The sequence below is a fragment of the Pseudobdellovibrionaceae bacterium genome (assembly GCA_020635075.1).
Lineage (GTDB): Bacteria > Bdellovibrionota > Bdellovibrionia > Bdellovibrionales > UBA1609 > JADZEO01.
The window spans coordinates 461,372-519,042 of record JACKAM010000004.1; the positions used below are offsets into that span (position 1 = coordinate 461,372).

The 57,671-nt window shown below is 50.5% G+C and carries 52 protein-coding genes (2 of these 52 running past the window's edge); 34 read left to right on the plus strand and 18 right to left on the minus strand.

Features of this window, described 5'->3' with window-relative positions; genetic code table 11:
* Positions 1–432, minus strand: partial view of a hypothetical protein gene (locus H6624_19600; protein MCB9086555.1) — the 5' portion only. The gene continues 270 nt to the left of window position 1, outside the view; only the first 432 of its 702 coding nucleotides appear in the window; it begins with the start codon at positions 430–432; its stop codon lies beyond the left edge, outside the window.
* 292 nt (positions 433–724) lie between these two features.
* Between H6624_19600 and H6624_19605 the strand changes: the two genes are divergently transcribed.
* The 3 genes from H6624_19605 to H6624_19615 are packed head-to-tail and all read left to right on the plus strand — an operon-like array spanning position 725 to position 3,335.
* Positions 725–2,326 carry a peptide ABC transporter substrate-binding protein gene (locus tag H6624_19605; GenBank protein ID MCB9086556.1) on the plus strand — a complete coding sequence of 534 codons (1,602 nt, stop codon included), beginning with the start codon at positions 725–727 and terminating at the stop codon, positions 2,324–2,326.
* 59 nt (positions 2,327–2,385) lie between these two features.
* Positions 2,386–2,865 (plus strand): YchJ family protein, encoded by a 480-nt coding sequence (locus tag H6624_19610; protein ID MCB9086557.1) that lies wholly within the window; start codon positions 2,386–2,388, stop codon positions 2,863–2,865.
* A gap of 11 nt (positions 2,866–2,876) precedes the next feature.
* Complete coding sequence (locus H6624_19615) at positions 2,877–3,335, plus strand: DUF4920 domain-containing protein (GenBank protein ID MCB9086558.1); 459 nt, start codon at positions 2,877–2,879, stop codon at positions 3,333–3,335.
* A 7-nt stretch (positions 3,336–3,342) separates the two neighbouring features.
* On the opposite strand, the gene H6624_19620 is transcribed toward H6624_19615, so the two are convergent.
* Positions 3,343–4,269 carry a hypothetical protein gene (locus H6624_19620; protein MCB9086559.1) on the minus strand — a complete coding sequence of 309 codons (927 nt, stop codon included), beginning with the start codon at positions 4,267–4,269 and terminating at the stop codon, positions 3,343–3,345.
* A gap of 173 nt (positions 4,270–4,442) precedes the next feature.
* Here H6624_19620 and H6624_19625 point away from each other — a divergent pair, with 173 nt between their 5' ends.
* Positions 4,443–4,892 carry a GNAT family N-acetyltransferase gene (locus tag H6624_19625; protein MCB9086560.1) on the plus strand — a complete coding sequence of 150 codons (450 nt, stop codon included), beginning with the start codon at positions 4,443–4,445 and terminating at the stop codon, positions 4,890–4,892.
* 32 nt (positions 4,893–4,924) lie between these two features.
* Here the strand turns inward: H6624_19625 and selD are convergent, their stop codons facing one another.
* Both selD and H6624_19635 read right to left on the minus strand, forming a co-directional pair.
* Positions 4,925–5,989, minus strand: coding sequence for a selenide, water dikinase SelD (gene selD, locus H6624_19630; protein ID MCB9086561.1), 1,065 nt, complete (start codon positions 5,987–5,989; stop codon positions 4,925–4,927).
* A 15-nt stretch (positions 5,990–6,004) separates the two neighbouring features.
* Positions 6,005–6,550 carry a 6-carboxytetrahydropterin synthase gene (locus tag H6624_19635; GenBank protein MCB9086562.1) on the minus strand — a complete coding sequence of 182 codons (546 nt, stop codon included), beginning with the start codon at positions 6,548–6,550 and terminating at the stop codon, positions 6,005–6,007.
* An 84-nt stretch (positions 6,551–6,634) separates the two neighbouring features.
* Between H6624_19635 and H6624_19640 the strand changes: the two genes are divergently transcribed.
* From H6624_19640 to H6624_19690, 11 genes are all read left to right on the plus strand, one after another.
* Positions 6,635–7,117 (plus strand): hypothetical protein, encoded by a 483-nt coding sequence (locus H6624_19640; protein MCB9086563.1) that lies wholly within the window; start codon positions 6,635–6,637, stop codon positions 7,115–7,117.
* Between the two features lie 291 nt (positions 7,118–7,408).
* Positions 7,409–8,968, plus strand: coding sequence for a hypothetical protein (locus H6624_19645; GenBank protein MCB9086564.1), 1,560 nt, complete (start codon positions 7,409–7,411; stop codon positions 8,966–8,968).
* A 137-nt stretch (positions 8,969–9,105) separates the two neighbouring features.
* Positions 9,106–9,291: a hypothetical protein gene (locus tag H6624_19650; protein ID MCB9086565.1), complete on the plus strand. Its 186-nt coding sequence runs from the start codon at positions 9,106–9,108 to the stop codon at positions 9,289–9,291.
* Positions 9,292–9,419: 128 nt separating this feature from the next.
* On the plus strand, positions 9,420–11,651 hold the full coding sequence (locus H6624_19655; GenBank protein ID MCB9086566.1) for a heavy metal translocating P-type ATPase: 2,232 nt from the start codon (positions 9,420–9,422) through the stop codon (positions 11,649–11,651).
* The gene (locus H6624_19660; protein MCB9086567.1) at positions 11,651–11,938 is read left to right on the plus strand and encodes a metal-sensitive transcriptional regulator; all 288 of its coding nucleotides are present in this window, start codon (positions 11,651–11,653) and stop codon (positions 11,936–11,938) included. The genes H6624_19655 and H6624_19660 overlap by 1 nt, the downstream gene beginning before the upstream one ends.
* 98 nt (positions 11,939–12,036) lie before the next feature.
* A complete protein-coding gene (locus H6624_19665; GenBank protein MCB9086568.1) occupies positions 12,037–12,504 on the plus strand; it encodes a hypothetical protein in 468 nt (155 codons plus the stop codon).
* A gap of 107 nt (positions 12,505–12,611) precedes the next feature.
* Positions 12,612–13,847, plus strand: coding sequence for a TolC family protein (locus H6624_19670; GenBank protein ID MCB9086569.1), 1,236 nt, complete (start codon positions 12,612–12,614; stop codon positions 13,845–13,847).
* On the plus strand, positions 13,844–15,040 hold the full coding sequence (locus H6624_19675) for an efflux RND transporter periplasmic adaptor subunit (protein ID MCB9086570.1): 1,197 nt from the start codon (positions 13,844–13,846) through the stop codon (positions 15,038–15,040). The genes H6624_19670 and H6624_19675 overlap by 4 nt, the downstream gene beginning before the upstream one ends.
* Before the next feature lie 14 nt (positions 15,041–15,054).
* Positions 15,055–18,324, plus strand: coding sequence for an efflux RND transporter permease subunit (locus tag H6624_19680; protein ID MCB9086571.1), 3,270 nt, complete (start codon positions 15,055–15,057; stop codon positions 18,322–18,324).
* Positions 18,321–18,728 (plus strand): hypothetical protein, encoded by a 408-nt coding sequence (locus H6624_19685; protein MCB9086572.1) that lies wholly within the window; start codon positions 18,321–18,323, stop codon positions 18,726–18,728. The genes H6624_19680 and H6624_19685 overlap by 4 nt, the downstream gene beginning before the upstream one ends.
* Positions 18,729–19,033: 305 nt before the next feature.
* Positions 19,034–20,044, plus strand: coding sequence for a hypothetical protein (locus H6624_19690; protein ID MCB9086573.1), 1,011 nt, complete (start codon positions 19,034–19,036; stop codon positions 20,042–20,044).
* An 8-nt stretch (positions 20,045–20,052) separates the two neighbouring features.
* On the opposite strand, the gene H6624_19695 is transcribed toward H6624_19690, so the two are convergent.
* Both H6624_19695 and H6624_19700 read right to left on the minus strand, forming a co-directional pair.
* Positions 20,053–20,952, minus strand: coding sequence for a DNA-binding protein (locus H6624_19695; protein ID MCB9086574.1), 900 nt, complete (start codon positions 20,950–20,952; stop codon positions 20,053–20,055).
* A gap of 148 nt (positions 20,953–21,100) precedes the next feature.
* Positions 21,101–22,411: a short-chain fatty acid transporter gene (locus H6624_19700; GenBank protein MCB9086575.1), complete on the minus strand. Its 1,311-nt coding sequence runs from the start codon at positions 22,409–22,411 to the stop codon at positions 21,101–21,103.
* Between the two features lie 141 nt (positions 22,412–22,552).
* Here H6624_19700 and H6624_19705 point away from each other — a divergent pair, with 141 nt between their 5' ends.
* The 3 genes from H6624_19705 (at position 22,553) to H6624_19715 (ending at position 26,273) form a co-directional block, all read left to right on the plus strand.
* On the plus strand, positions 22,553–24,223 hold the full coding sequence (locus H6624_19705) for a carbon starvation protein A (protein MCB9086576.1): 1,671 nt from the start codon (positions 22,553–22,555) through the stop codon (positions 24,221–24,223).
* A gap of 157 nt (positions 24,224–24,380) precedes the next feature.
* Positions 24,381–25,238, plus strand: coding sequence for a hypothetical protein (locus H6624_19710; GenBank protein MCB9086577.1), 858 nt, complete (start codon positions 24,381–24,383; stop codon positions 25,236–25,238).
* A 6-nt stretch (positions 25,239–25,244) separates the two neighbouring features.
* Positions 25,245–26,273, plus strand: a complete 1,029-nt coding sequence (locus tag H6624_19715) for an ATP-dependent 6-phosphofructokinase (protein MCB9086578.1) — start codon at positions 25,245–25,247, stop codon at positions 26,271–26,273.
* On the opposite strand, the gene H6624_19720 is transcribed toward H6624_19715, so the two are convergent.
* The gene (locus H6624_19720) at positions 26,266–27,015 is read right to left on the minus strand and encodes a hypothetical protein (protein MCB9086579.1); all 750 of its coding nucleotides are present in this window, start codon (positions 27,013–27,015) and stop codon (positions 26,266–26,268) included. The two genes, H6624_19715 and H6624_19720, sit on opposite strands and share 8 nt — an antisense overlap.
* Positions 27,016–27,049: 34 nt before the next feature.
* Here H6624_19720 and H6624_19725 point away from each other — a divergent pair, with 34 nt between their 5' ends.
* Both H6624_19725 and H6624_19730 read left to right on the plus strand, forming a co-directional pair.
* On the plus strand, positions 27,050–28,033 hold the full coding sequence (locus H6624_19725; GenBank protein ID MCB9086580.1) for a TIGR01212 family radical SAM protein: 984 nt from the start codon (positions 27,050–27,052) through the stop codon (positions 28,031–28,033).
* Between the two features lie 61 nt (positions 28,034–28,094).
* Positions 28,095–29,315: an ankyrin repeat domain-containing protein gene (locus H6624_19730; protein MCB9086581.1), complete on the plus strand. Its 1,221-nt coding sequence runs from the start codon at positions 28,095–28,097 to the stop codon at positions 29,313–29,315.
* Here the strand turns inward: H6624_19730 and H6624_19735 are convergent.
* Positions 29,312–30,400 carry a hypothetical protein gene (locus H6624_19735; protein ID MCB9086582.1) on the minus strand — a complete coding sequence of 363 codons (1,089 nt, stop codon included), beginning with the start codon at positions 30,398–30,400 and terminating at the stop codon, positions 29,312–29,314. The two genes, H6624_19730 and H6624_19735, sit on opposite strands and share 4 nt — an antisense overlap.
* A 93-nt stretch (positions 30,401–30,493) precedes the next feature.
* On the opposite strand from H6624_19735, the gene H6624_19740 reads away from it, so the two are divergent.
* From H6624_19740 to H6624_19770, 7 genes are all read left to right on the plus strand, one after another.
* Positions 30,494–31,153 carry a class II aldolase/adducin family protein gene (locus H6624_19740; protein MCB9086583.1) on the plus strand — a complete coding sequence of 220 codons (660 nt, stop codon included), beginning with the start codon at positions 30,494–30,496 and terminating at the stop codon, positions 31,151–31,153.
* Positions 31,150–32,178 carry an S-methyl-5-thioribose-1-phosphate isomerase gene (gene mtnA / locus H6624_19745; protein ID MCB9086584.1) on the plus strand — a complete coding sequence of 343 codons (1,029 nt, stop codon included), beginning with the start codon at positions 31,150–31,152 and terminating at the stop codon, positions 32,176–32,178. The genes H6624_19740 and mtnA overlap by 4 nt, the downstream gene beginning before the upstream one ends.
* 17 nt (positions 32,179–32,195) lie before the next feature.
* On the plus strand, positions 32,196–33,041 hold the full coding sequence (locus tag H6624_19750) for an MTAP family purine nucleoside phosphorylase (protein MCB9086585.1): 846 nt from the start codon (positions 32,196–32,198) through the stop codon (positions 33,039–33,041).
* A gap of 323 nt (positions 33,042–33,364) precedes the next feature.
* Positions 33,365–35,533, plus strand: a complete 2,169-nt coding sequence (locus H6624_19755) for a hypothetical protein (protein MCB9086586.1) — start codon at positions 33,365–33,367, stop codon at positions 35,531–35,533.
* A gap of 2 nt (positions 35,534–35,535) precedes the next feature.
* Complete coding sequence (locus H6624_19760) at positions 35,536–37,419, plus strand: hypothetical protein (GenBank protein ID MCB9086587.1); 1,884 nt, start codon at positions 35,536–35,538, stop codon at positions 37,417–37,419.
* Positions 37,416–38,384 carry a hypothetical protein gene (locus H6624_19765; protein ID MCB9086588.1) on the plus strand — a complete coding sequence of 323 codons (969 nt, stop codon included), beginning with the start codon at positions 37,416–37,418 and terminating at the stop codon, positions 38,382–38,384. The genes H6624_19760 and H6624_19765 overlap by 4 nt, the downstream gene beginning before the upstream one ends.
* Positions 38,374–39,015, plus strand: a complete 642-nt coding sequence (locus tag H6624_19770) for a hypothetical protein (protein ID MCB9086589.1) — start codon at positions 38,374–38,376, stop codon at positions 39,013–39,015. Before H6624_19765 ends, H6624_19770 begins: the two co-directional genes overlap by 11 nt.
* A 316-nt stretch (positions 39,016–39,331) precedes the next feature.
* Here H6624_19770 and gcvP read toward each other — a convergent pair whose 3' ends face one another.
* From gcvP to H6624_19790, 4 genes are all read right to left on the minus strand, one after another.
* Complete coding sequence (gene gcvP, locus H6624_19775) at positions 39,332–42,205, minus strand: aminomethyl-transferring glycine dehydrogenase (GenBank protein ID MCB9086590.1); 2,874 nt, start codon at positions 42,203–42,205, stop codon at positions 39,332–39,334.
* 176 nt (positions 42,206–42,381) lie between these two features.
* Positions 42,382–42,864 (minus strand): hypothetical protein, encoded by a 483-nt coding sequence (locus H6624_19780; GenBank protein ID MCB9086591.1) that lies wholly within the window; start codon positions 42,862–42,864, stop codon positions 42,382–42,384.
* A gap of 73 nt (positions 42,865–42,937) precedes the next feature.
* Complete coding sequence (locus H6624_19785; protein ID MCB9086592.1) at positions 42,938–43,258, minus strand: DUF4286 family protein; 321 nt, start codon at positions 43,256–43,258, stop codon at positions 42,938–42,940.
* Positions 43,259–43,319: 61 nt separating this feature from the next.
* On the minus strand, positions 43,320–44,207 hold the full coding sequence (locus H6624_19790; protein ID MCB9086593.1) for a hypothetical protein: 888 nt from the start codon (positions 44,205–44,207) through the stop codon (positions 43,320–43,322).
* Positions 44,208–44,363: 156 nt separating this feature from the next.
* Here H6624_19790 and genX point away from each other — a divergent pair, with 156 nt between their 5' ends.
* Complete coding sequence (genX, locus tag H6624_19795) at positions 44,364–45,716, plus strand: EF-P lysine aminoacylase GenX (GenBank protein MCB9086594.1); 1,353 nt, start codon at positions 44,364–44,366, stop codon at positions 45,714–45,716.
* Here genX and H6624_19800 read toward each other — a convergent pair.
* Together H6624_19800 and H6624_19805 are read right to left on the minus strand one after the other, a co-directional pair.
* A complete protein-coding gene (locus H6624_19800; GenBank protein MCB9086595.1) occupies positions 45,713–46,000 on the minus strand; it encodes an integration host factor subunit beta in 288 nt (95 codons plus the stop codon). The genes genX and H6624_19800 overlap by 4 nt on opposite strands.
* A gap of 235 nt (positions 46,001–46,235) precedes the next feature.
* Complete coding sequence (locus tag H6624_19805) at positions 46,236–47,552, minus strand: glycosyltransferase family 4 protein (protein ID MCB9086596.1); 1,317 nt, start codon at positions 47,550–47,552, stop codon at positions 46,236–46,238.
* Between the two features lie 139 nt (positions 47,553–47,691).
* Here H6624_19805 and H6624_19810 point away from each other — a divergent pair, with 139 nt between their 5' ends.
* Positions 47,692–48,822 (plus strand): ABC transporter ATP-binding protein, encoded by a 1,131-nt coding sequence (locus H6624_19810; protein MCB9086597.1) that lies wholly within the window; start codon positions 47,692–47,694, stop codon positions 48,820–48,822.
* Positions 48,812–50,320, plus strand: a complete 1,509-nt coding sequence (locus H6624_19815; GenBank protein MCB9086598.1) for an ABC transporter permease subunit — start codon at positions 48,812–48,814, stop codon at positions 50,318–50,320. Before H6624_19810 ends, H6624_19815 begins: the two co-directional genes overlap by 11 nt.
* Here the strand turns inward: H6624_19815 and H6624_19820 are convergent.
* From H6624_19820 to H6624_19835, 4 genes are read right to left on the minus strand one after another with little or no spacing between them, the layout of a single operon-like run.
* Positions 50,290–51,402 (minus strand): glycosyltransferase family 4 protein, encoded by a 1,113-nt coding sequence (locus H6624_19820; protein ID MCB9086599.1) that lies wholly within the window; start codon positions 51,400–51,402, stop codon positions 50,290–50,292. The two genes, H6624_19815 and H6624_19820, sit on opposite strands and share 31 nt — an antisense overlap.
* Positions 51,403–51,422: 20 nt before the next feature.
* A complete protein-coding gene (locus H6624_19825; protein MCB9086600.1) occupies positions 51,423–51,836 on the minus strand; it encodes a (deoxy)nucleoside triphosphate pyrophosphohydrolase in 414 nt (137 codons plus the stop codon).
* Between the two features lie 3 nt (positions 51,837–51,839).
* On the minus strand, positions 51,840–52,868 hold the full coding sequence (locus H6624_19830; protein MCB9086601.1) for a quinone-dependent dihydroorotate dehydrogenase: 1,029 nt from the start codon (positions 52,866–52,868) through the stop codon (positions 51,840–51,842).
* Positions 52,862–54,118 carry a Glu/Leu/Phe/Val dehydrogenase gene (locus tag H6624_19835; protein MCB9086602.1) on the minus strand — a complete coding sequence of 419 codons (1,257 nt, stop codon included), beginning with the start codon at positions 54,116–54,118 and terminating at the stop codon, positions 52,862–52,864. The genes H6624_19830 and H6624_19835 overlap by 7 nt, the downstream gene beginning before the upstream one ends.
* A 215-nt stretch (positions 54,119–54,333) precedes the next feature.
* Between H6624_19835 and rfaE1 the strand changes: the two genes are divergently transcribed.
* The 4 genes from rfaE1 to H6624_19855 all read left to right on the plus strand — a co-directional run.
* On the plus strand, positions 54,334–55,374 hold the full coding sequence (gene rfaE1, locus H6624_19840; GenBank protein MCB9086603.1) for a D-glycero-beta-D-manno-heptose-7-phosphate kinase: 1,041 nt from the start codon (positions 54,334–54,336) through the stop codon (positions 55,372–55,374).
* Positions 55,375–55,496: 122 nt separating this feature from the next.
* The gene (rlmN, locus tag H6624_19845; protein MCB9086604.1) at positions 55,497–56,549 is read left to right on the plus strand and encodes a 23S rRNA (adenine(2503)-C(2))-methyltransferase RlmN; all 1,053 of its coding nucleotides are present in this window, start codon (positions 55,497–55,499) and stop codon (positions 56,547–56,549) included.
* A 28-nt stretch (positions 56,550–56,577) separates the two neighbouring features.
* Positions 56,578–57,486, plus strand: a complete 909-nt coding sequence (locus H6624_19850; protein MCB9086605.1) for a bifunctional hydroxymethylpyrimidine kinase/phosphomethylpyrimidine kinase — start codon at positions 56,578–56,580, stop codon at positions 57,484–57,486.
* A 117-nt stretch (positions 57,487–57,603) separates the two neighbouring features.
* Positions 57,604–57,671: the start of a hypothetical protein gene (locus H6624_19855; GenBank protein MCB9086606.1), read on the plus strand. Its footprint extends 1,141 nt past the window's final position; the window shows 68 of its 1,209 coding nt (coding positions 1–68); it begins with the start codon at positions 57,604–57,606; its stop codon lies off the right edge, out of view.

Genomic DNA, 57,671 nt, shown 5'->3' on the forward strand with positions numbered 1-57,671 from the left:
GCCGCCAGGGGGAGTGCCACCGCCGACGCCTCCGTCATCATCGTCGTCGTCATCGTCACCAGTAATGGGAGGGGTTCCACCTGGGTTGCGCGGCACACACTCACCTAGGTAATCGCGGTGCTCGGCATCTGGTCCCCGATTGTGATTGTGGGTGATATGAGCGCGGAGAGCCGGAAGCCCTACAACTATTGTATGTTGATTATCTGGATTTCCTGGAGGGACATGACAAATGACAGCGCATTCTTTGTCGCCGTCGCAGGCGACGACCACAGGGTCTAAGTTATCTGGAAAGGCAAATGCCTTTGCTACCGAGGTGACTGGCGTGCATCCAGCCTTGCCGTTTGCGTCCTGGTCGCTGCCAAAACGAACGTCACTATTACAGCCGATGACAAAAATAATTGATGTTAAAAGCCCTAAAAGCCGTAGCCCCATGGTCTACCCCCGTCAAAGTGGTTTCTGCCTAATCGCGCAGAGATTCAGATTACATGTGCGGTAATTTGATTTTCAGGAAACGGACAGCAGAAATTACGAGAGCCCTGGAAGGAACGGACAGGTGATTGGTCTCCATACAGCAAGACGAAACCCCGCGCCAATTCCTCTCAAACTATTTTATTTTTTGGGTTTTTAATCATTTTGGGACACAATGGGACCTTGATTCGTCTCAGTTTGATGCGTTTTAGGCGGTTAGACGGGATGATGACCTTTGCAAGTGAACGGAGGGCGCATGGTTATGGGATACATGGGAAGGCTTTTGACGCTGACAATGGCGTTGGCCCTGGCAAGCTGTACGAGCAAAAAACGGGAAGTCAAAATGGTGGCCGGCCTCAAATATGAGGAGACCCTGATCTACAATCTGACCACTGAGCCTCCGACCCTGGATTGGAACAAGGCCACTGATGTGGCCTCAGCCATAGTGATATTTAATGTCATGGAACCCTTGCTTGGCTTTGACTTGAGTGAGAATGATTTGCCCCTTGAGCCTCGCCTGGCGGTAGATTGGCATGCAGAAAAACAGGGGCACCAGTGGGTTTTTGAGCTCCGCGAAGGGGTTAAGTGGTCAGATGGGAAGGAGTTCGAAGCCCAGCAGGTGGTGGACAGTCTAGAGAGACTTCTTCAACCCGAAACAGCCGCATCGGGTGCCAGTTGGTTTTTTGAAGTCGTGGGGGCGAAGGACTTCAATAAAGGTATTCTTAAGGACTTCTCCCAAGTGGGAGTGAAAGCTGAAGGTAAGTATCAGATTCGCTTTACTCTCAACAAGCCTCTAGCCTACTTTCCTAAATTGCTAGCGATTCAAAATGCCATCCCTATCCGTAAAGATCTCATTGCCAAATATGGGGATAAGTGGACAGAAGCGGAGAATCTGGCGACGCTGGGTTCCTACCACCTCAAGGAGTGGAAACACGACAATTACCTAGTGCTGGAGAAAAACATCGGTTACTTTCTCACGCCGCCACCCATTCAGAATGTTCTACTAAGAATCATCAATGACGAGTCCACGGGTGTGAATCTGTTCGAAACTGGACAGATTGATATTCAGCCCACCATTCCTGCTGGCGAACTGGATCGACTGAAGGGTAAGGCTGAGTTTAAGACAAGCAGCGAGTACTCCATTAACTTTCTTGGCTTTAATACAAAAAAGGAGCCATTCAACAATCCAGATGTCCGTCGCGCCATATCCATGGCCATAGACCGACGTGAGATTGTTCAGGTCCTAGGTGGTCACGTCATGGGCAATCGGGCCTGGTTGCCACCCGATATGTTGGGTTACAGTGATACCTTTGGAATGACCTTTGACCCAGACAAGGCGAGAATCCTCCTTGGAAAAACTGGATATGGGAGGAGTAAACAGTTTCCCAAAGCTGTGATCTCCTACAACACCAATTCCAATCACAAGCTGGTTATTGAAAACATTCAGGCTCAATTGAAGAAGAATCTGGGTATTGAGCTTGAGATCCAAAACCAAGAATGGAAGAGTTACTTAGCCCAGATCAACTCCGATGCCCCTCATCTCTTTCGCATGGGGTGGATCGCTTTGTTTCCTGATCCGGCCCCTATGTTTGAGGTTTTTCGTAGCGACTCTGAATTTAATCGCTTTGGCTGGGGGGGGCAGGAATTTAATCAGCTCCTAGATTCGGCAGCGGCCGAGCTGAAGCCTGAAAAACGCTTTGAATACTACAAACGCATTCAGGAAATCCTCAGCGTTGAAGAGGTTCCGGCCTTTGCCGTGTACTCGTCCAGCAACAAATACCTTGTCAGTGAGAGAACCCAGGGGTTCCCCATAAATCCTTTGGATCGGGTGGAGTTTCGACGAGTAAAATTGAAGTGACATTGTTTGACGGTGGGTGATAATGACACCTGAGAATTCTGGCGATTGGGAGTGTAAGAATGGATTGCCCTTGTCAAAGTGGAACTGAGTTTTCAAATTGTTGTGAGCCGATATTAAGCGGCAAAGAAAAGGCAGAAACGGCTGAGCGCTTGATGCGTGCTCGTTATACGGCATTCACCCGGGTGGATATGGACTTCGTCAATAAAACTCATGATCCAAAGACTAAAAAGGATCTGGACCCTGAAGCCAACCGTCGTTGGGCGGAAAGCGCTGAGTGGAAGGGTCTGGACGTTGTTGGCACCACAGGCGGTGGGCCTGAGGATGAAAAAGGGACGGTTGAGTTCAAGGTGAGCTACGACATGGGAGATGGCCCTGAGGAGCATCACGAATTGAGTACTTTCGTTAAACGCAATGGCCAGTGGTATTTCTCAGACGGCAAAAACCCCAGTTTGAAGACGGTAGAGCGTGGTGAAAAGGTGGGGCGTAATGATCCCTGCCCCTGTGGAAGTGGCAAAAAATATAAAAAGTGTTGCGGTTAGGAGGGGCCAGAATGAAAGTTCCTGGAGTGGTGTTAGCAGTTTTGGTATTCGCGTCTGTGGCCTTCGCCAATGGGGTCAAAGAGAAACCTTTTTATGGTGCCGATATCACGATGAAGGAGCCGGTCGAACTTTCAGTGGCCATTAGTAAGTTGTCGGAAGTTGGCAATAAGGAAATCCTTGTGACCGGGACGGTTGAGAAGGTATGCACCAATAAAGGCTGCTGGATGGCGATTACGTCAGGTGATCATCAGGCTCGGGTGACTTTCAAGGACTATGGCTTTTTTGTTCCAGTCACTTTAAAGGGAAAGAAGGTTTTGGCTCAGGGACTTCTATCTGAAAAGACCCTTAAGGTCAGCCAAGCCCGCCACTTCGCTAAAGACGCTGGCAAGTCCCAAGCGGAAATTGCCGCCATTAAATCACCGCAGAAGGAATTTAGCTTCGTTGCCTCAGGGGTTAAGGTCGCCCAATAGGGCAACCTTACGGCTGATTGTCTGGATCGGGATTGCTCTTGACGGCGACGAGGATGATGTTGTCAAAGATGATTCCGTCTTCCATTGGGTTGTTGCGGTTGTTGCCATTGTAGCCTTCGTCCATGGCGGCCGCCACGCGAAAGACAAATTTTTCCTGACGTTTGGTAAACTGCTTGAGATCAATATAGGCCTGACCCAGTTTCCAGTCAGATAGTTGAAAGTTGCGAATATTCAGATTTCGTCCAAAAGCCAGGTCGCTTGGAAAAAAGGCTTCCCAGGGGGTGATGTCGCGCAGTCTTTCATGGCGATTAGAGCCGCTAAGACCGCACTTCTCGTCGGTGTCTTGGCAAAGGTCCACCCTCACGGATTCGGGAAGTTTTCTTCCATTATAGGTGAGCTGAATCTGGCTTTCCAGGTGAATGGGCAAGTATTCGAACTGGATATAGGCCATATCGAAGCCCGAAAAATCAAAGGGATGTGAAATCAGGTAGATTTCATGAGTAGATCCACCTTCGCGACCTCGGAACAAGATAGCTCGATCGCCATCGGCCACAGGTCCCAGGTGGTTAGAATTTTCGATTTTGGCGTCGACATTGGAACCGTTGTAGCCATTGTCCATGATGATGGTTTCCCAGCGAAAGTCGTCGTGGTCGACAATAGCACTTCTCTCGAATCGATCTCTAAAGATCAAGCAAACGCCTTGAAATCCTTGGACAACAATGTTCTCACAAAGGGGAATGGAGTTGGGATCAACCGGAACCCCGGGGCCGCCGGGCTGATTGTTGCCGAAGTAATCACCTGGGCCCTCGCCGCCCTTATTGGAGAATCGAACTCCCGAGCAGGCAATAGTGGATAGTGCAAAGACCATCCCAGCGAGAAGGGGAAGGATGACGTTACTTAACACCGCAAATGACATTTTTAATCGCTTTTCCATAAGCAAAATTCTCCTGACAAAGTGATATTTCAAGATCAGGTCCACTCAGATCGAAATGGCGGGGGGAGGAGAGGCTATGAGGGGTGTTTTTTCTGGTCCAATGGGAGCAACTGCCGTAGAGTGCTCGCCAGCTGTCAAATTTCTAGGTACCAGTACCTATTGGGAGTCGAGCGATGGATTGGGAAATCAAGAGGGTCAATTTGGCTAAAGTGGAGCATCCTCACTTTAGTGGTGCGATGAAGCTGGATCGGCTCTTATTCGGTCAGGCACACGCCTGTCATTTGCCTGGTGAGATCCGAACCAAGCACCGTCCTAGTCTTTTTGTGGCTCTTGCCGGTGAACAGGTGGTGGGCTTTAAACTTGGTTACGAACGCAAGCCTGGACACTATTACAGTTGGATGGGTGGAGTTGATCCCGATTATCGGGGCAAGGGCATTGCTCGTGCTCTAATGGAGTTTCAGCACTCCTGGCTCAAGAGCGAAGGCTATAAGGGTCTTCGCACTCAAACTAAGAATCAGTGGCAGGAGATGATCATCCTCAACCTCAAATCAGGTTTTCAAATTATTGGCACTTTCACGGACGATGAGGGTGAAACCAAGATAATCATGGAAAAAGCGCTGTAATTTGGTACCAAATTGAAAAATACGCCTGGCACTTAATCGAGACTAATAGCAAAGGGCTCAGCAGGAACGTCAGAAACCACACCAATAGCGCAAGCCATGGGGAAGTGGGTTCTGAGTTGGCGTAAAATCCCTTCTTGATCCTCAGGTGAAACGGCCAATAGAAGGCCACCAGAGGTTTGGGCATCCAGACATAACCACCTTTGGGCTGCTGGAATCTGTGAGGAGAATTCAACTTTGTCTTTGGTGTAATCCAAATTGGTCTTGTGGGCCTTATTCAAGATCCCTTGTTTGAGCATTTCCAAGGCGCCAGGCAGAACTGGCAACTGGCTGGTCTTGATGTTTAGGCGATAACCGCTGGCGATCGCCATTTCCATTCCATGTCCAGCTAATCCAAAACCTGTAATATCGGTGGCGGCATGAATATCAAAGTCAGCTAATAGCTGAGGAACTGTGTTGAGTTGGCTCATACTCTGTATGGCCGCCTTCATCCATTCGGCCTCAGCTTTGCCTTCTTTGTTGGCGCTAATCAGTGTGCCCGTGCCGAGGGCTTTAGTGAGAATCAGCACATCTCCCGGGTGAGCCCCCGCGTTTGTCCAAGCTCGGTTTTTGTCCACAAAGCCGGTGACAGAAAATCCAAGTTTTAAAGTATCGTCATCAATGCTGTGGCCGCCACCCAGAGCGGCACCCGCTTCCTCAATTTTTTCCACCGCACCCGCCATCAAGAACCTCACCATCTCCATGGGCAAGTGGGCTGTGGGAAAAGCAAGAATGGTTAAGGCCAGCGCAGGAGTTCCGCCCATGGCGTACACATCGCTGAGGGCGTTGGCGGCAGCAATGCGCCCAAAATCCACGGGGTCATCCACAATGGGAGTAAAAAAATCCAGAGTTTTCACCATCAGTCGACCATCACCCAGATCCCAAAGAGCCGCGTCGTCAAATTTTTCCATTCCCACAATCAGCGAGTCGGGACGCTTTAATGGCAGAGACTTGAGAACTTTGCTCAGCTCCCCGGCCGGAAGTTTCGCGGCACAGCCACTTTTCTTAACAGTCTTAGTGAGGGCAATGGGTTCCAGATTTGAATCCAGAAATGTATCCATGGTCAACTCTCCCGGTTAGCGTCGAATGGTGCACGAGTGAGTGCAGGTTTCGTCAATGGTGACAGAGGTCAAAGGGAAGCCAAGCTCTTCTGACTTTTTTAATAAGTAGCGGGCGATCACTTCAGAAGTTGGGTTTTCCTTAAAGCAAAAAAACTTCTGCTCTGTCGAAGTAAGAAACTCAATGGTGGCGGTATCAGACTCTGACAACAAGGTCGCATGATCCCAATGATCTTTACACCAGGCCTTGAGGACTTTGAATTCGGCAAAGTCCTTAACCATTCCATACTGATCCAAATCGGACCCCTCAATCGAACAAGTGATGCGAAAGGAGTGGCCATGAAGATTGCGACATTTGCCTGAATAGCCGTGTACCAGCCGGTGAGCGGCCTCAAAGGTAAAGGAGGTGCTTAAAGTAAACAGACCCTGGGAATTCATGGGGCAGAGAATGGATGATTTGAAGCCTTGAGTCAATCCCTTGGGGGCCTGGATTTGCGGGCCGAGGGCTGAAAATTCATCAGCTGCTAGAGGAGGTTCGGAAAAAACCGGGGGAAATTGTTTCAAGTGGGGCTTGCGGGGAGGGAATCTGGCGGGATTCAGGTATGAAGGGGTCTGAAACTCATCAAAACGTCTAACTTGGGGGGATCCATGACACGTTTGTTTCTCGCTATTGCTCTATTTGTGTCCAGCTTTTCAGCTTTTGCCAGCCTGGATCAGGACGAAGTCATTAAAGGCTTGTCTGGTCGTTATATTCTGGAAATCGACAGCGATACGGCTCTGCACTTTCTGATTCGCTCGAATGGCAATGTTCAGGTTCTCAACCAAAATGATGAATTCGAATACACCAAAGGTGATATTTCTTTAATGAATAGCGACAGTGATTGGGGCATGAGTGGACTGCCTGTTGCTCACCTGGTGTTTGGTGAGGGCAGCGATGAAGAGGCCCGCGACTTCCACATCCTTATGACCGTGCAACAGGACTGGGGTGATGACGCCAAAGACGAGATCGCCGTCATTGCTGTCTTTGAGACATTTAATGACGGTCCCAATGGCTACAGCTCAGCTGACACCGCCTCCTACAAGGTGAAGAAGTACAACAAGAAGACCAAGAAATACGATACTCTGAACTGAATTTTGTAGATAGAAATCCCAAGTGATTTCAGTTATCTAAGGGGCCTCTTCGGGCCCCTTTTGATTTTGTCCTAAAGTGATACGGACCTTGGTCCGATATGAGACACATGGGCCACGGCCTTGTGGGTATTTGCTGCATGTTAGGTGTGAAATATGATCGTATTCCTCTGCTTCCCGCGGAGGACCAGTGTAAGGGCGCTGGTTCTCTGGGTGAGTCTCGTAGGTGTATGTTTCCAGACCCAATCAGCAAATGGTAGTCAGCAAGATCAATTATCGAGGTGCCCGACAGGTTTGATCGAGCACCGGGGCCACTGCGGACAGATGGATGCTCGTGGCTTTGTTTCCGCTTTCAGAAAAACGCCGGAGAACCTGAGATATTACTACTCTCAGGGGTTGGATAAGTGCGGGACCTGTTGGGATTTGGCTCAATTCCCCAACCCCACAGACTTTGCAACTCTGTACCCAGAGCGAAGAGCTCAGGCTCCCCGGGGTGAATCTACGCCTCCTGTTCAGGATCCCGGAGAGGCGGCACCCACATCCCCAATTGTCAGTCAGACCACAGAGCTACCGACGGGAATGCCAAGTGAACAGGAAGCCGAACAGGATCGCGCCTATTGCGAAAACTCTCAGCAAAGTGCCAGTACTTGTTGTACCGATCCCATCAAATGTGTCAGCGGTCTTAATGGCCCGTCAATAGGAACTGTGAATACAGTTGGAGCTCTCGCTGGTGGAGCTTTGGCTTTGCGCAACCAGGGCGACGATCAGCGGGGAATTGCCGACAACTGCAGCTTGATGAAGAAAGTGGCCTTTGGTGGAGCCGCCGCCAACACCGCTCTTGGCGCTAAATGCTACAGTGAAAAAACCAGCTGTGAGGAAAAGTGCCAATCTGTCGCAACCAAGTATGGTCAGGTCCTAAAGGACTGCGATCTTCTGTACGATCAATGGAAAAATGCCGGAGGACAGGGGCCCCGTTGTTCGGCGGAACAAAGACGCCTGTACCTTGCCCTTGTGGCCAATGCCCAGGGTAGAAGAGACGGTTGCACTTCTTATAACAACGAAGTTGCACGTATGGGTAACCAAGCGGCTCAAAGCATGGCGGCATCCAAGTTCGCGGCTGAGTGTGAGTCGGCGGCCATGGCCAATACGGAAAATCCAGAATCCCCTATAGAACCCGTCTCCTTCAATGGCGACTGCAGTGATCCGGTCAATGCTTCCAACCCCATTTGTGTTCGCTGTGCCTCAGCGGCAGCCCAAACGGATCCTTTGTGTCGCGGCCTTAACGGAGGAAGGTCGCCGGCTGCGGCGACAGGTAGTGGATTCAGCAGTGCCTCCTTTGGCGCCCGAAATGTTGATGGCTCGGATCTCAATGTGCCTACAGTGGAGGCTCAATCTCAGGATGCCCCATTTGGAATTTACGATCAGCAGGCCAGGGCCAATTCCATTCCCGGCAACGGCGGTGGTTTCGTTGGCGGAAGTGAATCCGGCGGTGTGGGCTTTGGCGGCGGCGGAGGCCTAGGCTCTACCGGAGATGGCTATGACACCGACGTTCTAAAGGGCGTTGGCGGTCGCAGTGGATTTACCACAGCATCGGCAAATTCCGCAGGAGTTGAAAACCGCAGTGGGTTCTATGGGAGCTATCAGAGTCTCAAGGAAGAAAAGGAGCGCAATGGAGGACTCGACTTGCGCAAATACCTTCCTGGAGGAACTAAAGACCCCAAGCGCCGGTCGGTAGCGGGCCTTCAGGGACTTGCGCCCAATGAGCTTGGTCACAGTCATGACGATATCTTTCAGCGTATCAGTAATCGCGTAAGGCTCCTGTGTAAAACCGATCGTCTGATGTGCAAGGAGTAACGTCAGCTCGAACCGAACATGAACGGCGGACGAGTGACGGAGAGACTGTGCATTAGGTCTTCGAATTTGAATTGTTCTCGGTCACACTGGCCCAGCCATCTAGGAATTCATCCAGAGGTAAACATCAAGGAGAACGCATGAAAAGGCTACTGTTATCAATCGGAGTTTTCTTTCTGACATTCTCGGCTTCCGCGACCGAGGCCGATCAGGTATTGGACCATGAACAAGTGGCACCCACAGTTCTTGAGACTATAATCAAGACCCTGGGCAATCCATGGGACTGTGAGGACAATCCATGGGGCGGGTGGAACGACAAGTGCTGATGATCTAAACCTGGCCCAGCAGTGAAGTACTGGGCCCTTCCCCTTTGTGAGGCAATGCTGCAGGGGATTTTCTTGACATACCCCCCTGGGGTATACTAGAATTAGGGCTTCTTTGGAGGTCCTGGAGTATGCGTAAAGAGTATTCTGTCGAGGGAATGGGGTGTGGCTCCTGCGCCACGAAGATTGAGAATCTACTCAAGGAAACCGTGGGAATCAATAGCGCCCGAGTCAATTTTGCCTCCAAATCTGCAACGATTGAATTTGACGAGACCACCGTCTCTGAGGTGGATTTTTCAGCGGCCGTTCATGGGTTGGGTTACGACCTGGTTGAGTCCCACTCACCTGAAGATCTCATGCGGGCTGAAGAAAACATGCGTCAGAAAGAGGAGAATTATTTGCGCCGTCGCTTGATTGTGTCGGTTGTTTTGACCTTTCTTCTTTTTGGCGTGGCTATGCACGTCTTTCCATTTGTGAAGTCTTGGTCTTCCACATTGAGTCACTGGGTGCAAATGGTGCTGTCGGTTCCTGTGCTCCTTTGGTGTGGGGAAAGATTTTGGCGAGCTGTCGGGACGGCAGTTAAAACCCGGCACGCCAACATGAACACCCTGATAGGTATAGGTACCATTGCAGCCTTTTTGTACAGCGGGGTCGTGACTTTGTTCCCGCAGTGGATCAGCGGTGCTGGAATAAAGGCAAGTGTGTACTTTGAGTCCATTGGCTTTATTACTTCTTTTATCCTCCTGGGCCTTTTTATGGAAAATCGGGCAAAGGGAAAGACCTCAGACTCGATCAGAAAACTTATGGGACTCAAGAGTCGTGAGGCCACAGTGTTGATTGACGGTCAACCGGTGGTGAAATCCATTGAAGACGTGGTGGTGGGAGATATTTTGATTATCAAACCGGGTGAGAAGATTCCGGTCGATGGTGAAGTGACGGAAGGTATCTCAGCAATTGATGAGTCCATGGTCACTGGTGAGCCCTTGCCCGTCAAAAAGGCCCAGGGTGATCAGTTGATTGGTGGCACGATCAATCAAAAGGGTTCACTGCAGATGGTGGCGAAAAAGGTGGGCAAAGCCACTCTTCTTTACCAAATTATTGTGATGGTGCAAAAGGCACAAAACTCAAAGGCTCCAATACAAAGATACGCGGATAAAATTAGTTCCATTTTTGTGCCTGTGGTATTGCTAATCGCTTTATCGAGCCTTCTCTTGTGGCTGACCTTTGGCCCCTCTCCTAGCCTTACCTATGCCTTAGTCGCCTTTGTTTCTGTTTTGATTATCGCTTGTCCCTGTGCTTTGGGTTTGGCCACGCCGACGGCAATCATGGTGGGCACGGGTCGAGGAGCCGAGAATGGAGTGTTGTTCCGCAATGCCGAGTCGATTGAACAAGCTGAGGGCATCACTGCTGTTATTCTCGACAAGACTGGGACTCTCACCTTGGGGCGACCCGAAGTGGTGAAGGTCTCCTATTTTTCCGAAAACGATCAACTATGGGATATGGTTTTGAGTCTTGAGCACAGTTCCGAACATCCGCTTTCCAAAGCTATTGGTCACTATGCTGAAAGTGAAGGTGGACAAATCCACAAGGTGGATCAGTTTGAATCCCTCACCGGAAAAGGGGTTCGGGGACAAGTGCTGAGTCATGAGGTGTTGATCGGTAATCTACGTTTGATGGATGAGAGCGGAGTTGCTCTCGATGACAAAGCCAAGGGTAAATTGGAGAGATGGTCAGAGGCCGGGAACACCGCCGTCTTTGTGGCAATCAATGGTCATTTGGCAGCAATGTTGGGAATCAAGGACCCGGTGAAGCCGGAATCTGAGGCTGCGGTCAGGACCCTGGAATCCATGGGCATTGAAGTATGGATGGCCACTGGGGACAGCAAGGGCACGGCGATGCGTGTGGCGCGAGAAGTAGGCCTGACCCATGTACTTTCAGAAGTGATGCCCGCAGATAAGCTGGAAAAGGTGAAGGAGCTTCAGTCCCAAGGGCACAAAGTGGCCATGGTCGGAGATGGCATCAATGATTCTCCGGCCCTAGCTCAAGCCGATGTGGGCTTTGCCATGGGCACGGGGACGGATATCGCCATGGAATCAGCCGATGTGACTTTGGTGCGAGGAGAAATTTTGTCCCTTGTTCATGCCCTGCAGGTTTCGCGGGCCACCATGAGAACAGTCCGGCAAAATCTGTTTTTCAGCTTCATCTATAATGGATTAGGGATTCCTTTGGCAGCTGGTTTACTTTATCCTCTTTGGGGTCTCTTGCTGTCACCGGTTGTCGCCTCGATAGCGATGGCCTTAAGTAGTGTGTCCGTCGTGACCAATAGTCTGCGACTGAAGAAGACTTCCATAGGAGTGCATTGATGAGTGAAAAACAGGGAGCATCCCATACGGCTCACCTTCATCGCTTGAAGCGATTGGAAGGGCAGATCCGAGGGATCGCTCGCATGATCGAGGAGCGCCGTTACTGTATGGACATCCTCACCCAACTTAAGGCCGTAAAGTCGGCTTTAGGGGCCTTGGAGGAGAAGATCATCGAGCAACACCTGAATCATTGTGTAAAGCGAGCCCTGGCATCCGACGATAAAAAGGATCAGGACGGCGCTGTGGGAGAAATTATGGAACTTCTCTCCAGTGCTCGCGGTAAGTAGTGAGAATCTAAGGTGACAGACTGTGATTCAAGATGAGACGTATGGTGCCCTTGACATACCCCATGGGGGTATAATAAGATGATACGTGGAGTTGATGAATGATTCGCGCGCGCTTTTTATCAATTTTTGTGATCACTCTGGGGTTTCTGCCTCAGGTTGTTGCCGCGCCCTGTGCTTCAGCCTGCCAGTTCAATGGCCAAGCCAAAAGGATGATGCATTTCACGCCGGCTCAGGTGAAGGCTCAAAAAGCAAATAAGTCAGATGTTGAAGAGGCAAATCTTCCTCCCTGCCATCGTCAGGCTGGAAAGACTAACCAACCTCAAGGCGAACATGCAAAATCCTGTGGACTGGGTGATTGCCTGGTTGTGGACCAAACGACTCCGCCACAGGTGATGTCATTTGGTTCGGGATGGAGCCAGGCTGATGATATTGTAACCCCGTGGCTGTCTTCTTCGCCTCAATTGAATTTTGAATTCTCACAAAGTGTGCGGCTGGTCCTTGCACAAAATGCAGCCCGTCCGCCAAACGTGCCGCTCTATATATCCCACCAAGTCTTTAGGAATTGAAAACTTCCCAAATTTAGCTCGATAAGCTGAACCCCCAGCACAGGCATGAGTCTATGTTGTTGGTCGGTTCAACTAGTTTATGTGCATCAATTTATTTGGGGTTTTCAATGAAACATCTGTTTATAGTTCTGGCATTGGTGCTCGGAGTGACTACTGGGGCCACCGCTCAGGAGTCCCGAACCTTGGATCAAGTTCTGCAATTGGCATTTGCCAATTCAGCAGAACTGGCCGCTGCAGAGAGATCCGTCGCTGCTCAAGAGGCATTGATCGCTTCTCAGTACAGCCTGGAAGATCCGATGGTAGGCGTCTCCAGTCTGGATCGTGGGAATGTAACCAAGTATGGTGTGATCTCTCAGCGGTTACGTTTCCCGGTGAAATACTATCTTCAAGGCAAGGCACAAAGAAGTCGTGCGAGTAGCTCCAGTTCAATGTGGGCGATGAAGAAGTACAGCCTTCGCAAACAAGTAGTGAGTTTGTATTTTTCCATCTTCAGCACGCAAAAGATCATTCAACTGACCAAGGCCAACATGGATGCGGTCCGCGAGTTTGCCCGGGTGGCGGAAAAAAAGTATGCAGCAGGCAGGACATCACAAAGTGACTCAATGAAAGCCCATTTTGAACAGACCCGACTAGAGCTTGATCTTTTGAGATTGCAGCAAAAGGAAAATTCCCTCCAGCAACAGCTGAAAGCTGTTGTTGGTGATCCGGCAATGGGCAGTCTGGATTTGGCAAATTTGGAATTAGCCCCTCCGGTTTTTCAACTCAGCAGGATGGCCGAAGGCGGTGACAGTTCCTCCCACTCCACCTCGCCCGAGTTGCAGGTTCAGGCGGCTCGCCTGGAGGCCGCCAAATGGAAAAGCCAATTGGCGGCTTGGGAATTTGCCCCGGATATTCAGCTTCAGTACCAAACCCGTATCGAGGGTAATCCTCAGGATTCGGAGATCTACTCGATAAGCTTAAGTGTGCCTCTGTTCTTTTGGAAAAAGTCCGCCGAAGCCTCCGCTGCCTCAGCGGAAAAGGCGGCGGAAGAATATAGACTGACAGATGCCACCAATAGGGTCGTCACACGCAGTAAAGATCTACAAGGGCAAGTTCAGCTTGGAGAAAAGACGCTGAAAATCTATCAAACCAGCCTCATTCCCCAGGCCCAAGGGGCATACAATTCATCGCGGGCCTCCTACCGGGCCAACAAGACTTCGTTTTTGGATTTGCTGGACTCTGAGCGATCGCTTTATCAGGTGAAGACGGACTATTACCGGTCTTTGGAGCAATTCGTAGCCAGCCTGGCTGATCTAGAGGCGACCCTTGGCAAAAGCCTTTCTAATTTAGGAGATGTAAAATGATAAAGTTCATCAAACGCCACAGCAGTGGGATATTTCTGGTAATGGTTATGGTTGCCGCCATCTCTCTATTTGGTTGCACCAAAGGAGCTCACGACGGTCACTCCGATAAGCAGAATTCCGAAGGGGACCAGAAAAAGGCAGCCACTTATGTTTGTCCTATGCACCCTCAGATCACTTCAGACAAGCCGGGTACCTGTCCCATTTGTGGTATGGATTTGGTACCGGTTGAGACAGACGAGGGATCAGGTGACCACAGCGGGCACCAACAGAATTCCCCTGCAAAGAAGGTGGATGAAGATGGATGGGAAGATGTTGGCGGGGACGGAGACTCCGAGGCCTCAACGCCAATTGAACCCGCGGGACACACCCACTTCAAACTCAGTTTGGATAAGGAACAAAAAATTGGCGTCAAAACAGACGTGGTCAAAACGAGAAGCCTGTTTAAGTCCATTCGTGCTCCTGGCCGCATTGCCTTTGATCCGGAACTCTACACAGCCCAGAGTGAATACCTTGAGGCAATACGTCAGTGGGCGCGGGTGAAGGACTCCCCCATTGAGGAGGTCAAGAGAAGCACCCGGGAAATGATCAACTCCGCCAAGATTCGTCTCCAGGTACTGGGTTTGTCCGCCGGACAGATTCAGGAACTAGGTCGCAAAGGGAGCCAGTCGGAAGGCCTACTGCTGACGGGCAAAGGGCAGGAAAACTGGATCTACGCCGACGTCTTTGAGGTAGACCTACCTCACATCAAAAAGGATCTCTCCGTAGAAGTGACGGCCAACTTTCTTCAGGGCAAAAAACTCTATGGCAAGGTGGTTTCTGTTGATGAGGTGATCAACGCCAACACCAGAACCGCAAAGGTCAGAATAAAACTCAATGAATCCCACGAGAGCATTCGCCCTGAGTCCTATGTGAATGTCTCAATCATGGCGCCTCTTGGTAAGCACCTCACAGTTCCAGTAGATGCTTTGATGGACACCGGTCGTGAGACCTATGTTTTTATCAGCAAAGGGGAGGGGCGATTTGAACCCAGGGCTGTGGCTCCGATTCGGGAAACCGAGGACTACATTGCCCTGGCCAGTGGAGTGAAAGAGGGAGAGTCTGTCGTCGTGGGCGGCAACTTTATGCTCGACTCCGAATCCCGATTGAAGGCCGTCATTAAGGGAATGGCGTCTGGACAAACTCACAACCACTGATTGGGAGCATTTCCATGTTGATTAAGATTATCGATTTTTGTTCGCGCAATCGAGGGCTCACACTCATGCTGGTGGCATGTGCCTTTGTTGCTGGTTGGATCAGCATGAAAGAGATCCCGATTGATGCGATTCCAGATCTCTCCGACTCTCAAGTCATTGTGTATTCCACTTGGAACGTGAGCCCTGACATCATTGAAGACCAGGTAACTTACCCGATTGTCACGAGCTTATTGGGTGTACCCAAGGTCAAAGATATTCGCGGACTTTCGACCTTTGGCGCTTCCTATGTCTATGTGATCTTCGAGGATGGGACCGATATCTATTGGGCCAGGTCCAGAGTATTGGAGTATTTGTCTAAAATTACGCCTCAGCTACCCAAGTCTGTGCAAACGGAGCTGGGACCTGATGCCACCGGAGTGGGCTGGGTTTATCAATATGCCCTCAAGGACATCTCGGGTAAGCACTCCTTAGCCGATCTACGTTCGTTTCAAGATTGGTTTTTGCGCTATCAGATTCAGTCGGTACCTGGAGTTTCAGAGGTCGCTTCCTTTGGCGGCTTTGAAATGCAGTACCAGGTGCAGATAAATCCCGAATCCCTCCGTGCCTACAATATTCCCCTCAGCCATGTTTCAAAGGCCATTAATGAAGGCAACCGCGAGACGGGAGCCCGAGTGATCGAGTTTTCCGGGACCGAGTATATGGTGAGAGCCAAAGGTTACGCCCGCAGCAAACAAGATATTGAGAACATCGTCATTGGCGTTAATCAGCAAGGAGTTCCCATTTATGTAAAAAATGTCTCGCGGGTGGTGAAGGGGCCTGAAATGCGTCGCGGGGTGGCGGATTTGGACGGCCTCGGGGATGTGGTGGGAGGCATCGTGGTCATGCGGTTTGGCGAAAATGCTAATCGGGTGATCGAGGACGTCAAGAAAAAGATAGCCAGTCTCTCTGGGTCTCTTCCGGAAGGCGTGAAGATTATTGAAACTTATGATCGAAGTGAATTGATTCGAAAAACCGTAGCAACTCTCACTCACGAATTGGCTATCGAGATGATTGTTGTCGCCCTCGTCATTATTCTTTTCCTGCTCCATTTGCCCAGTGCAATGGTACCGATTGTGACTCTGCCAACGGCTGTTGTAGTTAGCTTCATTTTCATGAATCTCATGAACGTCTCGGCCAACATTATGTCCCTTGGGGGCATTGCCATCGCCATTGGAGCCATGGTTGATGCCGCTATCGTCGTCGTCGAAAACTGCCACAAAAAGATGGAGGAGTGGAGGTTAGCAGGAAAAAATGAGCCCCTCGTAGAGGTTTTGATTGGCGCGATTAAGGAAGTCGGTCCGGCCAGCTTTTACTCACTTCTCGTGATCGCCGTATCCTTTCTACCCATTTTTGTTCTTGAAGCTCAGGAAGGACGACTTTTTAAGCCCTTGGCCTACACCAAAACGCTCGCCATGTTGGTGGCCTCAGTGTTGTCCATTACTTTGGTACCGGCCTTGCTGATCATCTTCACCAAAAAGCGCGAGGTTTCCTATGGCCCCTCTTGGTTTCAGCGGGCCTTTAACTTTTTGGCCGCGCCAAATGAGCGATCTGAAGAGGATCATCCAATTAGCAAGTTGTTGTTTCACCTATACGGGCCAGCCGTCGACTGGGTGGTTGAGAAGCGCCGATTGGTAGTCGGAATTGCCGTCGCCTTAATTGCCCTGACGGTGCCGGCCTTCGTTCAGCTTGGATCAGAATTTATGCCGCCACTTAATGAGGGCACAATTCTCTATATGCCGACGACCATGCCCGGGCTTTCGGTTACAGAAGCACAGAAGCTCCTTCAGCAGCAGGACAAGATTCTAAAGAGTTTTCCGGAGGTCTTGACGGTACACGGAAAAGCCGGCAGGGCCGGTACCGCAACCGATCCGGCGCCACTGACAATGATGGAGACTGTGATTGTTCTCAAGGATCAGAGGGAGTGGAGAAAGGTCGATCGCTGGTATTCCTTTTTGCCTGAGTTTCTGACTTTTCCGTTCCAGTGGATCACCCCCAACTACATGAGCTGGGATGAGTTGGTTGGCGAGATGAACAAAAAAATGCAGTTCCCAGGACTGACCAACGCCTGGACCATGCCGATCAAAGGTCGCATCGATATGTTAACCACGGGGATTCGAACTCCCATTGGCATCAAGATCTCTGGAGGTGATCTCAAGAAAATTGAAGAAATCGGCATCAAGCTTGAAGGAATTGTGGGAGGCTTGAGCGGAACCCGCAGCGTTTTCGCTGAGAGGGTGACCGGGGGCTTCTTTTTTGATTTTAATTTTAACCGTGAAGCTCTGGCTCGCCATGGGATCTCCATTCAAAAAGCTCAAGAGACGTTGGCTACTGCCCTTGGGGGAAAAAACGTCACCACGACGGTGGAGGGGCGCGAGCGATACTCGGTCAATGTTCGCTATGCTCGAGCTTTCCGCCAATCGAAAGAGGAGATTCGGCGAATTTTGTTGGATTCCCCAAAGGGTTACCAGATTCCATTGTCAGAAGTGGCGACAATTGAGCTGCTGAACGGTCCTGGCATGATCCGCAATGACAATGGTTTGCTGACGGGCTATGTCTACGTGGATTTAAACACCAGTGATGTGGGTACCTATGTGAAAAGCGCGAAGCGTGCCGTCGCCGAGCAGTTGGATCTTCCCACGGGGTATTCGCTTCACTGGAGTGGCCAGTATGAGAGCATCGCCAGAGTAAAAGAGAAGCTTAAAATGGTCCTGCCAATCACTCTTCTACTCATCATTTTATTTATTTACATGAATACCAAATCAGCCGTGAAGACATCCATTGTTCTCCTCTCCATACCGTTTTCGGCCATTGGTGCCATCTGGTTGCTTTACCTCTTGGACTACAACATGAGTATTGCCGTTTGGGTTGGCCTGATTGCCTTGTTGGGAGTGGATGCGGAGACAGCCATATTTATGCTTCTCTATTTGGACTTGTCCTACGAAAAAAAGAAGAAGGCTGAGGGTATCCGTTCGTTTGCAGATTTGAGTCAGGCCATTCATGAGGGGGCGGTAAAGCGGATTCGCCCGAAAATGATGACGGTATTGACCACATTTATGGCATTGCTTCCCATTTTTCTGGCGAGTTCGGCAAGCAGCGGAGCAGATGTGATGAAGAGGATGGCGGCACCAATGGTGGGAGGAATTTTAACCTCTTTCCTCCTTGAGCTTTTGGTCTACCCAGCGATTTTTGCAATTTGGAAAGAAAAGGAAATTCAGTTAATTTTAAATACAAAGGAGAAGCAATGAAAACTGTAATAGTGGCTTTTGCCCTGTTGTTCGTGGTGTCAGCAAGTGGGGCCGATGAAAAGCATGACCACAGCAAGATGAAAGGTCATGAAGGCCATCATGTTGACAGCGCGGGGGAGACCAGTTTGTCTGGAGAACTGATTGGGCTCACCTGCTACATCAAACACGGGACTTCGGGGAAGTCTCACACCGACTGTGCCAAGGATTGTGCCCAAAAAGGTTTACCCATTGGCCTTAAAACCAAGGATGGTCTTTACCAGATCTCCGGAGAGGGCCATTCGACCCTTGTGGAGGCGTACAAGCCCTTGCTCAAATATCTGCAAGGTAAAGTGGACGTAAAAGGCAAGGTCTTCGAAAAGGACGGCATAAAGATGTTGGTGATTTCCAAAATCAAGAACGGGTAGAGCGCATAGAACCAAAGTGGGCCGCCTAATGGGCGTCCCGCTTTGAAACAGCATTGGTCATCCGACCGATCTGTGCGACTCAACTCAAGCCACTGTCCCAGTATTTTGGCCCGCGCTTAAACTCGACTGGACTTTGATCCGATATGTCTGAGATAGGCGTGAGGTTTCCTGTGGTTAGGTGTTCGGACATAAGTCTGGGCTCAAATTTTTTGCAGTCCAATTGGTGTTTTCGATTTTTCGGAATCGCGACCGTGCTGTTTGCGATTTTTGTTCCGCCCCGGAGTCTTGCGGAGCAAGTGGGGGCAATGGGTGAGAACCTCTTTGGTTCAAAAGCCCTGACCCACAAGGGTGAGACTTTCAAGTCCTATCTTATTCGTCTTTTGCCTCGCGAATCCGTGAATCGAAGAAAAATTGAAACCTACGCCCGTGACCTCGGAATCAGGTGGGCCCCCGAAAGCATTGTCCGCACAAATACGGATTCTTACTCCGTCCAGTGGCAGCTTGGTTTTCCTGATAGTGAAGACCAGAACAAAGGTTATGAGGATCGGATCAAGATTGTGGATTTGAATTCAGGTGAGTTTTTGGTCAATGACAAGCCATTTCACATTAGACCGCTGAGTGGAGTCTTGCGGGACCTGGAGCTGATTGAAGGTTTGTTGACTCCGGCAAGATCCTCTTTAATCGGCGATGTGTGGTTAAGCCGCGATCAAAGACAGGAACCCTGGCCGAGGGAGAAAGGATCAGTTCACCTTTTAACCCTGATGTATGGTCTCTACTTCTCACAGCCACAGGCCCGGTGTGCGACAGCTAAGATGGCCCTTGCTCACGCCATGATTGGGGCGGACGCAGAACTTCATGAGATTCCTCGCTGCGATACCTCAGGAATCGAAGTCGTAATCAAGGAGAATCGCATGGGCTCCTGGTTGCGGCTCCTGTGGAAGGAGGGTTCTGAGGAGACTATGGCGGCTGAGGAGGTCAGGAGCGATGGTCGCAAAGGGAGAAAGATTCAATACGAGTTCAATTCTCTTGGGCTATCTCGAATGTCCGTAAGCCACCCCGATGGCAATCGTGAGGTCTTTTCGACCGAATTTGGTTCTCCGTCTTTAGTCTCTCCCCAGATGCTGTTGGAGTTTCGTCGGCGCTATGTTCTGATCGAAAGAGTTCGCAATTCTGGAGCGGACTGGGGATTTACTTGTAACAGCGGATGCCAAAAGGACATCGTTGCGGCGTTGGCCGATAGGCCCATCAAAAAAGTGGCCAAGAAAAGAGGCAAGAAATTACGACCTCGCCGCCTTCCTGCGTCCAAATCCAAGTAAAATATCGATTACTGTTTCTTCTCTGTGGAGGCGGGAGTGCGTTTAAAGTTGGCATTGGAATCCGTATCGACCTGATCGAGATAGTTGCCATCATTGGAATCTGTGTTAACAAACGCTGTCGGATTGGTCCCGCCAGACGTGGGTGTCGCGGAGTAGGTGCGGGCATACGCCGAAATTGAAGAGCTGCTACTGCCGGTACCAGAGCCAGAGGAATATCCCGTACCGGAACTTCCATTGCCAGCGTTAATTCGACATTGAGGATTGTTAGAGAGTTGAGCATGCATGCGATTAATCTGTCCAGTGAGTTCCTGATTGCGCTTGCGGGCGGTCTCAAGCTCCTCTTCCATAGTTGCCACCCGCTGTTTTTCAGCCTCTTCGGCCTGCTTTTTGGATTGCTCAGCTCTTTCCTCTTGGGTGATCTCCCATTTAGTTTTTACCGCCTTGTCCATGCGCATGTTAACCAGGTCAGCGTTTAGAGAACTGAAGGTTTTAGCATGATCGTTTCCCCGCCCGTCCTTCCAGGTGCACTTGATGCCGCCATTGTGATCGCGGCAGTCCGTTTGCTGATCGGCGGTCAAAAGCATGAACTGGACAATTTCCGTGCGAGCATTGTTAGCGAGGCCGCTCTTCCCCATATACCGTTGGTAGTGGTAAATGTCCTGATGAAGGGCCTTATAGGTCGACATTTCATTTTGTGGCAAACAGCTGTTTGCTCCAAGGCGAAAGGTCTCAGTTCCTCGGTCGTCATTGTAATTGTAGTAGGTGTTGTCTTGATGAACTCGAAAGTTATTGCCCAAATAGCTACTGCATTGGATCTGTGCCTGCATTGTGCCGTTGTTGGCGTCAGCTTTTTGGGCGAGAGCTGTAAAGAATCCAACCAGAATGACCAAAACAAGAGTGCGTTCCATCCACCCCTCCTCAACTCTATCATCTATGTGCAAGCTGAGGACCTAACTCATACAAAATACAGAGGATTCCACTGCCAAAAACTTTTCACCTGTCGAGTTACTAGTGAATTCTTAGCAAGAGTGCGATCTCAAATTGAGACGGTGGCCTCTAGGCGAAAATCAAGAGACCGACGGAGAGGATGAGTCCGCTGAACAACAAGGCCATCAGGCAGTAACCCATGATGTCGCGAATTTTCAAGCCCGCAATGGCGAGAAGGGGGAGGGCCCAAAAGGGTTGAGCCAGGTTAGTCCACGAGTCACCCCAGGCAACGGCCATGGCCGTTAAAGGTATGTCGGCTCCGAGCTGTTGAGCTGCCGGTATAACGACAGGGGCCTGCACGGCCCATTGTCCACCACCAGAGGGGACAAAGAAATTCACCAGTCCGGCACTAAAGAAGGTCAACAGAGGAAGAGTCTTGGCGTTGGCCACATTAACGAATACCTGAGACATGGAGTCCGCCAATCCCGATTTGACCATAACCCCCATGATTCCAGCATATAGGGGATACTGAATAAGTATGGGCCCGGTTTTTTTAGCACCCTCAAGGGCTGCCACTAAGAATCGCCGCGGCCTCCAATGAAGGAGAAGGCCAATAAAGAAAAACAGAAAGTTGATACGATTGAGATCAAGTGCAAACTCTCCCCTGAGGACCTGCTGCATAAGGAAGCCAAGGCCCATAGCGGCAAGCACAATAGTGACAACCGGGCTATCATCCAAGCGGTCCGCGAAGGTCTCAGCCACTCTGTCTTGTTCTTCCGGTTCATTGGTGAACAAAAATGTCTGGGGATCTTCAGGTTTAGCCATCAATGAATTCAAAAGAGGAAGTAGGACAAACAAAGAAGCCAAGACCACAAGATTAAAGGGTGAAAACAAGGTATCACTCAAGGGAATGATCCTTCCTCCCATCAAGTCCTCAGTAAAATTACCCTTTGTGTTCAGTAACAAGGGAATAGAGCCAGACAAACCTCCATGCCAGAGTAAAAACCCGCTGTAGGAGGAGGCCACTAACAGGCGAAAGTTGATGCCTGGATGGGCTTTTGCCAACTCAATGGCAAAGAAAGCTCCGACAACCAATCCCAATCCCCAATTGAGCCACGAGGCAATGCCTGCGACAAATGTGGCCAGAGCAATTGCCATAACTGGCGATCTTACGGACTGGGCCAAGCGGTGGAGAAGCCATTGAACGGGTTTTGAAGTGGCCATGACATATCCTCCGAGAAGAATCATGGCCATCTGTAAAGTAAAGGTGATCAGATTCCAAAAGCCACTTCCCCACTGATGAAGGACCTCACCGGTGGAGTGGGGAGTGGTGAGGCTGGCAAGAATAATGACGATGGCGGACAGGGCTATGGCGATGACAAAGGGATCAGGAGTGTACTGGCGCATGATTCGGTCAAAGAAGTTGGCCATCTTTTGCAGCATGAGATTTGCTCCTTCAGGTCGGTTTCAGCCCCATACTATGCTTGTTCATTTCCATAGGTAAAGCATTTGCGCCATCGGGCAGGCTAAAGTTGACTTAGGACGTCGAATTGCCCTTAATGATGGAATCGGGGAGGCAACATGAATTCAGCAGTCGTCGCCGTTTCGGTGTTGGTGGCATTCGTATTTGGCTACCGATTTTACAGCAAATACTTGATCGAGCGCGTTTTCAAATTAGATGAGGAGAGTGGCCCCACTCCAGCCGTGGAATTGGATGATGGAGTGGATTTTGTTCCCACCAGCAAGGAAGTGCTTTTTGGGCACCACTATTCCTCCATTGCAGGTGCTGCCCCCATTGTTGGTCCGGCTGTTGCTGTCATTTGGGGGTGGGTGCCTGCGATCATTTGGGTCACGCTTGGTACCATTTTTATGGGTGCAGTTCACGATTTAGGAACTTTGATTTTGTCAATGCGCTACAAAGGGCATTCAATTGGTCAATTGGCGAGTGGAATCATTGGCAAGCGCGCGAGAAATTTGTTTTTGTTGGTCATATTTTTTCTGGTTTGGTTGGTGATCGCGGTCTTTGCTCTAGTGATCGCCAATCTCTTTGTCAGTTACCCCACGACTGTATTGCCAATTAATTTTGAGATTATTGTCGCACTTCTCATTGGTTGGTGGATACGCAAAAAACAAGGTAAACTGTTGTGGCCCTCCTTGCTGGCACTAGTCAGTCTTTATCTTATGGTTTGGGTGGGGACAAAGGTGCCAATATCGATTGAGCCTTGGTTTGGCGAATATCAAACAATGGCCTGGATCGTTTTTCTACTGATTTACAGTTACGTCGCCAGTATCCTGCCGGTTTGGCTTCTGCTACAGCCCCGGGATTACATTAACAGCCATCAGCTGATCGTGGGCTTGGCTCTGATCATCACCGGACTCATTATCGTGCATCCGCCGATTGTGGCACCGGCATTTAATTTTGCTCCCGAAGGAGCACCTAATTGGTTTCCTTTCTTGTTTATTACCATTGCCTGTGGAGCAGTGAGTGGCTTTCATGGCTTGGTCAGTAGCGGAACCACCAGCAAACAAGTAGCTTGTTGGAAGGATGTCCGCCCGATCGGCTATGGAGGCATGCTCGGAGAAGGAGTTCTGGCTCTGTTGGCCACGCTTGCCGCAACTACTGGATTCAAAAGCATAGAAGGATGGCACAACCACTATGCAAATTGGCAGGGAGCAAAAGGGCTATACTCGGCAATTAGTGCCTTTGTTGGAGGTTCCAGCCAGTTCATCGTTGGCCTAGGCTTGTCTGAAGAGTTTGCAGCCACCTTGATTGGTGTTCTTATTGTCAGTTTTGCGGCAACAAGCCTGGATACCGCCGCGAGGATTCAGCGCTATGTGATCTCCGAGTTAGGGGAGAACTGGAATCTCCCAATTCTTAAGAATCGCTTTACTGGAGCAACGATCGCGATCGGTTCAGCCTTTTTCCTAATGCTGGTTCAGGCTGGAGGAAAAGGAGGATTGATTCTTTGGCCATTGTTTGGGGCAGCTAATCAAATGTTGGCGGCCTTGTCTTTAATAGTCATCACTCTCTACCTTTTGGAGAAGGGCAAGAGGGCCTGGGCCTATCTAATACCGGCTGTGTTCCTCATGGTGATTACTGTCCTTGGTTTGGGTATTGGCATCCATGGTTTTTTTCAAAGCGACAACTATCTGCTGACGGGACTTTCCAGCACCCTCCTCCTTCTCGAGCTCTGGATCGTGGCTGAGGGCTGGGCGGCTCTTAAGCGGGTGAGGGCGGGTCAGAGGGCCTGAGATTGTGATTCCTCCCCACCCCTGAAAAAATTCCCTGACGAATTTTGGCTTCAGTTCAAGTTACATTCCTGAATTCAGCCAGTTGCGATGGCACCCTCCTTGCTCACAGGGACCTCTCATAAAGTGCTTGGCATCTATCTAGGAACGGAGAAGTAAAATGAGAAGATTTTTGGTCGGCTTCGGCATCGCCGTGGCATTGGTGTCTTTTATTCCCACCTCCTTGGCATTGACGGCGGAGGAAGAAGAGAAGGCGGCAGGCGTGGTAAGGGGTCTCTTTCAGGGTGCGATTGAATTGAGCACCATGCCTCATAACCAGGCTCGTTGGGATAAGCAGTTTGCTCTTTTTGGCAAACATCTTTACCTTACTCACTCAAAGAATGGACCCAATGTTTTTGGCAAAGATTGGGACTTGGCAACACAAGAGGACAAGGACTTCTTTAACCGAGTGACGGCTCTCTACATTTCGGAGTCGGCCTTGGTCCGTGGAATAGCCAAGTCGTTGGACGCCCTTAAGGGTGATCTCTACGAATATGCCGACTATTTGAAACTCAACAAGAAGGTTGTTGAGGGGTGGATTGCTGATCCGACCTCTATTCCGCTTCGCGCTGAAAAACTGGAACCTGTTGGAAATGATGGCAGGGAAGTAGTCCGGTTTCGCTTCGTTGCCTTGCCTGATCTTGTCGACCGTGTTCGAGAAGGAAAATTGCGGGAGCTGGGTGACGATGAGCTGAAGGAAATGGTATTTTACATCAAGGTTGTGCAAAACCCGAAAAATCCGGATGACTATCGTATTGTGGAAATCTATCAGCCTGAGCAAAATGTCTTGATTCACAGCACGAGAAATGCCTTCCAGTTTACTCACCTCGTATTCTCTTTCACTAACCCTGATGGGCAGTTTCGCTCAGTCCTCAAAAATAGGAAAGAGTTCCGCCAGAGCGGTGAAGTCTTGACTAAGGTGCGGCTGTTTTCTAATTGGTTGTGGAGCGAATACCAAAGGCGTTTCACAAAGGATTAAGAATCCATGAGAATTGGCATTTTGACCGGGGGAGGAGATGCTCCCGGTCTGAACGGAATCATCGAAGCTGTCAGCAAAAGTCTTCTTAACTTTGGCCACGAGGTCATCGGCATTTGTGATGGCTTCGAAGGTGTTTTCGAAGGACGCTTTAAAGAAATCGACGCCCAGGTTGTCAATGGCATTCATGCCCATGCAGGTACCTTCCTTGGTACATCTAATCGCTGTGGAACAGAAGGCCGAGAAGAAGAATTCCTAGCAAAATACAGAGAGCTCGCCCTGGATGGCTTGGTCGTCGCTGGAGGTGACGGTACCTTCGCTGGCCTCCACGTCTTTAAGGATCAGATTCGCCTGATGGGTGTGCCCAAAACCATCGACAATGACCTGGCAGGAACTGACATCACTTTCGGCTATGATACGGCTTGCTCAGTGGTGGCCGAGGCAGTGGACGCTTTGCGGGCCACGGCGGATGCTCATCGACGCATTATTGTGATCGAAGCCATGGGGCGGACAGCCGGTTGGATTGCTTTGGGTGGTGGCATGGCCTCATATGCCGATGTGATCTTGATACCAGAGAGACCCTTCGATCGCCATGCCTTGTTGAACTTTGTTAATTCTCGCCATGAATCCGGTCAGCGCGGTCTCATTTGCGTGGTCTCCGAGGGAGCTGCAGCGAAGGGTGAACATCCAACTGTAGCTTTTAAAGTCGAAGGTGCTCCACAAGAGGAGCGTCTTGGTGGGATCGCCCAGTCTATTGCAAAGTGGCTTGAAATCGAAACCGGATGGGAAGGCCGTCATGTAGTCTTGGGTCATTTGCAGCGAAGCAAGTCGCCGACCACAACCGACCGATTTCTCACTCTTGCCATGGGAGTGAAGGTGGCTCAGCTTGTCCATCAGGGAAAGTGGGGGAATGCAGCTGTTTACCGAGATGGTCTGGTCCAGGCCGCACCTCTTACGGATTTTATGCAGCCACCCCGTTTGATTGACTCTGATCACCGCTGGGTACAAATGGCCCAGGCCGTGGGAATCTTTATTTAGCCCTTCGATAGGCAAAAGTGCTTTGTCTTTTGCCACCAAACCCAGAAGTCTTTTCAAGTTGAAAACCTTTGGCTGTGAGTGCTCGCTTTAGTGCTCCTTTGGCGGCATAGGTGGAAAAGGCACAGGACTCAGCTGCCACTAATTCTAAAAATCGATGGAGATTAGTTTCGGTCCATAGGTCAGGAGATGTGTTAGAGGAGAAGGCATCATACAAAATGGCGTGACAGGTGAACGCTACCTGAGTGTCCGGGAGAAATGATTCCTCAACCATCCATGATCCCTCATCAAGCTTTGTTCGAAGGTTTTGTCGAAACTGGAAGGGTTGAGAGAGATCGAGCTTCTCAGTTAGACCGTCAAGGATCTGGTCATAGATGGCATAAAGTCGACGGTGGTTCTCGTTTGCTGGCGGTTGCTCAGTTACCCAATTTAAAAAGGCCTGGCGTAACAAGGGGACCGATTCAAAACTCACCAACTTCCATTCGCTCTGGCCGTGGAGAAGGCAGAGGGCACTAACCATCAGCTCATTATAGCCCAGCCCCAGCCCCATGGAGAAAAAGCGGATTTCAGGGAGTATCCATCCCAGGGCCATCTCAATCGGAAGTCGATAAATATACAGGGTTTCCGACAGTGCTCCTCTAAGGTTGTGCATGGACTCGCCAAAGCCATTGGGGCCTGCCAGGCGGAGGGTGGGGCTGCCATCTGCAGTGATTTCGATTTGAAAGGTTTCCTGAGGTGAATCCATTGCCAAGTCCTGTCCTTTTGACTATGACCCTCTTATGTCAAATCCCCATGACTGGCAAGGGCTGCCCTACAATGCGATCAGCTGTTTTTACCGAAAGACTTTCGGTCAGCGGGTTTACAAGATCCCGGTGAGTGTGGCCGAAACCTGCCCCAACCGGGAGGGCATTCGCGGTATGAAGACTTGTATATTTTGCGATCAATGGGGGTCTGCGGCCTTTCCTGAATATCGTGAAGACAGCCTTCGCCAGCAAATTGAGCAGACCCGCGAGCGAATTCGCCGTCGCTTCAATGGGAATTCGTTTTTGGTTTACTTTCAGTCCTACACCACCACCTTTGGGCGAGCCTCGCTGTTGCGCGAACAGTTCGCCGTGTCACTGAGTTATCCGGAAATCAAAGGTGTGGTGGTTGGCACTCGCCCGGATTGTCTATCCTCCGCAATGCTCGATTTGTGGAAGGACACCACGGAGGCCGGTCACTTTGTAGGAGTTGAATTGGGAGTTCAGAGTTTTGATGACAGTCAGCTTGAGTGGATGCGAAGAGGCCACGATACAAAGAAGTCGATCGAAGCGATCTTCAAAATTAGAGAAAAAGCACCACTGGTGAACTTGGGCATCCATCTCATGTTTGGTCTTCCTGGTGAGTCTGATTCTTCAATTGTCGAGACAGCCCAAAGGGTTAATTCCTTGCCTCTCGACAATGTGAAGCTGCATAACCTCCATGTTTTGAAGAACACCCCCCTGGCTGACCAATACGCCGAAGGCTCCTTTGTGCCCATTTCCCGCGAGGACTACATTCGTAGGGTTGTGTTATTTCTTGAAAACCTGCGTCCGGACATTGCTGTTCATCGCCTAGCGGCAGTCTCCAGTCGGCATGACGAGCTAGTGGCTCCCAGGTGGGCGTCCAGTAAAATGGAAACCTACCAGTTGACCTTGGATGAGTTTGGCCTTCAGGGAACCTTTCAGGGGAGGCTTTACAAGTCCCGTCCAAAGTTGAGTCCGGACTCTGGTCCTTGGACTTAATTGAGGTTAAGGCCATCTTAAGCCAATTCTATTTTCCCCATGATATAGATAAAATTAATGCGTGGGATTTGATGATTTCCGCGATAACGCGGTTCAGTTTTTTAAGAAGTTCTTTCGCATTGGTGAGCTGGAAGATCCCAATCACCAAAAGCGTGAGATTTTGCTTTTGAGTAATGCCAGAGGTGGAAATATCTCCGGTGTTGTCATGGCCTTGGATACAGGTGCCAATCCCAATGCCCAAGAGCCAGAGACTGGCAAAACGGCACTTCATTACGCCGTTGAAAAAAATATGCTGCCATTGGTGGAGATTCTTCGCGACCGAGGAGCGAGGGGGGACATCTGTGACACCCTCACGGGATCAACGCCGTTGATGATTGCAACTGAAAACAACTACCAGCGAATCATCAAGGCTCTCATCGCTGGCGAACACAATGGCATCAACATCAAGGACAGAGAGGGCAGAAGTATTATCAACATGGCTCTTGCAATCGGCAAGGACAAGGTTGCTAATTACTTCGTTGATATGGGTGCGGACGCTCAAGCTTCGGTAAAATGGGCTCTCGAAAATGATTCTGAACCGCAGTTGATGTGGCTCATTAAACATGGGGCGACCCCTGACGTATTGGATGGCAAAGGCTATTCACCGCTTATGCGGGCAGTAATCGAGCGCAATTTGGAGGAAGTGAACAAGTGGCTCTCACGCGGCGCCAACCCGAATTGGACCGAGGGCGGTGGAGAACTAGTGGCAAATCGGGGAAAGACTCCTTTGATGGTGGCCGTGCAACAAAAGGATGAGCACATCGCTCGCATTTTGATTCTTCAACCTGGTATCGATCTTAATGTGACTGACTTGGCCGGAGAAACGGCCTTGATGAAGGCGGTGAGGCTCTTGTTAAATGAGACCTGTCAGCTTCTGGTGGAGAGGGGAGCGGATCATACTCTTGTCAGTAATGACGGAATGAACTTGCTTATTGCGGCTTGCCAAACCAACGAAGTGGAGGTGGTGAAGGCGGTTTGGGAATTGGGTGGATTAAATGCTAACCAGGCCACCAATAACGGCTGGACGCCTCTCATGTTTGCCGCTAACCACGGAAACGTCAAAATGGTGGAGTTTCTCCTCGGCAATGGGTCTGAGCCCAGCTTTCGTTCACCGACTCTTAAGATCACCGCCTTGGATTTGGCCCGCAAAACCATGGCCTCAAGCACTCGCGACAATCCTCATCTCAAAAAGAATTTTGAATACATTATTGAACTACTGGTTAGTGCCACAACGGCCGCCTAGTCTGAGCGCCCGCTCATTCTTTCTTGCAAGTGACAGGAGAGAATCTCGATTTCCTCCTGGGGACGAATTTCGTTGCCTTTGGTGATAGATTTTCCAGAAAGGCGAACCAATGCTCCACGTGGGATAATCGGCGCTTTTCCTTCTTTTTTCAGCCAGGCTAAAAATTCTCGCTTCGGTCCGCGACAGGCCGCCTGTCGGGTCTTGCCCTTTTCTTTCTGGGTATCACCAATGACTCGACAGAGTCCTTGATGAGCAACGGGTTTTTCACGACTGGCTAGTAAATACGAAAAGGTGAGGCTGCGATTATCCAAAGGCAGATGCTGTTCAAGCCTCATCATCCAATCGGGACGCTCAATGAGAATTCGATCATGGCACCAATCTTGTTTTGATTGGGTAAGTAGTGGGCAGGCCTCCTGGTGAGGACATGGGCCCCACAGAGAGTACCCCTTGTCGATGAGCTTATGCCTCACCTCCATCAACTGCCGGCCCCTATGGCGGGTCGAAGGTTCGACAATCAAAACATGGGAGTAGGAGAAAAGAGAATCCGGAAATGAATCGAGTTCATTAAGGGAATAACTCATCAAGGCCAAGGATTTCTCGCTCTGGGAAAGGGGTAGTTCGCGCCCCTCCATCACACAAAACGGAATATTTGTTTGCCTCGAATCGGCCCAGGATTGGTGCTCGGATCGGGCCAAGGGAGAGGATTCAATAGAGACAAATTCCGTCGGTTGAGTTGCCGGTTCCAACAATTCCCAAACCAGGTGGCCCGTGCCTGGACCGGAGCCAAAGTCCACAATCCGCTCGACCTTATCAAAGAATCCCAATCGTCGCCCTTCTTCGACCACCGCCCGCAGGCGCAACCAATTGAGGGGCAAAAAGTAGGCCCAGTAGGCGGCCCGGTGGGAGGATTCCCTCCAAATTAAATCGCTTCCGCCTTTCGTGTTATAGAGATCACTCAAAGCAATCACCGCCTCCGCTAAGGGCACGGGGCGATCAAGTCGGTAGCCTGTGGCCTCAAGGCGGGAGCGCATGAGCTCAATGAGGGGTTCAGGAATAGTAAAGCGGGGTAGATTTCGTAACTTCATCTGAGAGGGGAATATGACACGTAAAATCGAAGCCGTCTACCTTGACTCACCTATACCCCTAGGGCAAGACTGGCTCAGTGAGAAAGGTTATCAATGGAATCCCCGTCTGAAATTGAGCTCCACGACAAGATCATTCAAGTATGTCAGCGCCTGTACAATCGCAATATGTTAGCGGCGGGTGATGGGAATGTGAGCTATCGGGTGTCTGACGAACACATCATCATGACTCCTTCGGGGCGTGCAAAGGCTTTTTTGAAGCGGGAGGAAATGACGGCCGTTGATTTGGCGGGTGAGGTATTGTCGGGTAAGCCGTCCAACGAAATGCTCATGCATTTGGAGATCTATCGCCAATGTCCCAAAGCCAAAGCTGTTGTTCACGCCCACCCACCTCATGCGGTGGCTTGGTCAGTGGCCAGGCCTGACTTGGCAGAATTGCCAGCAACAGCCCTGGCCGAAGTCATCCTCACCACCGGCGGTATTCCCATTGTTCCTTACGCTCGGCCGGGAACCAGTGCTATGGGTGAAGTACTTAGACCCTATCTTCCCGATCACCGGCTCATGGTATTGAGTCGACACGGGGGACTGAGTTGGGGAGAAGATTTGGATGAGGCGGTGAATGGAATGGAGCGCCTGGAACATTCCGCTCAGATGTTGGCCATTGCCCAGGGCCTCGGAGGTCTGACCTCTTTGCCGGAAGATGAGGTTCGCCAACTAAAAGAATTGCGCAAACAAATTGGAGAGAGGCTGTTATGAAAGATATGCACTCCTTGGGATTAAGAATTCAATCAGGATTGTTACAGGTTCTTGATCAACAAAAACTCCCAAATGAAGAAGTTTGGGTCACCTGCCAGAATCCAGACGACATGGTCGAGTGCATTCGTCATCTTAAAGTCAGAGGTGCTCCCCTCATTGGAGTTTCTGCGGCGCTTAGCCTGGCCCAATTTGCTGAAATGGGGGCTGACGAGAAGGATTTCATGCGGGCGGCCGCTCAACTTAGAGATTCGCGTCCCACGGCCGTTAATCTTATGGCTGCGGTAGATCGAATGACCAGCTTTGTAAAGGGAAACTACAGTGCTCAGTCGGTTTTGGAATTGGCAGAGACGATCTTTAACGAGGATGTAGATCTGTGTGCCGGCATCGCCAGAAGTGGCGAAGCCGTCCTTGTGGACGGGGACTCGGTACTTACCCACTGCAACACTGGCGGTTTGGCCACGGCAGGGGTGGGGACTGCGTTGGGAGTCATCCGTCAGGCTCATGAGGCGGGAAAGAAGATTCATGTGTACGTGGATGAAACCAGACCCTTGCTGCAGGGTGGACGCCTGACCACCTATGAGCTGTCCAAGCTGGGGATTCCCTACACTCTCATTTGTGACAACATGGCGGCCTCATTGATGGCAGCAGGCAAAATCCAAAAGGCCATTGTTGGTGCTGATCGGATCGCTCTGAATGGAGACTTTGCTAATAAGGTAGGAACTTACGGTGTGGCGGTGCTGTGCCATCACCACAACATCCCTTTTTATGTGGCAGCCCCTTACACGACCGTGGATTTTGAGTGTCAGACCGGAGCAGGGATTCCTATTGAGGAACGCAAACCTGAAGAAGTGAGGGGCGTATCAGGGGCCTTTGGCTCTGTTGACTGGGCAGCTCAGGGCTGTCAGGTTTTCAACCCAGCCTTTGATGTGACACCAGCTAAGATTGTAACGGGTTGGATTTTGGATAAGGGATTATTTGGTCCCGAGGATATCGCACAGGGCGTTTTGGCGAAATTGAATCGATAAGAGAGGGAGAGAGAATCATGTGGGCAATAATTGGTGGATCTGGTTTCGAAAAGTTTGATGGCTTCAAGGCAATTGGCGATGTAGATAGAGAAACCCCCTTCGGCCTTGCCAGCTCGGGAATCAAGAGAGTACAGCTAGGAAGTCACGAATGTCTTTTTGTCTCTCGCCATGGGAGCCATCACGAGCTGTTGCCAAGTGAAGTTAACTTTCGCGCCAATATTTTTGCTCTCAAGCGGGCAGGGGCCAAGGCGATCGTGAGCTTTTCCGCAATTGGCAGCCTCCGTCAGGAGTACAAGCCGGGAGATATGGTTATTCCGGTTCAGTACATGGATCGCACCAAAGGGGTTCGCGCCCATACATTTTGTGGAGACGGCATTGTAGGGCACGTTTCCTTGGCGAAACCGATCTGCCAAAGCATGGCCAATAAAGCAATGGAGCTGACAAACGGTGTCTCCTTCGACCGTCATATAGGGCAGACATATGTGTGCATCGAAGGCCCCTTCTTTTCCACTAAAGCTGAATCCAATTGGTACCGCTCGATGGGCGCTGATATCATCGGCATGACTCATTGTCCGGAAGTGGGGCTAGCTCGTGAGGCTGGTCTTCCCTACTTACCCTGTTGCTTCGTGACCGATTACGACTGTTGGGACGACAGCATTCCTCACGTTACTTTGGAAGAAGTGATTCAAACTATGAGGCAAAATAACAGTAAGGCCTTTGAGGTTGCTGAGAAGGTTTTGGCCTCTGGAAGTAGCCTGTATGAGGGCTGCGACTGTGCCGAGCAGGGCTTGCGAATGGGTCTTATGACACCTAAAGAGGCCATTCCTTCAGACAAGATGCAGTGGCTTGAGGTCCTCCTCTAACCAAGAGGAGGCATCTGTTTACTTCTCTGACAGCTGTATAAATAGCTGGGAATACGTCAATTTTTTGGCCCTGATGCCAGAAGAAAAAGTGTCTCATTTTGAGATTCAGGCTGAGTGCCTCTTTTTGTTTCCAACCGTCGTGGTAGGATAAGACCATCATTATTGGTTGGCTGGAAAAGAAGAATAATTTGGGTTGAGTGGTCCTGCCTCTTTCACTATTCGGGTTCGTTGTCACACGTAAACATTGAGTGAAATTCTCACGTACTGTTGATTCGTTGCAGGCGAACTGGCCTCTTTCCTTTGTGGAATTTAGAGGTGAATAATTGAAAAAACTGACGATGTCGCGCAAGACAAAGTGGGCCATTGGGTTAAAAGCTGCCATAGCTTTGGTGATCTTGATTGTATCCTTTCAGCAGTGCTCGGATGTGCACCTAAAGGGCGCGGAGGACTTGCAGTCCTTTGAAAGCCGAGGATTCCCCTTTCGTCTGCAGCCCCCGACGGAGTTTCCTTCCCATCATCGCTATGTGATTTTGGTCGATATGTCTAACTCCATGGTATCGGGACCCTGTCCCTTTGATGTGGGTAATGATCCCAGATTTCATACCGACAGCCCACACTATCAGTGGGACCCTAACAAGCCTGATCCGCGGGCTGATCGCAATGATGGTCGGACCATCGCGCGCGACTGCCAAGTGGATGCGAGCCTGCCAATCCAAAAGGGGGCCGAGTTAGCCCCGCTCCCTGATTTGTTTGCCTCGCCCCCAATTCAGTACTCCACTTATCGTGGCAATGACTTTGCTGGAGACCGACTGGCTGCCCTTCGCACCTGGATGGATCAATTGCGGAATAATCTCCCTGATCAGGTCAAGGAACGCTCCAGGGTAATGATTGTTCCGGTTTCGGGGGGGATTTCTCAGACCAAGCTGTTTGAGCGCTTTCCCATGCAGATGAAGTTCTACACCCTGACGGACCCCATTTTGGAAAGTGCTCTGGTGGAGTTGGAGACCATTCACTCGTCCGACTACCTGCAGGTCCAGAGCCCGAGTATCCTGCGTTGGTTTAACACCATCATGGGAACCACGGCCCCGGGCGATATCATGAACGATCTTTATCGTACCATTCGCGATGACATGAGAATGCTTAACGACCTGGGGCAGCTCACTTATAGCGCCTACAATATGTATTACTTTGGTGACGGGCTAGTGAAGCCCGTCAAAAAGAATATCGAAGATGTGCTCAAGATTCACCCACGCTGTAATGCCTGTAGTGGCGATTTCGACAGCTGCACCGGTGTTTGTACTGAACTAAGAAACGACATGGAGCTCATGTGGGGTCAGCACAACCTGAACTCCGAGGAGAGCTTGGATTTTAGGATTTCCCTGATTCAGGCCCTTCCCAAATATTATGGGGGAGGGAAAGTCAAAATTGGCTTTATTGAGACCCACCCGGAGCGCATCGATGCCGTCCATCCGGCGGCCACCATGTTCGATAAGCTCATCGACCTGGCCCTACAGAGGAAGGACCGAATTCGCCGTTACTTTATCAATAGTCCTCGCCCTCCCTTTGATCTTGCCGCCCAATCTCAGGAGCTAACGACTTTTAAGCTGACACACCTTTATGTTCTTAATCCCAACGTGAGGGTTAGTTTGGACAACAAATTGCTGGTGGATTCTGACGGTGACGGTCTTTTTGATGTGGACGAAGCCAAGTACGGAACAAGTCCCACCAATGCTCGCACCAATGGGGCCTGTTTGGATAGCTTATCCACAAACCCACTTTTTTCTGAACAGTGTGCTTTGTTTGCTCAAGGAGATGCCTGCAATACGAAGTTGGACATTGACTCGGACTCTCTCAACGAGTGCGAGGAAATGGTTTTAGGCACGGATGATTTTGATTTCGACACCGATGGAGACTCCATCCCCGACAGTTTGGAATGGATCTATGGGTTTAATCCTAACAGCAATGACCTGGAAGTAGACACCAACGGAGATGGCTACCCCAATTTAATCAACTTCGCCGCAGGGTTATCTCCGACTCATCACCTGAAGGAAGTGAACCCCACATGGCTGACTCGATATTCGGTCGATTTGATTGATTATGAAGAGATCAACGATCCATCTGTGGGTCGGGTGTTGGTGGACCGCCACCAGGTCATGCTTAACCAAATGGCTGTGGCTCAGACCATGGCCTTTGATCCATTGGGCCAGGCCGAGATGTTTTCGCGTGCTCCCAGTTCGGTGCTGTCACATATGTCTTTTGCAGATGCAGTGATTCCGCCTGAGCTTCAGCTCCTGGGATTTAACCGCAGTCCGAACGTGAACACGATTCTGGCTTTGGCTCGAATCGTCAATCCTGATAGTCCGGAATTGGTCTACTGGAGGCTGATGAGAGCGGAGGTTCTCTCTATTAGTCGTCCGGGTGCTCGACTCATTGATTTGTCAGCCTTTAAACAGATTCGCGCGATTGATCAGAATCCGGCAGGAGGAATTTAGTTATGTTCAACGGGGGGAATTGTTGGACAGAAAATAGAGGGGAAAAGGTAGTTTTATCCCTGATGCACCTGATTGCCCTGGTCGCTTTCGGCTGTTCTGAAGTGAAGCTAAATCCCATGGAAGATTTGGAATTGGTTTCGCAGAACATTCGTGGATTCAAGGCAAATATTTGTCCGCAGTCGGAAGTCATTTTGCCAAATAAGACCAAGTACTTGATTGTTGTGGATATGTCCCTGTCTAATATTGGAGGCTGGGATTTCGATAAGGGCCCAAACGGTGCCTTTGCGGCCTATTGGAACCCCAGTTATGCCACCGATTATGCCGGCGATCGATTTAAGGCCATTGAGACCTTTCTGGAGACCTGTGGCAATCAACAAGGAAACGAATTTGCGGTCATTGGGTTTTCCAACACCGCAGGTATTGTCACTACTAACAACAAAGGTGCTACAAGCCTGGAGTGTGAAGCCAATTTTAAGGATATCGCCACAGCTAAGAGCCATCTGAATCAGCTTTCCACCAGCCAGGAGTCAACAAAGACCTGGTATGAGAGGTGGCAACGACCCAATCATCTACAGTCTAACAATTGGCCGGGCATTATGGGCGTGACCAGTTATGAAAAGGCCCTGGGATGTGTCGAGCACATTGTGACCACCGATATGTTGGAGTCCCAGGATGTGAACAACAAATACCATGTCTTGTTTATGTCGGATGGCTCTCCAGATGACGGCCGCGACAAGGGTGGAGTGGGTCAGGGTTGTAACGCCATCCCCGAAGGGCCAGACCGGGAGAAATGCTACGTCGAAGACATTCTGGACCATGTCGAGTTCACTATGCAGGCCTCTTTGGCCCGCAAGCAGGAAACCCGATTTCATACGATCTACTATGGCGGCAAAGACGACGACAGTGCCGACTTTTTGGATATCATTGCCGACTCTGGTAAATCCGGGAAGGCCTCCAAGCTTGAGTCATTTGCGGGTAATCCAGATGCGATCTGCCAAGTGATCATTAATCAGCTGGCCATCGATTATCAACCCAACTTTGCAGCGGTGGTCAACTTGACGACAATCCGTAAGAACGGCAAGTGGACGGCAGATTCAGACATGGATGGAGTTGAAGATGAGTTGGAGATGAGCTTGGGCTGGGACCCTCAGAACCCTCGCTCTCAGGTTTCAGGGATATTGGATGGGATATGTCAGCGTCTGGGAGGGGTTTCGGCCTGTCAGACCAAGCGCAGTGCCTTGACCTGCAATGAAGCCAAGTTTAACTCCCTGGCTCTCAGTGACTGCGATATTAAAATTCTGGAATTGGACAATCCTGATATTCATCCGGATCAGGGTATCGACACAGATCGAGATGGAATGCCTGACTTCGTAGAGATCCTAAAGGGAACAAACCCCAAGATTGCAGATATGTCCTTTGACACGGATGGTGACGGTTACACCAATCGCAAGGAGATCTTGCGGGGAACAGATCCCTTCTTCAAAGATTCTGATCTACCTGAAAATCAAGTAGCCGACTATGATTCCCGATTTGTGGGTCCTCTTGATGACACCAGTAACTGCAAGAACGGCGCTTGGCAGTTAGACGCCAAGTTCATGCCTTCTCGCACGAATCAATCGACCAGCGGTCAGCCTCACGAGGTTATGAACCACTACGAAAATGCGCAAATTGCCTTGATCTTTTACAGCTTGAGTCCTCGCAACTCCAGTGAGGTGACCACGCGGTTTTTTGGTCACATGGTCCCGATCGACTACTGGTACCAGGAGAGAGTGGAGTACGATGATCGCGGTCGTCGTATCACTCGCATAGAAGAAATGATGAGCCCCATTAACGAGGGCATTATTACTGAGGACCTCTTTGATTTTCTGGGAGCGATTGCGCCATGATAAAGACCAAGACAAAGTCTCCAGTTTTAGGTCTGTGTGTGGCACTACTAGGTGTCGTTCTCCTCACCAACAATTGTGGTGATGTGAGGCTGATGCAAAAGTATGAAAAGGTGGAACCGACTCATTTAGCTGGTAAGACGGCCTTATGCATTCCGGAGGGTTTTGATCTGGAGTCCTTTTATGTCTATAATCTCAACTCAATGGTTGAAGAAGGTAAAATGACCATCGATTCGGATATGGACGGACTGAGTGATGGAGTGGAGAAGGCCCTGGGATCTGATCATCGCGATCGGCGAAGTGCCGGTAAGATCATGGATGGCATTTGTATGACCCTTACAGGGACGGTGGATTGTTCCTCTGCAGCTTTGTCCTGTGATTCCACTCAAAATGGACTTGGCCTTACGGACTGTGACTTGTTGGCCCTGGAGCTCAATCAACTTTATGCACACCCTCAACAGGGCTTGGATTCCGACAAGGACAGTGTTCCCGACATCATTGAGATTTTAGGCAAAGGGTTTGCCAACATGAAGGATGCCTTTGATGACTCCGATCGGGACTTAATTCTCAATCACGAGGAGTATTCCCGAGGATCCGATGTGCGCTCTTATGATGATAACTTGCCTCGCCACCTGCAGACCGTATTGACCATGCAGAAAATTTCTTCTGGTGGCAGCGAATGCGCGCTGGGAGAAACTGAATGGAATGTGAACTTAGAACAAATGCCCCTGGTACCGACGGATGCCGTGCAGACCCCCGATGAGGTCGGCGGAGAGTCTCTCTCTCATGGTGACGGAGAAAACGTGATTCTGTTTGTTTATAAAATTCGCCCCTTGACGGCTGCGGCTGGAGATTTTGGTGAGGTTTTTGCGACGACTCTGAAGGCTTCCTTTTTTCCTTCACACCGTCAGCAAGGAAACCCGATGGAGCAATTAACCTTTAAAAGGATAGGTCAAGTTGAACTCTAAGATCTTTATTACCCTTTTTGTGTCGGCATTTGTTTGCGGTGCCCCTTGCGGTGAGGCTCAAACACCTTCCTTTCCGGTATGTAACTCCAAGCACCAACGACAAGAGCTGGATGGCTTTTGTCCCAGGGCTGAGGGAAAACACCTTTCCCGCTGCTGTCCTGATGGGGTTATTGGTCCACCGGTGAAGTGTTACTACTATCAGGATGATACCGAAGCTTACTTTGGCGTGAGTACTCTGCGCCGATGTGACCTTCCGGCCGGTGGTGTTGTTTGCTGTGCTTTAAAGGTGCGAAACTGTAAGAAGAATCCCATCGTTCGTGACTTTCACCGTCGTCTCCTGGCTCGTGAAGGCCAATGTTGTGTGGAATCCTGTCCACCAACAGAGTATTGGATGCGCGATCCTGCCGATCCAGCCTTCCGACCCGACCACAAGATTGGAAAACTTGCCGAGAGAATTTGTGATACCAGTGGAGTTCCGGAGAACACGTGCCCTGTGGGACTCCAGATGTGTGACACCATCCCTGAAACAGGAAACTGTCCCACGCCACCACCTGGTGTTGAGGTCCCCGGTGTGACACCTCCATCAACACCGACACCACCCCCCCCTTCACCCGTGCCCCCAGGGGTCTAGTGAGTGTCACTTTGCGCCTGATTGCTGCGTAAAGTCGTTCACCACTATTACCAATTTACGCGACAAATGTTGGTCCTGTGCATTTTACGCGGGGCCTGAGCTGGCCCTCGGTTTGAATACAGGATTTTGTGCCAGACTTTCGGGTTAGGACTGAAGTCTGACGGACCAATGGCCGATGGGTAAGTGACCCGCTTAAAGGCTAGGCGGGCGCAGCTACGGACAGCACGTTGTGGGAGGCATCCATGAAAACAGAAAGCCTAATGAAGTTTCCAATCAAGAAGCGCTTGGATAAAGTCTGGAAGTTCCCTCTGAGTCGTTAAGAGTAGGAACCGACACTCGGGCAACTGCAAACCAAATTGCGATCGCCAAAGGCGTTGTCGACCCGGCTAACCGGCGTCCAAAACTTGTGCTCTCTCACCCATTCCAATGGATAAACCGCTTCTTGCCGCGTGTAGGGGTGATCCCATTTGTCAGCCGTCAGGTGGTCAATCGAGTGGGGAGCATTCTTTAGAGGATTGTCTTCTCTGTCCCCTTTGCCTTCTTCGATCTGGCGAATTTCTTCGCGAATTTGCATCATGGCCTCGCAAAACCGATCCAGCTCAGCCAAGGATTCACTCTCCGTTGGTTCCACCATTAAAGTTCCCGGCACTGGCCAGGACATGGTTGGCGCATGAAATCCATAGTCCATGAGGCGCTTGGCGATGTCATCAACCACGATACCGCTGGTGGATTTGAAGCTCTGGCAGTCAAGAATACACTCGTGTGCTACCCATCCGTTTTTCCCACGATAGACGACGGGGTAGTGGGCTTCTAACTTCTTAGCTATATAATTAGCATTTAAGATGGCGACCTCAGTGGCTTGCTCTAATCCTTCCCGCCCCATCATCAAAACGTAAGCCCAAGAGATGGGGAGAATAGCGGCACTTCCCCAGGGTGCTGCTGAAACGGCACCAATTCCGGTGGTGGGTCCACAGCTGGGCTGTTGATTGTGTTGCGGCAAAAACTCTTTTAAGTGCTGAGCAACGCCAATAGGTCCTACACCTGGTCCACCGCCGCCGTGAGGGATGCAAAATGTCTTGTGCAGATTCAGGTGGCAAACATCTGCACCGATTTCAGTGAGCAGGCTCATACTCACCATGGCGTTAAAGTTGGCCCCATCCATATAGACCTGTCCGCCGTTGTCATGAATTGTCCTGCAGATGTCGATGATCCCCTCTTCAAACACTCCGTGGGTGGAAGGATAAGTCACCATTAAAGCTGCCAGGTCATTTTTGTGTTGTTCGGCCTTGGCTTTAAGGTCCGGCAGGTCGATGTTGCCATTTTCGTCACAGCCGACGACAACCACTTGCATACCAGCCATTACCGCGCTGGCAGGGTTGGTTCCATGTGCCGAGCGGGGAATCAGACAAATGTTCCGGTGGCCTTCCCCCCGGGACTGGTGGTATTTGCGAATTACTAAGAGGCCTGCGTACTCACCTTGAGATCCGGCATTGGGTTGAAATGAAACCCCAGCAAAACCAGTGAGGCGGCACATCCAGCTCTCCAACTCGCCAATCATTTCCATGTAGCCTTGAGCCTGATCGATGGGAACAAAGGGATGGAGGCCACTGAACTCAGGCCAGGTTACAGGAATCATTTCTGTCACTGCATTGAGCTTCATGGTGCAAGAACCCAGCGGAATCATCGCGTTAGCCAGGGTGAGGTCCTTGTTCTCCAGGCGCCGAATGTAACGTAACATTTCAGTTTCAGAGTGATAGCGATTGAATGTGGGATGGGTGAGGTAGGTGCTTTGGCGATCAAGGCCAGAAAAATCCACATTTGTCTTGGTGATCAAGTCACCAGCCAGATGAACCGCCTTGCCAGCAAAGACGCTGAGAACATCGTCTACGTCAGCCAGGGTCTTTGTTTCGTCCAGGGAAAGGCCGATAAGGCCTTCACCCAGATCGGCAAAGTTCATTTCCATTTGTCGGGCAGCCTCCAGGAGAGAGGCCTTTTTATCTTTACCCACTTCAACAGCCAGGGTGTCAAAAAAGCTTTGGCTCAAGAGTTTATATCCCAATTGCTCAATCCCGGCGGCCAATGTTTTGGCCAGACGGTGAACACCCTGGGCGATATCACGAAGCCCCTTTGGCCCATGGTAGGCTGCGTACATAGAAGCCATCACCGCCAACAACACTTGTGCCGTACAAATGTTACTGGTCGCCTTCTCACGGCGGATATGTTGCTCGCGGGTTTGTAATGTTAACCGTAAAGCGGGACTGCCGTTGGCGTCCTTGGAAACGCCGATAATTCTTCCTGGTAGCGAGCGAATGTACTCCTGCTTGACCGACATGAATCCTGCATGAGGTCCACCAAACCCCATAGGAACACCAAATCGTTGGCTCGATCCAACCACCACGTCGGCATCCATTTCGCCTGGAGGCTTCAGGAGCGTCAGGGCTAAAAGGTCGGCTCCGGCTATGAACAAGGCCTTTGCATCGTGAGCGCGGTCTGCCAAGGGCTGCAGATCACAGATATTACCAGTGGCTCCCGGATATTGAACATAGACAGCAAAGGGATGGTCGGCGAAGTCATAGGATTTCAAGTCAGTAACTAATACTTTAATTCGCAAGGGCTCAGCTCGGGTGTTGAGAACCTCTAGAGTTTGGGGAAAGATATTTTGATCAACAACAAAGACATCCGATTTTAACTGGCGGTTGACGGATTTGCACATTGTCATGGCTTCAGCGGCAGCGGTCCCCTCATCGAGAAGAGAGGCATTGGCAACCGGAAGGCCCGTCAAGTCAGCGATCATGGTTTGAAAGTTCAGGAGGGCCTCCATGCGGCCCTGGGAAATCTCGGCTTGGTAAGGAGTGTAGGCTGTGTACCAGGCGGGATTTTCCAAAATATTTCGCAGAATAACCGCCGGCACTTGGCAGTCGTAATAGCCCTGGCCAATGAACGAGCGATAGAGCTTATTTTTATCCCCTACCTGCCTGGCCTTCTTCAGAAATTCGGCTTCACTGAGGCCTGAGGGGAGGTCTAAAGCCCCTTTATGGCGAATGGAGCCCGGCATAGTGCCGTTCATCAAGTCATCTATGGTCTTAAGACCCAGGGTCTTCAGCATTGTCTCCTGCTGAGCAGAATCGGGACCTAGGTGGCGGCGGCTAAAACGAGTGTCCCATGCGGATGGGCTCTGACTTCCTGCCATGGACTTTATCCTCCTAATATATGGCGAGATTGTGCCGGGCTAGAAATATTCCCGTGTCTTGCTTCTGTCAATGGAAGCTGCGGTTCTCAGAGGGGGAAATGAGGCATAACGCGGGCCCGAACCAGCCCGCGAAACAGGAGGTTCCGGGTCAAGTTCCTTGACCCGGTGACAAGCCATTAGGCTTTCCTGGTGGTTTTCTTCTTAGAGGCTTTTTTGGCCGTTGCCTTTTTCTTGGTCGCTTTTTTTGTGGTCTTTTGGGCGGTGGCCTTTTTGGTGGTTTTTTTGACCTTTTTCTTTTTCAAGTTCGCCGTCAACTTGGTCGATGCCTTAGCAATCTTCTTGCGCTGGGTTTTCGCCGTCTTTTTGGCGCCCTCAATCTTCTTGGTGACGTCGTTTTTGGTCTTTTTAAGGTTGCGCATAGCCTTGTTGAATTCCCGGTCAATTTGCTTCTGGGCCTTGGAGATGGAGCGAACCCAAACCTCGTAGCGCTTTTCCAGATCCTTCAAGCGTTTTTTTGCCGTTGGGCTCAGCTTGACGTGGATATCAAAATGACGGACCTCATCAGCAATGCGGCGAATCTCTTCTTTGACATAGTCGAGGTCGCTCAATTTGCGAATTTCCTTCTTTACTTTTTCCATATTGAGATCGAACTGCGGCACTGTTTGGCTCCTTTGGGAGATGATTAAACTCGCTCTAAGATGGGAACAAACGGGAAGAATGTCAAGGTGACACCTAATCTGGTAAGAATAACAATTGTGAGAGAACCCTTCGACTCGCACTAAAATCCCCGCCAAAGAGCTTTATCCCCTCTGAACGCATCCGCGCGGCATGGGTTTCCAAATAGGAGTCGAGTGCGGCTTGATCCTGGATGAGGTAATGGACAGTATAAGATTGAGAATTGGTCTTCACCTCGGGTCCAACCTTCACATGGCAAAGTTTTGCTGACCTAAAACCGGGAAATTGCAGCATCTCACCAATATGGTCATTAAGCCAGGCGACGAACTCCTCTGATCGGGTTTGGACTACGGTCAAATTGACTTCATAAATGATCACGATACCAGCCTACAGTAGTGGCTCACAGGGAGGAAGTAGATCCGCTCACTTCACAGTTATTTTACATTTCCCCTTTGCCGGAAGCCTCGTGGATATGGATCGCCATATCTTTGTTTTCCTTAGCTGCGCTGGTTGGCGGCGGCGGTGCGGGTTGCCGATGAATGGCCACGGCCTGTGGGTGGTAGTCATATTGGTAGAATGAAGACTCGCGATATTCAGCAATAAGATCCAGTAATGCATAGGGTGCATTCTCCGGAATCAGATCCCGAGCCGCCGCAGGTAGCATACAGACCACCTCAACAGAAAGGTTGTTGGACTCAGGAGGTAGGGCCGTCGGTGAAACACCGCGAACCTCAAAACCTAGGATTTCCAGTTGCACGGCAGTACCCAAAAGCGAGGTGCTGCCGTCGCTCTTGGTTTTTGCATCCTCGGGGGCAAAGACAAAGAAGCGAAACTGCGAGGCCAATGGCGTCGAGTTGGGGGCCAAGGCAACCCTCTTGGGAACCGGCTCCAGGGAGGTAAGTTCCTCCCACTGGTCAACGGCTACGGACTGGCGAACGAAACTCTTGGGTAGGCGCAAGTGGAGAGACAGGTGGTAGCGGCGACTTTCCGGAACCACCGAGCGCGGGGCATCGGCTGAGGGGAGAATCAACTTCTTGGCCCAGGAATCAACCACCATTTCGATGCTGATAGGTGACCCATCCCCACCATCGGGAATGGGTGAAAACTGAGGACCTTCATTTGCCTGATCAGTCTTTTTGCTGAGGCGATCTAGCCATTTTCCGGTAAGAGATTCGCCCGATTTTTCCTTAGCCACGCCCTTGGATAGAGTCTTTTGCGGTGTTGCGGCGGTCTGAGTTTCTACACGAACTTCGGAAGTTTCATAGCCAACGAGTGCCACGCCTACGAATAGGGCGACGAGTAGAAGGGTGGAGTACCGTTCGAGCATCAGGAGAAGTCCTCAAAGAAAAATGGGTTTTGGTGAATCCTGCAAGCGACTGGAACTACATCGGTTTATTGCTCGCTGGACTTGAGTCGTGGCGGAGCAGGCAATTGCCCTTGATTTGTCGAACTTTTTGCCATACCTGTCCAACTGGAGTTGCCAATGCCATCGATTGATCGTCAGAACTATCTAGATTCCATTTGGGAGCCCTACCCCTCGATGCGGGATGGTTCTTTAAGAGTTTCTGACCTCAAACACCTGGAAAAAAAATTTTTGCCTGAGCTTCGCTTGGGGGCCAAGGTCCTCAGCTTAAGTGACCGGGAAGGTTTGCTTAGGCTGGGGTCTCAAGATGAAATTTGGGAAGTGGAGCTGAAAGGGGCATGGCCCCTGGTGGGGAAGGACGACAAGGTTGTAGACGGCCGGAAGGTGATTCAGCCGGGGGACTGCATTTGGTTGGACCTAAATGATTGCCAGTGGGGTTCTCGAAGCTTGCAGGCGCGCATAGAGACAATGGTACTTTTGGCTCCCTGCCAGAATGAGTACCCCGGAAAACCGGGGTATTGGGTGACAGGCCAAAAGTGGTCTCAGTTTGTGGCAAGAGTCAGAGAGTATTTTACCCAGTCGGGGTGCCGCGAAGTCTGGACGCCTTCTTTGGTGGTGTGCCCCGGGATGGAGCCGACTTTGGATCCGCTTGAGGTTCAGGTCGTTACTGGGTCGGCAGGAGGAAAGACTCTTTACTTGCCCACGTCGCCAGAGTTACATCTCAAAAAACTCTTAGCCATGGGAACTGGAGACCTATTTGAGATTAAGGTGTGCTATCGGGACGGAGAGGTCTCCGATCATCACCAGCCGGAGTTTTGGATGCTGGAGTGGTATCGGGCCTTTGCAGATCTCAAGCATATTGGCAAGGACATTGAGGGTCTGCTCCAGTATCTGTATGCAGCAGGGACATTTGAGGGAGTGTGCCCAAAGATAAGCCAATGTCGAATGTCAGATCTCTTTCGACGCTTTTTGGATTTTGATCTCACTCCCGAAACCAGTCGACGGGATTTAACGGATCAGTGTTATAAATGGCAGCTCCCAATTGAAGGCTATGAGCCTTGGGATGATCTTTTTCATCTGTTATTTTTAGCCAAAATAGAACCATTGTTAGCAGAGTTGGGTCCCCTAATTGTGACCCACTTTCCGCCAAGCCAGGCGGCTTTGGCTCGCCTGACTTCAGATGGCTGGGCCGACCGATTTGAATTCTATTGGCAGGGATTGGAAATTGCCAATGCCTTCAATGAGCTGAACGATCCTGAAGAGCAGGCTCGGCGTTGTGAGAGGGACAATCGAGAAAGAACTGAAAGAGGTCGTAAGTCCTTGCCCGTGGATGAGAAATTCCTAGCGGCCCTTAAAACGGGAATGCCTCCATCAGGAGGCATTGCGCTTGGATTGGAACGTCTCTTTATGGCGGGGACCGGAATTGAAGACATTCGCAGGGTCCGTGCCTTTTCGATCGAAGACAGCCTTTAGCCGTTTTCGTGGTTGTTGATGTCCTCTTTGAGTTCTTTTCCAACTTTGAAGAAGGGCAGCTTCTTTTCACTCACATTGATCACTTCGCCGGTGCGGGGATTACGTCCCTTGTAGGCGCCATACATGCGATTGACGAAAGATCCAAATCCACGAATCTCAATGCGATCATTGCGCATAAGAGCTTCCACCATGGAATCAAAAATGGTGTTCACCACAGTCTCTGCTTTTACTCGCGTGATGCCTGCCTTCTCTGCAATGACGTTTATCAAATCCGCTTTCGTCATGGTCTCCCCTTATTCACAAGAGCGCCGTTCTAGTCTACTCTCGGTCGTTTCGGACAGTGTTTCTAACGTATTGAAACTACTTACTTATGGTAATCCTCTCGGAGGCGATTGGAAAGCCATTTTGCCTAATTCGAGCCATTTTCTTGAGAAAATCAGACTAGTTACACATCATGCCAAGCAGCAAACGGAGCCCTATCTCCATGCAGCCGCCATTTGGCCTCTTCTTGACCGAATCTTAAAGCTGGGAATCTGGACTTTGGACCTTTACCCGCGGCCCTTGCCGGCGGGAAGAGGCAGGCTTTGGGCGCTCATAAAGACCAGTGGAAAAAAGGGTGCGCCGATAGGCCTCAATTGTTTCCTTAACCATCTTTTCCATATCGAACAGGTTAAGGATCTTGTTGCGCGCACTTTCACCAATCTCCCGAGCTGGCAGTTGATCGGAAAACACCTGTATCAACAGCGTGCTGAGTGAGTGAACATCGGCCGGGCGAACCAGAAATCCATCGCGACCATCTTCGACGATGGTACCCATGGGACTGACCTCAGAACCAATGATGACTTTCTTTTGGGCCATGGCTTCCAGCAGGCTTGGTTCAAATCCCGAGGTGCGGGAACTGATATTTACAAATACATCGGCCAAAGCAATGTAGTCAGGCAGGGCCGTATTAGGAATCGCGCCAGTGAAAATAACTTTGCTTCCCAGGGCTAGGCACAACATTTCGTACTCGATATCCTTTTTCAAAGGGCCGTGGCCGACAATAATGAGTCGACTTGAAGGTTTCTTGACTGCGACTTTTTCAAAGGCCCTCAGCAAATTTCGCATCTCCCCGATTTCGGTCATATCCGTAATAGTCACCACCGTGTGGGCATTTCCGGGGAGGCCCAACTTTTTTCTCAACTCGTCCGACTTTTCCCGAGGTGACAAATCTGTTATTTCGATGCCGTAGGGAACCCGATAGGTCCTCATTTCGGGATACAAATAGTATCGCTCCAGGGCAATGGATTGCTGAGGGCTAGTGACAAAGACAGCGTCCGCCGTATTCAGCAGAGGACGATCCTGACCATAATAGCTCACCAGATATTTGGATCCGACAAGCACCGCAGTTCGCAAGACTGAGGTCACTGTTTCCTGAGCCAAGCCCATAAGAGCAAACAGCTCTGCCATATGGGTGGCGTCCACGTCATAGGCCATGGCCACCTTGAGTTGTTTGCGTTTTTTGCCAATCAAATACCCACTGCGATCAATGCTGTGAACAATGTGAAAAGGTCGTTCATGGTGGAGAGAAATAAACTTATTGCGCACCAATTCTGGAAACTGGTCGAGAGTGTGATATGTCCCTTCACCCAAGAAGAATGCCATCACATCATCCTGCAGGATCTCCTTTTTGCCCTGGGGATTTTTCCAGGACAGCACGGTCACTTTATGGCCGCTTTCAGCGAGGCGTCGAGCAATGGGCCAAAGAAAGCCATGATCGGCAGCGCGCCCCAAAATCGGGAATTTCCGTGAGACAAGGCAAATATTGAGTTTTTCCGGCAGAGGAAGTTTAGGCATTAAATTTTGGACACCCTGTAAAAAAGAAACCTATTGAGTGCTAGTATGCCACTAGCCTGGACAGATCGCAATTCGATCCGCAGAATGAAAACCAATCTCTTGAATACGACCTAGGTCAACTCAGTTGAAAGGGCTTCCATTGGCAGAATCACCGCTCATTCGTTTTCAGGGTCTGGCAAAAAATTTTGGCGGCCACAGAGTCCTGGATGGATTGTGCCTGGAGTTTGAACCCCATCTCATATACTCCCTGATTGGCGAAAGTGGCTGTGGGAAGACGACCTGTCTTCGCCTGATGAATGGCTTGGAGCGACCAACCGAGGGGCAAGTTTTTTACCGAGGAAAGGAACTGGACTATTCTTGCATTGTGGAGGTCCGCCGACAAATGGGTTATGCCATTCAGGGTAGTGCTTTGTTTCCCCATTATAATAGTCTGGACAACATTTCTCTCGTTGCTCGTCAGGCCGGTTGGGAAAAAAGGAGAATTCTGCGAAGAGCGGAAGAAGTGTTTGACCTGGTTCAGTTGGAGCCAAAAGAGTTTTTGTCCAAGCGCCCCAGGGAGATGAGTGGCGGACAACAGCAGCGGGTGAGTTTGGCCAGGGCCATTTTCATGGAACCTGATGTGCTGTTGATGGATGAGCCATTTGGCGCTCTCGACCCCATTACCCGTCGCGAGATCCAGGACGAGGTTTTGCGCCTGCAAAAACGCCTGGGACTGACAATCATCTTGGTGACCCATGATTTAAATGAAGCCTTCAAAATGAGTGACCAGCTGATTTTGTTGAACGCCGGGAGGGTGGAGCAGTCTGGTCGCCCCAATACGCTACTGCTCAAACCAAGTTCAGTATATGTGGAAGAGTTTCTTCACTCCCGCTCGGCCGGCCAACTGCTTGAGGATATTCTTGTTTACTCCGTCATGAATCCCGACCCATGGAAGGTCATTGAGCGAGGCAGGGGAGATTGGCAGCTTTGGAGGGGAGATGAGGAGATTGCCAGCTTTTCGTCCTGGCAGAATCTCTTGGCTAAGTTGAGATCAGAGAAAGTTCAGTGGCTTTTTAAGGTCACCGAGATGGGTGGCTTTCTTGCCTTATGTGCTCCTAGTGAGGGTGAAGCCCCCCAATGGCTGTCTCAGATAACCACCATTAACGAGAGGGATCATTTACTCAATGGACTGAAGCTCATGTTCCGTTCCCAACACGCGGTTTTACCGGTGGTGAGTGACGAAGGGACTTTAAAGGGGAGCATGAGTGAGGAGGCCATTCATGCACTGTAAATGGCTGACCACACTGGTTCTTATGATGGTTCTCCAATCTCAGGCGGCCATGGGTTCCGATGTGATTCGTATTGGCTCAAAGAGATTTACTGAAAATTACATTCTCGCGGAGATTATGGCTCAGGTTCTGGAGGACAAAGGCTTCAAAGTGAAGAGAATGAGCGGATTGGGTGGCACTATGATTGCCTACTCAGCACTTCAGGCAGGTGAAATCGATGTTTATCCTGAATACACGGGCACCATTGTGCAAGCTATTCTTAAACGGACGGAGAACTTGGCTTGGAACGATCTCCGAGATCAGCTAGATAAAACCCAAGGGCTCCTTTTGCTTAAACCTTTTGGTTTTAACAACACCTATGCATTGGCTTTGCGAGGAAATCATCCCCATGAGGGAGATTTTAACAAGATCAGCGACTTGAGTGCTCACCAAGACCTGAAAGCAGTTTTCAGTCACGAATTTATCAAGCGTTCTGATGGTTGGAGAGCACTGGAGAAGGTTTACTCACTGAGAATGGAAGTCAATGGTTTGGAGCACAACCTGGCTTATGATGCGCTGGCGGCAGGTCATGCAGACGTAATGGACGTCTACACCACGGATGCTAAGATCGAGAAGGCCGGCCTCAAGGTTCTGGAGGATGACAAAAGTTTTTTTCCCCTCTATTTGGCCGCGCCTCTGGCGCGAAAGGGTTTGCCTGAGGGAGTTCGCCTCACACTTGAATCACTGGGAGGTCTAGTTGACGAGTCCACCATGATCAAGCTCAACGCTCAGGCGGAATTGGGCCATTTGTCGTTTGCCGAAATTGCTCAGCAGTTTTTGATGGAAAAAGGCCTTATTAGGGAGAGTCGGCAGGTTTCCGGCCGGTGGGACCTCGCTCTGCTGATGAGAAGAACTGGGCGCCATTTGAGTTTGACCTTTCTGGCCATGTTTCTTGCCGCGTTTGTGTCCATTCCGTTGGGGGTGTTATTGTTTCGCCTACCTTCGCTTTGGGCTCGCCCGGTGTTGGTGGGAGCTGGGCTGTTACAAACGATTCCTTCAATTGCCCTTTTGGCTTTCATGATTCCCATATTTGGAATAGGGGTAAAGCCGGCAGTTATTGGACTATTTCTCTACAGTTTATTACCGATTCTAAGAAATACTTATTCGGCCCTTTCCTCCATCAATCCCCAATTGCGTCTCGTGGCGCGAGGAATTGGTCTTTATCCCTTAGAAATTCTCCGTCTCGTCGAAATGCCTCTTGCTTTGCCGGTGATCCTAACGGGCTTGAGAACTGCAGCCGTTATCAACGTGGGGACCGCAACTCTTGCAGCATTTATTGGCGCCGGAGGCCTTGGTGAGCCGATCGTCACGGGATTGGCTTTGAACGACCCAGGAGTTATCCTTCAGGGAGCCATACCTGCAGCCCTGTTGGCTGTAGCTGTTGAGTTGTTCTTTGATATTCTGGAGAAGCTCACCAATCAAAAATATGGTCAAATCGAGGCAGGACCTGTCGCCAAATAGAGTCGACTCAAGACATTGACCGCATGATCCGTCATTTCATGAGAAGTTCTCAGGAGGTTTTCATGTAGACGCTGGCGCATGACCTGGTTGTCCATCACCAATTCCAATTGTGCCGTCATTTCGGAAAATGGCCGGGAGCACACGCAGGCTGAGTGTTCGTGATCCCAAGTGTAGGAATCATAGGTCGCCTGGGCTGTATTCATGACAATGGGCCTGGCGTAGGTGTGCCCGGCTTGAAGAGCCAGAGACGTTTGGAAAGACTCCAACTTTAGGGAGGCCGTTAATAGAACATCGGCCTCCTTAATCAAATCGGTAATCTGCATCACCTCAACTGGGCCAGTAAAGAACAAGCGATCAACTATTCCATGGGCTCCAAGTTGATTCCACCACTCACGGGCTTTTTTAAAGCCGAGATCATCCATTTGACCACCAATGACGAAATGCCAGTGGGGACGAGTGGGTAAGACCTGAATCGCCAACCTCAATGGTAGTTCTGGGTCTTCATGTTCAGTGAGTGGGCCGGGTACGAAGACATAAGGATTGAAGTCAGAGGGCAGAAGCCTTTCCGTAAAGGCAAAGGGTCGACGCCCGTCGAACAGGCGAAGGGTTTCGACCCAGGGTTGGCGTCCCGGCTGTGAGGTCAGGCGATGCCTTTGGTTCTCGTTGGCGACGGTAACTGCATCAAGAGCGGCTGACTGGAAGACCCACCCCCTCTCCGGCAATCGCCAAAAGGAAGCAATGACCTTCGGGCGAGGCAACATGGGAAAAGCACCTGGGGTCATGGGCAAGCTGTACCATAGGGAGCTGGGGCGGGGTGGAGGCAGAAGATGTAAAACCTCAGGTCGCCATTGTAGCCAAAGCGGAAACAGTCGAGGCATTTCCAGCAGGGACCAACGCTTGAAGATTTGCAGCACTTCAACTCGGTTATGGAACTGGGGAAAGTCCTGGTAAGGGTGGGGACCAGTGAGAATCTTAACCTCATGTTGACTCTCGGCCAGGGTATTCGCCAGGCGCCATCCGAGCAGGCTCTCCGGTTCAGGCGAGGGGGGAAGGTTAGGAGTGACCAGTAAGACTCGTGCCATGATCGCCTTAGCTTCCTTTGCTATTCGAGTGCTTCGCGAATTCTGGGTAAGACGGCTCGATTGGCTTCTGGCAATTCCAACTTAGGCAACTCGCTTAGGGAGATCCAGCGCAGGTCTTGATGGTGGATGGGTTTTGGTTCGCCACGCCAGTAACAGACTTCAAAAAACATCAGCAGAATATTCGTTTCCCCATAACGATGGCTGGAAACAAATTTGAGGTCGCCGACATCTGCTTCAATTCCCAACTCCTCCGAAAGCTCTCGCCGCAACGCTTTGATGGGATCTTCTCCAGGCTCGACTTTTCCACCAGGGAACTCCCAAACTCCAGCCATGCTGGCTCCGGTTGGTCTCAACCCTACGAGAAGATCTCCATTTTTGCGAATGAGCCCGGTGACTACCGGTATCCAGGTCGGGCGTTTCTTTTTTATGGCCACCGGTTAACTCTTCAGGCCAGGGCTGAGAGCAGCCTGCTCAGCCACATCTCTAAAAAAGAACGGACCACTAAAAATCAGTGAGGAATAAACCTGAACTAAGTTTGCTCCCATTTTGAGTCTCTCAAAAACATCTGCCGGACTCATGACTCCACCAGAAGACACGATCAACTTGCCTTCCCTTCTGTCGCCAAGATAATTGACAGTTTGGGAAAGCATTTCCTTTGATCTCTTGGCCAAGGGAAGACCAGATACCCCTCCATCAGAGGGAAAGTGAAGACCTTCGCGCATGCCTAGGCTGGTGTTAGTCAAAATCCAGCCATCGATGTTGTGGTTTAGGGAAATTTCCAAAACCTTATTCAGCTCCTCGATCGTGATATCGGGGCTGATTTTTAATAGCAGTGGCGTTCCCTGGTCCGATGAGCGCGAGCCAAGAATCTCCTGATTAGCGCGGACCAGTGGTTCGAGAAATTTATTCAGATTATCAGGCTCCAGAAGCTCCCGAAGGCCCTCTGTGTTGGGGCTGCTAATGTTAATCACAAAAGCGTCAGCAAGGCCCGCAAGATGCTTCATGCAGTTGACATAGTCATCGGAAGCCCGATCCAAGGGAGTGGCCTTGTTTTTCCCAATATTAACGAAAATTGGTGTGAAGTGAGGCTGATAGAGAGACTTCAGTTGGCGCACGACATGTTCAACCCCGCGACTGGGAAATCCCATTTTGTTCCAGACGGCCTGCGCCCCTTTGTTTCGGTCCATCACTTTGCCACTGTGACCCTCTTGGGGCTTGGGCGTGACAGTGCCAACCTCAATAAAGCCAGCTCCCAGCGCCCACCAGCCGTCAATGCAATCGGCATTTTTGTCCACGCCTCCGGCAATGCCCAGTGGGTTGGTAAACTCCAGATCCCGCCATGCAAAAGGAGACCAGGTCAGCGTTTGCAGTGGTTTCATGCGACCGTAGGCCCTAAGAAACATAGGGCCTAGATTGTGAGCCGTTTGTGGAGGGATCCAAAGCCAGGGCTTGAGTTTTTCTACCAAGCCTGCCCCCTCAACAACATTGCCTTTTCAAGTCTCTGCAGTGAAACCGCCATTGCTGATACCCGCATATCTTGTTTGTTCTTGTCGGCAAAGTCCCACACCCGATCAAAGGAGCGGTACATGATTGTCCTCAGCTTACTGCGTACTTCTTCTTCTGACCAGAATAACCAGACAATATCTTGGACCCATTCAAAATAACTGACCACAACCCCCCCACCGTTGGCGAGAATGTCGGGTACGACCAAGCATCCCTTTTTGTGAAGTTCGATGCTGGCACCGGCAGTCACTGGACCATTGGCACCCTCGACGATAATCCGGGCTTTGATTTTATCGACGTTTTCGAGTGTGATCACTCCATCAAGGGCGCAGGGGGCCAGTACGTCGACATCCAGTTCCAGCAGCGTATCGTTGGAGATGGGTTCGGCTTCTGGAAAGCCCTTTATGAAGGATTTTTCCTTGGTGTAGCGAACCAAATCGCCAATGTTGATTCCATTGGGATTATAGAGGGCTCCGGAGACGTCACTGACGGCCACCACTTTTGCACCAACCGCATAGGCCTCAATCGCCGCATGCATCCCCACTTTACCAAAACCTTGAATAGCCACTGTACATTCAGAAAGCTTTCTTCCCTGGGTCTCAAGAGCCTTTTCGATGATGTAAACGACGCCCAAGCCAGTGGCGGAATCGCGACCTTGAGAACCACCAATTTCAACAGGTTTGCCAGTGACCACACCAGTCTGGGCATAGCCCATTTCCATGGAATAGGTGTCCAGCATCCAGGCCATGGTTTGCGAATCAGTTCCCACATCTGGTGCCGGAATATCCTTGTCAGGCCCGATGATGCCACTGATCTCAGTCGTGAATCGACGGGTCAGACTTTCGGCTTCGGATTTTGACAGGGCATGGGGATCCACTTGGATTCCCCCTTTGGCTCCACCTAGGGGTAGACCCAAAAGTGAATTTTTGAAGGTCATCAGAGCTGCAAGCCCCGCCACCTCACTGAGGGTGACAGAGGGGTGGTAGCGTAAGCCACCCTTGAAGGGGCCAAGCGTTTGGTTGTGTTGCACGCGATAGCCGGAAAAGATCTGGACATGTCCGTCATCCATTTTGACGGGAACACCAACGATCAGGGCTCTTCTCGGCGCTTTGAGGCGTTCGTGGACGTTTTGGTTGAGTTTAATCAGTTCAGCGGAATTATTGAGGATCTCCAGTACGTTGCGGTAGAGTGATCCGTCCGTTAAGCCTTCCATTTATTAGTTCTCCTCAGACATCTGTAGCGGAAGTTCATGAATCCTTAATTAACCCCCGAATCTGCACCTGTTGTTCAGGAGTGACAATCAAAATCTTTTCACTTTGTTAACCACATAACTAGCAAAGTTTGCCTGGAAAAGGGCCTCTCGACGCGGCCCACTAGACTTCTCCACAAAGGTGACTCTTGGGGCGATTGTGATATCTCTTTTTGCCTATGAACGTCACAAGTGTCGAAGCGAATCAGCTCAAGCCCGCCCGGGAAAAAATTCTTGCTCATCTTGATCAGCTCAATGGTCGTCAAATCATTGTGGTTGGTGATTTGGGTTTGGACCAGTACGTAATGGGTGATGTTCGCCGCATAAGTCCAGAGGCCCCAGTTCCCGTCTTAGAAGTGAACCAAGAGGACCGGCGGTTGGGCTTGGCAACCAACGTTGCCCAAAATATTGCCAGCCTAGGTGGGATTCCGCTACTGGTGGGAGTTGTGGGTGCTGATCCGGCCTGCGAGGACCTGAAGAAGCTCCTGTTGGAAGCACGGGTTCCGGTTGACCATTTGATTGTGGATAAGGATCGCCCCACTACCCGTAAACTACGGGTGATGTCTGGCCACCACCACCTGGTGCGGGTCGACTATGAGCACCGTCGTTTCTTGTCCCGAGAAGTGGAAGATCAACTGTTGGCAAAGGTAGCCTCCTTGCTGCCGGGCGCCCAGGGCGTTGTTTTAGAAGACTATGCCAAAGGCGTGGTCAGCGAACGCTGTGTTCAGGAGATCGTGAAGCTCTGTCAGCAGGAGGGTAAGCCTCTGTTGGTGGATCCAAATCGACAAACTCCGGCCGAGTATTATCGTGGGGCCACATTGATGACGCCCAACCGAGACGAGGCCTATGATCTTTCAGGTTTGGAATTTGATGACCTTCGTGATCGTCCTGATTCCCTGTTTGCGGTGGGTGGCGCCTTAGTTAAGAACCTGGGGCTTAAGAACTTAGTAATCACTGAAGGGAAGAAGGGCATGAGTCTGTTCGAAGGGGAAAGAGTCACCCAGCTTCCCACTTACGCCAGGCAGGTTTTCGACGTGACAGGGGCGGGTGACACAGTGATTGCCGCTCTGGCTCTGGCTTGGCTATCTGGTTTTAGTCTTTCAGAATCCTGTATTCTGGCCAACTTTGCGGCCGGGGTTGTGGTCGGCAAGGTGGGTTGTGTGCCCTGTAGCCAGGAGGAGCTGGTCGATTACATAAAAGAGCTTCATCCAGAGGCTTAGAATAAGCATAAGTATCTAACAATAGGCTTCTTTTTATAGATATGAAATTTGCGGGGAAGAGGTGTTTTTCACCCCAAGATGTGATATTTCAATAGCTTCGCGCTACGCGTTAAAGTGAGAGTATGGAGAAGTTGAAATTTTATGGGCTGACTCAGCCCGAACTAGAGCAATACCTGGTTGGCTGTGGAAAGCAAAAGTTCCGCGCTCAACAGCTATTTCGTTGGGTTTATGGCCTGAGGGTTTTGGACTTTGACAAGATGACCAATCTGTCAAAGGCCTTTCGCCAGGAAGTTCCGGAGCTATTGGATTTCACTTTGCCTGAACTCATCAAGGAATGGGTGAGTGAAGACGGTACTCGCAAATATCTGTTCGATATGGGTCAGGGGCGATCCGTCGAGGCCGTGTTGATTCCCTCCAAAGGTCGGCTGACTTTGTGTGTATCCACTGAAGTGGGATGCAATATGGCTTGTCGGTTTTGCTTTACAGGCAAACAAAAACTGGTGCGTCGTCTGGAGACCTGGGAAGTGGTTGGGCAGTTTGTTCAGGTGTCGGACAGTCTGCCAGAGGGAACTCGCATCACCAATGTGGTGTTTATGGGAATGGGTGAGCCCTTAGATAACCCCGATGCGGTTTTTAGAGCGGTTGAGATTTGGCACAACCCATGGGGTTATAACTTCTCTCGAAGGAAGGTGACGGTTTCCACTTCAGGATTAATTCCCCAGATTCCCTTGGTGACGGCGAGTGGGACCCGTTTGGCCGTGAGTCTTAACGCTACCACCGATGAAGTTCGCAATCAGATCATGCCGATCAATCGCAAGTGGCCCCTGCGAGATCTGCTGGAGGCCTGCCGAAAGCATGCGCGTGAGGCGAAGGACAAGGTGACTCTGGAGTATGTACTTCTCAAGGGGATCACCGATTCCATTGAGGATGCGCGGCGGCTATACAAAATCACCAAGGATGTTCCTTGCAAGATTAATATAATTCCGTTTAATGAACATCCGGACTCAGGATTTGAACGCCCCGATGATTCAACAGTTGATGCCTTTCAGGATGAGCTGATGAGATTGGGCATTCACGTCTTACGCCGCAAGACCATGGGGCGAGATATTTACGCAGCCTGTGGTCAGCTGACGACTGCGTACAAAAATCATCCGCAGCAGCCACCGCCGCTGTAGGGCTACAAGAAGGGGGAGGAGAGTGGATATGTCAGAAATCTTAGTCGTGGGTAGCGTTGCCTATGACACAATTTCCACACCAGAAGGCCGAGCTGAGAACACCTTGGGCGGATCAGCCAATTACTTTTCTTTGGCCGCGTCTTTGTACACTCAGATCAATGTCGTGGGTGTGGTTGGGGATGACTACCGCAAAGAGGATTTCGACTTGTTCCAAAAACGGCCGGTGAACTTGCAGGGCTTGCAGCAGGTTCCGGGTAAGACTTTTCATTGGGAAGGTCGCTATGAAGGCGACATGAACGAAGCGATTACATTGGACACCCAGCTCAATGTCTTCGCCAACTTCAATCCTAGTTTGCCTGACACCTACAAGAACTCTCACTTTGTGTTCCTGGCAAACATCGATCCCGAGCTACAGCTCAAGGTTTTGGATCAGGTGGACAAGCCCAAGTTTGTTGGCTCAGACACCATGAACTTCTGGATCGATTCCTCCCCTGAAAACTTGAAGAAGGTTTTGCGCCGGGTGGATCTGCTTTTGATTAATGAAAAAGAAGCTCAACAACTCACTGGCAACCGCAACACGATTCAAGCCGCCCGCGAGATTACGGGCATGGGCCCTCGGGGTGTGGTGATCAAGCGTGGTGAGTATGGCTTTGTTCTTTATGCCGATGAGCAGTTTTTCATTCTTCCAGCCTTCCCAGTTCCTCACGTGGTGGACCCAACGGGAGCGGGCGACACCTTTGCTGGCGGCTTTTTTGGTTACCTGGCCAAGCTTGATTCCGGCTGGAGTTTGCAGCACCTGAAACAGGCCTGTATCCACGGTTGCATCATGGCCAGTTTCACTGTTGAAGGCTTTGGTGTAGACGCATTACGTCATCTTGATTGGCCCATGGTCGAGAAACGACTGGCCGATTACTACGCCGTGATCTCTCACCGCTAGAAAAATCCTAAAAAATGGGCCCAAGGTCTAGATTAATGCTCTAGAAGTGGCCCATTTTGACCTATTTTCGCGCTTTTCCATTCATCGAATTTCCTGATTTTCCGATAGGTTATGCGGATGAATGCGAAAAAAGGAAAAGACATAGCAACCAGCATGATCTTGGATGATCTCCTTGATGATGAGGA

Bases quoted from the DNA above. Each gene is read 5' to 3' on its own strand.
- H6624_19815 (MCB9086598.1), top strand. From the start codon at position 48,812: ATGCACTGTAAATGGCTGACCACACTGGTTCTTATGATGGTTCTCCAA.
- mtnA (MCB9086584.1), top strand. From the start codon at position 31,150: ATGAAAGATATGCACTCCTTGGGATTAAGAATTCAATCAGGATTGTTA.
- H6624_19750 (MCB9086585.1), top strand. From the start codon at position 32,196: ATGTGGGCAATAATTGGTGGATCTGGTTTCGAAAAGTTTGATGGCTTC.
- H6624_19605 (MCB9086556.1), top strand. From the start codon at position 725: ATGGTTATGGGATACATGGGAAGGCTTTTGACGCTGACAATGGCGTTG.
- H6624_19820 (MCB9086599.1), bottom strand. From the start codon at position 51,402: ATGGCACGAGTCTTACTGGTCACTCCTAACCTTCCCCCCTCGCCTGAA.
- H6624_19805 (MCB9086596.1), bottom strand. From the start codon at position 47,552: ATGCCTAAACTTCCTCTGCCGGAAAAACTCAATATTTGCCTTGTCTCA.
- H6624_19665 (MCB9086568.1), top strand. From the start codon at position 12,037: ATGATTCGCGCGCGCTTTTTATCAATTTTTGTGATCACTCTGGGGTTT.
- H6624_19710 (MCB9086577.1), top strand. From the start codon at position 24,381: ATGAGAAGATTTTTGGTCGGCTTCGGCATCGCCGTGGCATTGGTGTCT.
- H6624_19685 (MCB9086572.1), top strand. From the start codon at position 18,321: ATGAAAACTGTAATAGTGGCTTTTGCCCTGTTGTTCGTGGTGTCAGCA.
- H6624_19835 (MCB9086602.1), bottom strand. From the start codon at position 54,118: ATGGAAGGCTTAACGGACGGATCACTCTACCGCAACGTACTGGAGATC.
- H6624_19790 (MCB9086593.1), bottom strand. From the start codon at position 44,207: ATGCTCGAACGGTACTCCACCCTTCTACTCGTCGCCCTATTCGTAGGC.
- H6624_19690 (MCB9086573.1), top strand. From the start codon at position 19,034: ATGGGTGAGAACCTCTTTGGTTCAAAAGCCCTGACCCACAAGGGTGAG.
- H6624_19705 (MCB9086576.1), top strand. From the start codon at position 22,553: ATGAATTCAGCAGTCGTCGCCGTTTCGGTGTTGGTGGCATTCGTATTT.
- H6624_19655 (MCB9086566.1), top strand. From the start codon at position 9,420: ATGCGTAAAGAGTATTCTGTCGAGGGAATGGGGTGTGGCTCCTGCGCC.
- rfaE1 (MCB9086603.1), top strand. From the start codon at position 54,334: ATGAACGTCACAAGTGTCGAAGCGAATCAGCTCAAGCCCGCCCGGGAA.
- H6624_19610 (MCB9086557.1), top strand. From the start codon at position 2,386: ATGGATTGCCCTTGTCAAAGTGGAACTGAGTTTTCAAATTGTTGTGAG.
- H6624_19765 (MCB9086588.1), top strand. From the start codon at position 37,416: ATGATAAAGACCAAGACAAAGTCTCCAGTTTTAGGTCTGTGTGTGGCA.
- H6624_19720 (MCB9086579.1), bottom strand. From the start codon at position 27,015: ATGGATTCACCTCAGGAAACCTTTCAAATCGAAATCACTGCAGATGGC.
- H6624_19735 (MCB9086582.1), bottom strand. From the start codon at position 30,400: ATGAAGTTACGAAATCTACCCCGCTTTACTATTCCTGAACCCCTCATT.
- H6624_19725 (MCB9086580.1), top strand. From the start codon at position 27,050: ATGTCAAATCCCCATGACTGGCAAGGGCTGCCCTACAATGCGATCAGC.
- H6624_19740 (MCB9086583.1), top strand. From the start codon at position 30,494: ATGGAATCCCCGTCTGAAATTGAGCTCCACGACAAGATCATTCAAGTA.
- H6624_19670 (MCB9086569.1), top strand. From the start codon at position 12,612: ATGAAACATCTGTTTATAGTTCTGGCATTGGTGCTCGGAGTGACTACT.
- genX (MCB9086594.1), top strand. From the start codon at position 44,364: ATGCCATCGATTGATCGTCAGAACTATCTAGATTCCATTTGGGAGCCC.
- H6624_19675 (MCB9086570.1), top strand. From the start codon at position 13,844: ATGATAAAGTTCATCAAACGCCACAGCAGTGGGATATTTCTGGTAATG.
- H6624_19760 (MCB9086587.1), top strand. From the start codon at position 35,536: ATGTTCAACGGGGGGAATTGTTGGACAGAAAATAGAGGGGAAAAGGTA.
- selD (MCB9086561.1), bottom strand. From the start codon at position 5,989: ATGGATACATTTCTGGATTCAAATCTGGAACCCATTGCCCTCACTAAG.
- H6624_19650 (MCB9086565.1), top strand. From the start codon at position 9,106: ATGAAAAGGCTACTGTTATCAATCGGAGTTTTCTTTCTGACATTCTCG.
- gcvP (MCB9086590.1), bottom strand. From the start codon at position 42,205: ATGGCAGGAAGTCAGAGCCCATCCGCATGGGACACTCGTTTTAGCCGC.
- H6624_19680 (MCB9086571.1), top strand. From the start codon at position 15,055: ATGTTGATTAAGATTATCGATTTTTGTTCGCGCAATCGAGGGCTCACA.
- H6624_19800 (MCB9086595.1), bottom strand. From the start codon at position 46,000: ATGACGAAAGCGGATTTGATAAACGTCATTGCAGAGAAGGCAGGCATC.
- H6624_19660 (MCB9086567.1), top strand. From the start codon at position 11,651: ATGAGTGAAAAACAGGGAGCATCCCATACGGCTCACCTTCATCGCTTG.
- H6624_19695 (MCB9086574.1), bottom strand. From the start codon at position 20,952: ATGGAACGCACTCTTGTTTTGGTCATTCTGGTTGGATTCTTTACAGCT.
- H6624_19640 (MCB9086563.1), top strand. From the start codon at position 6,635: ATGACACGTTTGTTTCTCGCTATTGCTCTATTTGTGTCCAGCTTTTCA.
- rlmN (MCB9086604.1), top strand. From the start codon at position 55,497: ATGGAGAAGTTGAAATTTTATGGGCTGACTCAGCCCGAACTAGAGCAA.
- H6624_19620 (MCB9086559.1), bottom strand. From the start codon at position 4,269: ATGGAAAAGCGATTAAAAATGTCATTTGCGGTGTTAAGTAACGTCATC.
- H6624_19715 (MCB9086578.1), top strand. From the start codon at position 25,245: ATGAGAATTGGCATTTTGACCGGGGGAGGAGATGCTCCCGGTCTGAAC.
- H6624_19625 (MCB9086560.1), top strand. From the start codon at position 4,443: ATGGATTGGGAAATCAAGAGGGTCAATTTGGCTAAAGTGGAGCATCCT.
- H6624_19850 (MCB9086605.1), top strand. From the start codon at position 56,578: ATGTCAGAAATCTTAGTCGTGGGTAGCGTTGCCTATGACACAATTTCC.
- H6624_19615 (MCB9086558.1), top strand. From the start codon at position 2,877: ATGAAAGTTCCTGGAGTGGTGTTAGCAGTTTTGGTATTCGCGTCTGTG.